Genomic DNA, 57,671 nt, shown 5'->3' with positions numbered 1-57,671 from the left:
TGGACGTATCCGTGCTGGGCGGTCCCGCAACGACCAGATCGCCGCCCTGCTGCGCATGTACCTGCGTGACGAGGCACGCTCCCTGGCGGGGGAGGTGCTGGATCTCGTCGAGGTGCTGCGTCGTCGTGCCGAGGAGGCCGGCGATGCCGTCATTGCCGGGCGCACCCACATGCAGCACGCCCAGCCGGTGCTGCTGGCCCATCACCTGGCTGCGCACGCCTGGCCGCTGATCCGTGACGTGGAGCGGTTGCGTGACCTTGACGCCCGACTCGACTCGAGCCCGTACGGTTCGGGGGCCCTGGGAGGTTCGTCACTCGGGCTCGACCCCGTCCAGGTTGCCGGTGAGCTGGGATTCAGCGGCTCGGTGCCCAATTCCATCGACGGCACCGCCGCCCGTGACATGGTGGCCGAGTTCGCCTTCGTCTGTGCCCAGATCGGCGTCGACCTCTCCCGGCTCAGCGAGGAGATCGTCATCTGGAACACCCGGGAGTTCTCCTACGTCACCTTGGACGACTCGTTCTCCACCGGCTCGTCGATCATGCCGCAGAAGAAGAACCCCGACATCGCCGAGCTCGCTCGTGCTAAGGCTGGTCGCCTCATTGGCGATCTGGCGGGGCTCATGGCCTCCCTCAAGGGTCTGCCGCTGGCCTACGCCCGGGATCTGCAGGAGGACAAGGAGCCGGTCTTCGACCAGATCGACCAGCTGCACCTGCTGCTGCCCGCCGTGACCGGCATGATGGACACCGCCGTCTTCCATCTGGACCGCATGGCCCAGATGGCCCCGGAGGGATTCTCCCTGGCCACCGACATCGCCGAGTGGCTGGTGCGCCAAGGGGTGCCGTTCCGCGCCGCCCACCAGATCTCCGGGGCGTGCGTCAAGGTGTGTGAGGAGCAGGGCAAGGAGCTGGCCGATCTCACCGACGACGAGCTCGCTGCGGTGGACGAGCGCCTCACCCCCCAGGTGCGTTCGGTGCTTACGGTGGACGGCGCCGTCGCGGCCCGTACCGGACGTGGTGGCACCGCCCCGGTGCGAGTGCGTGAACAGCTCGCCGAGCTGGGGGAGACGGTGACCACGTTGCGTCGATTCTCGCAGCGTCAGGCTGCCCAGTGACGCCAAGCCACCCGGCCCCTCACCCCTCGCAGCGCCAGACCGCCCTGTGATCCCAGACTGTCCAGTGGTCTCAGACTGCTCTGCCCCTCACCCCTCGCAGCACCAGACTGCCAAATGACCACAGGCTGCCCGCCTCCTCACCCCATGACCCCGGTTCACCCAGTGACTTGGGATCATGAGGTGACTTGGCTCATTCAGTGACATGGCAGGTTCGGCGCCCAGCTCGTTCAGGTGCTCGTTCAGGAGGTGGCGCGCAAACTCACCCTGCTTGGGGGCACGCGAGCATGACTGTGCAGCTCGTTTCGGGGCACGCCCTACTTGAGGCACGTGAGCACGATTGCCTCAGCTCGTTCCGGGACCCAGCACCCTCGCACTGCTTGGGGGGTGAGCACGACTGGCCCCCAGCTCGTTCCGGGGCACCCAGCCACTGTGGATCCGGGACCGTGTTCCAGCAGCTGCGCGTTCGGTGTTGTTGCGCACCCACCCGCCCCGCACTTCGAGTGGCTGTGTCGTGGGGTTTGTCACATGCGGCAGAATGGAGGCATGACTGGCACCGACGACATCCTTGATCTCCGGGTGACGAATGAGCAGCGTGACCGCGTCATCGACTACTTGGGTGTGGCGTTGGCCGACGGCCGTCTGGACCACGGGGAGTGGGAGCAACGGGTCGAGCAGGCGATGCGTGCCAAGACCCGTCGGGAGCTCAATGCCACCCTGCGTGGCCTGGCCACCGTCCCCCTGGTGTCGAGTGCGGTGAGCACTCGTCCTCTGCCCACTCACGGCTCGAGCGTGGGTGCTGGCATCGTGGGGCTCAGCGCTCTGTTCACCGGCCCGTTCGGTCCGCTCGTCGGTGTCGCGATCAGCGAGAGGGGATCGTGGTCGCGCCGACAGATTGCCAAGCAGGCCAATTTCCAGATTGACATGTTCGGCCTTGTCGTCATCACGATGATCGTGATCGGTGTGGGCAACATGGACTTGAACGGTGCCGTTGGCGACGCCATGTGGGCCTGGGGAATCGTGTGGGTGTTGGGGACGCTCATCCGTGCCATCAAGGCCTTCGAGGGAACTGACTGGGACGATCCGGTGATGAAGATGCTGCCCAGGATCGTGGACGAGGGGCAGCGCCCCGACTGAGGGCCGGTCCTGGGCTGCAACCGACCGGTGCCTCCGGTGGCCCATGCGAATCCTGGGTTTCCGTGGCCACAGTTCTTCTTGGCCCCAGAGCTACTGGCGTAGTGCCCTCGATCAGCAATCGTTCCCACTGAGCTCCCCATCAATCTGGCTCGTGCCATGTGAGGACGTGGCCCCATGATGCGATCGAGTCACGGGGTTGCTTCCTGTCGTGAAAAGACTAAAATGATCTGGTACAACTCCACAGAGGGGATGACTGGTTTCGACTTGGAACGGTGGTTCCAGGAGAAGCGGGCCGAGAAGCCAGGGTCAACTCGTTAACGATCCCTGGAAACCAATAAGTGCCGATAACAATCGCACTGACTTCGCTCTCGCCGCCTGATCGGTGATCGAAGGGTCAGCCCGGGTGTGGTCCTCCGCCCGGATCCTGGCCTCGTTGAGAGGACTTGCTGCTCAGCTGTGTCGTAGCGGCTGAGTGGGACTTTTTCTGCGACTGGGCCTGTCTGCACCGTGTCGGTGCGAGTGCAGGGGCCGAGCAACACGACAGCATCGACTGCGCCCGGAGAATGTCTGGTTCGCCTTTCAAGGACGCGGGTTCAATTCCCGCCATCTCCACCACGTGCCTGCTGGCGCTCACATTGTGATGCGTCAGCAGGCATTTTGTCATGCGTATGTGTCATTTTGGGCCCCGCGCGTGAGTATTCACGGTTCCGACACAAAACCCCTGGTCTGAGCGATTTGGTGCGAGTGAGGGTTGAGGACTGTGTTGGCGTGGGTCATGCCGTGTGAGTGTTCGAGTAGTCAGTGAATCCCACGGTGTTTCCCCACGGGTCCTGGATTTCGACGCATTTTCCGGTGGCAACAGCGAACACCGGCAGTCCCCAGGCGTCGGCGACGAGCTGGGCATCCGCGACTTCGAACCAGACGGTCCCATGGCTGGGACGATCGCTGCGACGCAGGAGGATGCCAGGGCCAGCATGGTCTTCGGTGTGTAGGACTGCGATGTCTGGGGTGGTGAAGAGCACTGCGAGCCCTGCGTACTCTTGGTACCAAGCAGCGGCTTGCTCGACATTCGGTACGTCGATGAGCACGTTGTCGATCCGGATGGGTCGAATCACGGTTGTGTGGCCTCCTTGAGATGACGTCGAGTTGTTTCGTCGAGCTGTCGTTTGGGAATGCCTTGGACGGCGCCTTCCAGTGCGAGCAGCGAGTGCAGGCAGGTGAAGCGGGGATGGATCCGCCACCAGGCCTCGATGGCACCGATTTGCCGCAGGGCGTCTGAATCTGCGATTCCAGCCGAGCGTAGGGCGTGCGCCAGCTCGGGACCGATGTTGGGAAGGGACTCGAGCTCATTCATCGTGGCTCCAGGGTGTGAGGGCGAACGCCTTTATGGCCACCTCGAAGCCACGCCGCATGATCGCCAAGTCACCGGTGGGCAGCTCGACCTGGCGCAGCCGGACTGGGCCCACCAACGGCGTCTTGGCAAGTAGTTCCTGCCCGCTCCGCGAGAGGCTGAGCGTCCGGACGCGTCGATCGGCGGCATCGCGGGTTCGAACCACCAACCCCCGGTCCACCAGACGTTGCACCAGCTGGCCAAGCGATGCGGGATGCCAGTCGAGTTCTCGTCTCAGCTCACGAATCGTGACCGGCTGTCGCTCCGCGATGATGCGCAAGAGCGCGAGTTGGCCGCCCGTCACGTCGTAGTCTCGGTGCAGCTCAGCGTTGAACGCGGCGAAGGCCTGCTCGAGCTCCCACCATGCACGCACAGTGGAGATTGCCTCGGAATCGTTATGTGTCACATAACAAATCTAGAACATCCGGCCCAGCATTTGGGGTTGGACGGTCAACTGACGTTCCGGTCAGTCCATCCGGATCCGCCGAGGACATTGATCTGGGTGCTGTCTTTGGATACGACGGTCGCGTCACCTTCTGGTGTGATGACGATGCACTAGTCCCGACCTCCGTTACTCACCATGAAGGCATGACTGACCAGCAGCGTGTGACCACCAATCGTGAGCCGATGCGTGCTCGGGGAATACCGTCCAGTGCAGATGTGGGTTCCCGAGTGATCCTCCACCGAACACCGCTGTGGGGTGGGCGCCGATCACACCCACCCCACGGGAAAACCGCTTCCGGAAAGTGGCAGCCTCAGCCCTGCACGACCTTCAGCGCGTCAATGGCGGATTTCAGCGTGGACTCGGCCGTCTTGGCGTCACTGGCGCTGGTACGGATGAGCTGGTCATCGGTGAGCCAGACGTATGCCTGATAGTTGTGCTGCTGGTCGCTCTTGCCCATCGAGCTGGTGGTGTCGATGAGGGAGGCCTGCTTGGAGATGTTCTCGTACCCCTTGAGCGGGCTGGTCTTGACGTTGACGTTCATGGTCTGTCCCTGACCGGACATCGTCATCTTGCCGCATTTGGCGATCTGTTCGTCCTGGGACTGGTAGGTCTTCTTCTGGCGGTCGGTGAGTTTCGTGTTGAAGGTCACGGCAACCGGCTTGGACTCGTCGCCACCAGCTGCCACGAGGACGTTGTTCATCTCGTCCTTGGTGACGCCGGCGCTGACTTGCTTGAACACCGTGTCACACGAGGCGGGGGAGACCTTGAGCTGGCTCACGGCCTGGTTGAGCCGGTCAATCTGGGAGCCGACCTGGGAGCTGTCAATGACGGAGAATTTCTGGCCACCCACCTTCTTGTCGGAGAAGGTCTTGGTGAAGTCGTCCTTGCTGACCTGCTTGAGTGTCGTCGTGGACGTCGAGGCAGCAGAGTCGCTGCCGGCGGCATTCGAGGAGGAGTCCGACTTGTTGCCGCATGCGCCCAGACCAATCGTCATGATGCCCGCCATGCCAATCACACAGGCCTTCTTCAACGTTGTGGTCATTGTCTGTTCACCTTTGCATCGTCTGCTACGTACTTCTCGGAATATACGTCCTTGCCAAAATGAGTGCTGGTTCACACGCTCGATCGGCCGAGACGGTGATCGGCAATGAGGAAGATGGCGATACCGGCTGCGGCGATGATGGCGAGGATCCACAGGATGCTCGAATAGGTTGCGGCCACCCCGGTGTCACCGAGCAGATGGATCCTGCTGTCGGCAAGTTTCGAGGAGTAGGCGATACCCAGCGGGATGGCGAGGTTGATCGTCAGATTGTAGAAACCGATGGCGATGCCGGTCTTCTGCGCCGGAATGTCGGCGATGGCGGTGTTGACTAGGGGTGCGTACATCATGGCGAACCCGGCGCTGAACAACATCATGGCGATGACGAGCACCCAGGTGTTCTGGGAGATGAGGCATGCGGTGAGCACGAGGGCCACCAGGATGAGGCCCAGCGCGGTGAGGATGGCGCGTCGGGAGGTGAGTCGCCTGCCGATCTGGCCAGACAGGGCCCCGACGATGGCACCCACTGCATATCCCGGAACGATGAGGAATGACGCGGTGGCGAGGGTCTGGTGGTGCACGTACTGCACGGCTCCGGGGATGACGACGGCCGACAGCCCCAACTGGGTGGAATAGACGACGAGCACCACGAGGAGGGTGGTGACGTAACGACCGTTGTGGAAGAACTCCGGTTGCACGATCGTCTCGCCGTGGGCGTGGATGTGCCAGATGAACAGGGCAATTCCCACCAGGGCGACGACGGCGGGCAACCAGGCGAAATTTCCCACGAAGATGATGAGGCTGGAGGAGAACACCGCGATGAGGAAGAGTCCGAGGACGTCGACGTGGGCCTGGGTGGTCTCCTCGGCCGGAACGGTCTTGACGATGACCGGGATGGTGAGCACCAGGATGAGTGCCACGAGGAACATGGCCGTCCACGAGATGTAGGTGGCGACGACACCGCTGGTGAGCACGCCCAGCAGCATGGCCAGCTGGAAGGCCGAGGTCGAGAAACCCAGATAGGTTTTCTGGTCCTTCTCGGGCAGGTGCTTGGTGACGTAGATGACGTACAGGGTTTCCGCGCAGGCCAGGCCGGAGGTCTGGATGAGCCGGCCGGTGAGCACCATCGGCCAGACGCCGTGGAAGAGGAACCCGATGAGCGAGCCGACGCCCACCAGAGCCATGCCGATGATGAGCAGGGTGCGGATACTCACGCTGTCGGCCAGGGCGGCGTAGACCATGGCACCAATGCCGATGACGATTCCGGCCAGGCTTGCCTGCAGGGATGCCGTGTTCTCCGACAGGTGCAGGTCGTGGGCGATGGGGGAGGTCATGAACTTGAAACCGTTGTCGATCATGAGGCACAGCACGAAGGCGGTGAGCATGATCGGTACGGCGGCCTTGGGATTGACGTCCCGGTGGCCGGTGGTGGGGGAACTGTTCGACGTTTCGTCACGGCGCGACTGCATGGGGACAATGTACATAATCCGGATGGAGACCAAGGATTCGTATGACGTCGGGGGATCGTCAGGGGCGATGGCCTACGGCTCGAACGTGCTGCCCAAGTGCTTGAAACTGATTCGGAAGAACTTGGACTGATGAATTTGACGGATTGCCTGTCTGCACGGGATGTGGGTTCAGCGTCCAGGTACGTGTACCTTTCGAGCAAAGTCGGGCTCATCCCCGCGTCTACGGGGAGCACCGACCATGTGGGGTTTGGTTTCATTGCGTTCATTCCCATTCGATGAGCCCTGTCCCGACACGATGAGTTGGTCCAGTGCCAAGATGGAACCATGATTCTGGCGAACCCGCCGGCTGCCGGCGACCTGCTCATCAGCGGATCGGGACTCACCACCGGGATTTTCGCCCACAGCGTCGTCTACCTGCTCGACTGCGACGAGGACGGCGCACTCGGCGTCGTCATCAACCAGCCCTCCCAGCTGGACATGGCCCAGATCCTGCCACAGTGGGTGCATCTCATGACCCCGCCGCAGTGCATCTTCCAAGGCGGTCCGGTCTCTCCCAACGGTGCGATCTGTGTGGCGCGAGTGCAGCAACCCCACGAGGAGCCGCCCGGATGGCGGCCGGTCCGGGGTGCCACCGGTCTGCTGCACCTTGACACCCCGGTGGAACTCGTGCACGGAGCCTATTCAGACCTACGGGTGTTTGCCGGCTACGCCGGATGGGGGCCGGGGCAGCTGGAGTCGGAGATCATTCGCGGTGACTGGGTGCATGCCCTCGCCCGGGAGTCCGACGTCTTCGGCTCGGACCCCGCCACCCTGTGGCGACGGGTGCTGCGACGCCAGAACGGCACCGAGGCCCTGCTCTCCACCATGCCCGACGACGAGAGCCTCAACTGAGCCGGGGGAGCGAGGCCCTGCCCTTCCCCGAGCGTGTGAGCTTTGAGGGCCGGGCAGCCCGAGCCGTCCAGGGGTGAATTTGCTGCCCAGGGCCTCATCACACGGTTCGGCCCCGCTAAAATGACGTCGCGATGATTCACCGTTGGACGGGTGACGGGGTTCCCGCGGTGGCCCGTGTTGCGCATGATCCCACACGGTGGGGCAGGAGGTTGACGAGGTGGCTGCACGCGACACGCAGGACGACGCCGCTCGAGTGCTCGTCGTCGACGATGACGCCGCACTTGCCGAGATGGTGCAGATCGTCCTGCAACGGGAGGGCTACGTCACCTACTGGTGCGACAACGGTGCCGACGCCCTCGACTCCTGCACCGGTTTCAACCCCGACCTCATCCTGCTCGACCTCATGCTGCCCGGCCGCAACGGCATCGAGGTGTGTCGAGACATCCGACGCACCAGCGGGGTGCCGATTATCATGCTCACCGCCCGCTCCGAGACCGCAGACGTCGTCTCCGGGCTGGAGTCCGGGGCCGACGACTACGTCTCCAAACCCTTCAAGACCAAGGAACTCGTGGCTCGTGTCCGGGCCAGGCTGCGTCAACCCAACGACCTGGCCACCCCGGACGTCATCGCCTTGGGTGGGCTCGTCATCGACACCGCCGCCCATCGCGTCACCCGGGACGGCGCAGAGATCATGCTCACCCCCTTGGAGTTCGACATCCTCGTCGCCCTGGCCCGCAGACCCAATGTCGTCCTCAGCAGGGACACCCTGCTCGAGGAGGTGTGGGGTTACCAGCGCAGCTCCGCCGACACCCGCCTGGTCAACGTCCACGTCCAGCGGCTGCGCTCCAAGATCGAGCTGGACCCGGAACACCCTCGCCTCATCATCACGGTGCGAGGTGCCGGGTATCGAGCCGGTGGGGAAGAACGTTGACCGATGGCCCGGCAGCCTGACGAGCGGCGACGCATTCCCCGACGCCTCACCCCCGCACGCCGCCTGTGGTGGTCGTCCCTGCCGCTGCGGATGATTGCGATCACCCTGTCGCTCGCCCTCATCGTCCTGGTGGCAGGTGGCATGTTCCTCATGCAACGAGTCGGTGACGGGATCCTCACCGCCAAGCGACAGTCGTCGGTGGCCGAGGCGACGGCAGTCGTCAACCGGATGCAGACCGAGCTGGAGGGCACCGATCTGCGCACCTCGAGCCTGTACGAACGGCTCACCCAGCTCGCCGACGAGGCGGCCAGCCCCACCGGGCACTACCACATCATCATCCAGGGCTCGGTCTCCGGACTCATCTCGGCAGGCGTCTCGGCGGACTCCGTGCCGCAGAACCTCATTGACACCATCGCCTCCTCCGACGGGGTCTTCGTCACACCCACCACCCTGAGATTCACCGACACCTCCCGTGGGCAGATCCCCGGAGTCGTCGTGGGTACGACGCTGTGGGTGCCGGGTCAGGACATGCGGATTCCCATCTACTTCCTGTTCCCACTCGAGCAGGAGGTGCACACCCTGACGACCATCAAGGGGGTGGTGGCCCTCACCGGAGTTCTCATCGTCATGGGTCTGGGATTCACGACCCTCCTGGCCACCCGGGCGGTGGCCAGTCCCATTCGCCGGGCTTCCGGGACGGCACGTCGGCTCGCCGACGGGCACCTTGATGAGCGCATGCCGGTGCACGGTACCGACGACCTGGCGAAACTCGCCACTTCGATCAACGAGATGGCTGCCCAGCTGCAGGGCAGGATCGTCGACCTGGAACAACTCTCCACCCTGCAGCAGCAGTTCGTCTCCGACGTCTCCCACGAGCTGCGCACCCCTCTGACGACGGTGCGGATGGCTGCCGACGTCATTGCAGACCAGATGGACGAGGCAGACCCCGCCGCGCAACGATCCGCCCACCTGCTCATGACCCAGCTCGACCGGTTCGAGGACATGCTCAGCGACCTGCTCGAGATCTCACGCATCGACGCCGGCGCGGCGACCCTGGCCCTTGAGGAGGTCGACATCGTCGATCTGGTGCAGGCAGAGGTGCAGGCCGCCCAACCCCTGGCCACGAGGATGCACACCCAGCTACGAGTGCACGTCTTCTCCGGAGCCACCGCGGAAATTGACGCCATTCGAGTGAGACGTATTCTGCGAAATCTGCTGTCAAATGCCATTGAATATTCAGAATGTCGTCCCATTGACGTCACCGTGGGGTATGACCTGCATGCCGTGGCCGTGACGGTGCGGGATCATGGTGTCGGCCTCGAGGCGTGGCAGGTGGACAAACTGTTCGGCCGCTTCTGGCGGGCCGATCCCTCGCGGGTGCGCACCGTCGGTGGTACCGGTCTGGGTCTGGCCATCTCACATGACGACGCCGAGCTGCACGGCGGACGTCTGGAGGCGTGGGGCAGACCAGGTGACGGTGCCCAGTTCCGACTCACGCTGCCACGACGCCGGGGAACCGAGCTCACCTCCTCGCCACTACCACTGGTGCCCTCCGACAGGCAGGAACCATGAGATTCACACGCCCCCGAGACCAGCACGAGACCCCCAGAACCTCTGCCGACCGAACTCGTCCCGACAGAGTCCGTACCGACCTCACGTGTGACACCGGCGGCTGCCACGGTACCGGCGCCTGTCTCCACACCGGAACCTGCCACCACACCGGCGGCTGTCACCAGACAAGTGCCGATGATCCGTCGCTGCCCATCGCCCACCGGGATCTCTCCTGCCGATCGGTGCTCTCCCGTCGATCAGTACTGGGGGCCGGGGTGGGGGCTGGAGCCCTCGCCCTGACGGGATGCGCCGGTGTGCCCACCGAAGGCCCCGTCGAGCGGGTCAATTCCCCCGGCCCGGCGGCAGGCCAGGACCCCATCGACGTCAATCCGCGTCCCCCCGAGCCCGGAGCCAGCCGAGAACTCATCGTGGCCGGATTCCTGCAGGCCATGTCGAGCTCCACCGACGCCTACCGCAGCGCCCGGGCATACCTCACCGACGAGGCCGCCCAGCACTGGGACCCGCACGCTGGCGCGCTCATCTACGACTCCGAGTTCCACAAACCCACCGTCGACGACGACCGGGCCGTGCTGCACGCACCCCTCATCGCCACCCTCGACGCGAGCGGGCACCATGACCTGCGCGGGCACGGATTCCTGGATCACGACTTCGCCCTGGTCAAGGTGGCGGGGCAGTGGCGTGTCTCGGCTCCGCCCACCGGGCTGTTGCTGTCGTTGTTCGCCTTCGAGCGTGGCTACCACACGATCTCCATCTACTTCCTGGGGAGGGTTTCCGGTCTCGTCGCCCCCGACGTCATCCACCTTCCCCAGGCGGAGGCCAACCCGACCAATGCTGTGAAGGCCCTGCTGGCTGGGCCGCCGAAGGGCGGAGCTGCCGCTGACGGATCGGAATCCATCTGGTATTCTGGCATACCGAGTTCTGTGGAATTGTCGTCGGAATCCATCAGCATTGACGCCAATGGTGTGGCGACGGTGCCGTTGAATGCCCGAGCCGCACGGCTTTCCCCCGATGAACTGCGCGTCATGGCGGCACAGTTCACGTGGACCCTGTCACAGTTCTCCCAGGTCTCCCGGGTGCGATTCACCGCACGCGGCGTCCCCCTCACGCTGGCCGACGCCGCCGAGGACGGCACCGTCTCCCTCGACCTGTTCGCCTCGATGGCAGCCTACGAGAACCATGACAAGCTGGCCGTCACCGTCGTCAGAGGTGGCACACTGCAGTCGCTGGTCAGCGACGAGACCTTCCGCCCGCTCAGCGGCAGTCTCGGCACCCTGCGCCCCAGCGCTATTTCACCCAGCGTTATTTCACCCAGCGCCATCTCATCCAGCACCGCTCCCTCTGGCGCCATCCCATCGGCCACCCCCGACCACCAGTGGGCACTGGTCGATCAGCGCAGAACCGGCCTGTGGTGGTGGTGCACTGGTGCTCGCACGGCACGAAAACTGGCCAGCGGTACCGCGATGGTGCGTCCCCAGATCACTCGGGACCACACGATCTGGACCGCCGAGGACACCGGCTCCGTCACCCCCGTCGTCCACGCGGTGACCCCGGCAGGCAGGCCGAGACCGGTGAATGCTACGGCCCTGCGTCGTACGAGGATTCGCGCGTTCAGCATCTCCCCGGACATGACGCGCATCGCCTTCATCCTCGGGGAGGGAGAGGGTTCCCGGTTGGCGATGTCCACCCTGGGCAAGGATTCCTCGGGAATGCTGGTCATTGGCCAGCCCGAGGTGCGTGTCGTCGCCGAGATGGACCCGGGCATGACGATCGCCATTGACGTGGGGTGGATCAGCCAGACCAAGCTCATGGTCATCGCACGATCCGCCGTCGGTGCATCGGGGACGCCGTTCGAGTTGTGCTGCGACGGTGCCGAGGTGACGCCGGTGGGTCAGCTCACCGGTGCGAACATGGTGCAGTTGGCCACCGTGGCATCCGCCGACACTGTGTCGGCCGTCGTCATGACCGAGAGCGGGCACGTGCTGCGCTACGAGTACCGGTATCGCTGGACCCAGCTCGGTGAGGACGCCTCGATCACTGCCGTCGCCCTGAGCGGATAGTCGCCCTGAGTGGACAGGGGTGTGGCTGACCGACAGGACTGGACAGGGGTGCAGCCTGCGTGGCCGGGTGTGGCCGGGCGTGGAACAGGACGGTACGGATGGGGCGACCACCCTCGGGTGGGGTGCCCGCAGTGTGGGTTGTCCACAGCTCCTTCGAGCACCTCGGGAGCGTCGTCCACAGATCGACGAGCTGCCTGGTTCCTGGCAGTGCCACTGGCGACGATGGAGGGCATGAGGATTCTTGAGAGCCTGGCGGATCTGCTGCTGGGAGCCTGCTGCCCCGGATGCCATACACCCGGGGTGGGGCTGTGCGAGCAGTGCGTGGCAGCCGTGCGTCCAGCACCCCGCATCATCTGTGACGGGCCACCGCCGGTGGTGGCGTGTCTGCCGTATCGCGACCCCATCCCCAATGTGGTGACGGCCTACAAGGATCGTGGTGCCGGCTGGCTCGACGAGACTCTCGGCGGTTGGCTTGCCACCGGACTCGGCCCAGTCCTCACTGCCGATGAGCAGGTGCCGCGGGTCGTCCCCATGCCCTCCGATCCGGCTGCGGTGCGACGCCGCGGTGCCGATCATGCTCGCGACCTGGCCCAGGCAGCAGTTCGCAGGTGTGGGGAAGCTGCCGGTACGCGGGCTGCGGCGCGTCGAGTCCCGGGTCGAGGAGATGCGAGGCAACTGGGAGCAACCCGGCACAGACCGGACGGCCGGAGGCTGGCGAGCCTGGTACCTCGCGGCAATGACGTGGTGGTCCCACTGCTCAAGCGCACTCGGCACGTGCGCGACCAGCTGGAGGTGTCACACGAACGCCGCGCCGCCAACCAGGACTCGTCGATGCAGGCAGTTCCCGGGCACGGCCCGGTCGTCGTCATCGACGACGTGCGCACCACCGGGGCGAGCCTGGCCGAGGCCTGCCGTGCCCTCACCGAGGGTGGGTACCAGGTACGGGCAGCGGTGGTGCTGGCCGACGCGCAGACACCGCATCGGTGGGCCTGAGCCGGACGGGTCTGTGACGAATCCCTGTCGTGGAGGGGGCTCTTGAGCTAACGTTGCATCCATGCACGGTTGACACCGGCGATTTCGCTCCTCGAGGTCGAGGGGCGTGCAGCCAGCCGCAGCCGTGTTCGTCACTCGCCGGGTAATTCCGGCACGACTCCACCAAGGAGGATGCCATGGATGTCATCGTTTCGGGTCGCCACTGCCACGTCAGTGATGATGTGCGCTCCCAGGTCGAGGACAGACTGCTCGCCGTGGACAAGATCAGGGATCGCGTCACCCGTGCCGAGGTCGTCTTCACCGCCCAGAACGTCAAGGGATCTCCCGACCAGGCCATGACCTGCGAAATCACGCTGCGTTCCCGTGGACCAGTGGTTCGCGCCGAGGGGCACGCCGAGGACAAGATGGTGGCCTTCGACAAGGCCGCCGACCGGTTGCGCACCCAATTGGTCAAGGCCGCCGACCGCCGTCGCAGTCGTCGCGGGTTGCGCGTCTCCCAGATGCTCGACATTCCCGAGGAACCTGCTGGTGAGGAGCGGGACATCATCCCCACCCGCACGATTGCCGGCGACGTCGAGGTGACCGGGGACGGCCCCCTGTACGTCAAGGAGAAGGTGTTCCGCACCGAACCGCTCACCCTGGCCCAGGCACTTGACGAGATGGAACTCGTCGGCCACGACTTCTTCCTCTACGTCGATGCGGAATCCGGCCGTCCGAGTGCGGTCTACCGCCGCCGCAAGGGGTACAACTACGGCGTCATCCACCTGGATGTCGACAAGGAGAAGTGACGTCGGGGCGAGAAGTGAATGATCCATCGGGGGTCAGCCGGGGAAACCTGGCCGGCCCCCGATGATTGACCTTGAGGCGTTGATCGACCCCGACGTGCTGACTGCCCCCAAGACGCTGGTCGGCCCTGACACGCTGACCGCCCCTGATGCGTCGAGTCAATCCCATCGAGATGGCAGAAAGACTGCTGCCAGCGGCGATTTCCATGCGAAGAACCGTCGATGATGGAAGAATGCCACGATGTTGCCGGCGTCAGTCGAGAGGATTGACGAGCGTGACACATTGGGTTCAGGTGAGAAGTGCCCCTAGGATGGCTGAGGTGCACGTCGTGCACCTTGAACATGTTTTCGAGTTAGGACACCCGTCGTGAAACTGTTGGACCGCGCACTGCACGCCGGAGAAGGCAAGATCATCCGTCGCCTCAACCGGATCGTTGGCCAGGTCAACAGCATCGAGGACGACTACGTCGCCATGAGTGATGACGAGCTGCGTGGCCAGACCACTGACTTCAAGCAGCGCCTCGACAACGGCGAGGACCTCGACCACCTGCTTCCCGAGGCGTACGCAACGGTGCGCGAGGCCTCCAAGCGGGTGCTCAACAAACGTCACTTCGACGTCCAGATCATGGGTGGTGCCGCCCTGCACCAGTGCAACATCGCCGAGATGAAGACCGGTGAGGGCAAGACCCTCGTCGGTCTGCTGCCGGCCTACCTCAACGGTCTGTCGGGCAAGGGCGTCCACGTCGTCACCGTCAACGACTACCTCGCCGAGGTGCAGTCGGAGCAGATGGGACGCGTCCACCACTTCCTCGGACTCGACGTGTCGGCCATCCTCTCCCAGATGAGCCCCGCCGAACGCAAGGAGGCCTACAAGGCCGACGTCATCTACGGTACGAACAACGAGTTCGGTTTCGACTACCTGCGCGACAACATGGCCTCCAGCCTGGACGACTGCGTGCAGCGTGGCCACCACTACGCCATCGTCGACGAGGTCGACTCGATCCTCATCGACGAGGCCCGTACCCCGCTCATCATCTCCGGCCCCGCCGAGGAGAACAAGCAGTGGTACCCCGAGTTCGCCCGCATCGCCACCTCGCTGCGTCGCGACGAGGACTACGAGGTCGACGAGAAGAAGCGCACCGTCGCCGTCCTCGGCCACGGAATCAGCGTGGTGGAGGACCGGTTGGGCATCGAGAACCTCTATGAGTCGGTCAACACCCCACTCATCGGCTACCTCAACAACGCCATCAAGGCCAAGGAACTCTTCCACCGCGACAAGGACTACGTCATCATGGACGGCGAGGTCCTCATCGTCGACGAGCACACGGGCCGCACCTTGGCAGGACGCCGGTACAACGAAGGTCTGCACCAGGCCTTGGAGGCCAAGGAACACGTCGAGATCAAGGACGAGTACCAGACCTTGGCGACGATCACCCTGCAGAACTACTTCCGCATGTACGACAAACTCGCCGGCATGACGGGTACCGCCAAGACCGAGGAGTCCGAGTTCCAGAAGATCTACGGTCTGGGCGTCATCCCGATCCCGACGAACCGGCCCATGATCCGCAAGGACCAGAAGGACCTCGTCTACCGCACCGAGCAGGCCAAGTTCGACGCCATCATCGCCGACGTCGTGGAACGTCACGAGTCCGGGCAGCCGGTGCTCATCGGTACCGCCTCGGTCGCCAAGTCCGAACTGCTCTCCGAGTCCCTCAAACGCGCTGGCGTACCGCACAAGGTGCTCAACGCCAAGCATCACGAGGCCGAGGCCGCCATCGTCGCCCAGGCTGGACGACTCGGGGCGGTCACCGTGTCGACGAACATGGCCGGTCGTGGTACCGACATCATCCTCGGTGGCAACCCCGAGTTCCTCACCGAGCTGGACCTGCGTGAGAGGGGCCTGGACCCCGTCGAGGACGAGGAGGCCTACCAGCAGGCGTGGGAGAGCACGCTGGCGAAGTACGAGGAACAGTCCAAGGCCGAGCACGAGAAGGTCACCGAACTGGGTGGGCTCTACGTCGTGGGCTCGGAGCGTCACGAGTCGCGGCGCATCGACAACCAGCTTCGTGGCCGATCCGGCCGTCAGGGCGACCCGGGGGAGTCGCGATTCTACCTGTCGGTGCAGGACGAGCTCATGCGCCTGTTCAAGCCCGAGATGCTGGACCGTGCCATGGTGACCCTCAACGTCCCCGACGACGTTCCCCTGGAGTCCAAGTGGTTCACTCGCCAGATCGAGAGCGCCCAGAAGCAGGTCGAGGCGCAGAACTTCGAGATGCGAAAGAACGTCCTCAAGTATGACGACGTCATGAACCGTCAGCGTCACGTCATCTACGCCGACCGCCGCAAGGTGCTCGAGGGGGCCGACGTCGAGTCCGAGCTGCGTGCCACGACCAATCGCGTCGTCGAGGCCTGCGTACGCCAGTACACCGAGGGCTACGCCGAGGACTGGGACCTTGATACCCTGTGGCACGAGATGGGGCAGGTGTACCCCGTGGAACTGCCGAAATCCGAGTTCCATGACTGCGACGACGCCGACGAGCTCGTCGAGGCCTTCACCGACGACGCCCAGGGTGCCTACGACGGTCGGGAACAGGCTCTGGGCGAGGACACCATGCGTGAGCTGGAGCGTCAGGTGCTGCTCACCGTCCTGGACCGCAAGTGGCGGGAACACCTCTACGAGATGGACTACCTGCGCGAGGGAATCGGTCTGCGTGCCATGGCGCAGCGCGACCCGCTGGTGGAGTACCAGCGTGAGGGTGGCGAGATGTTCACCTCGATGATGGACGCCTTCAAGGAAGAGGTCGTGGGCTACCTGTTCAATCTGGAGATCCAGAGCCCGGCCCAGCAGGTCGGTCTGGTGACCGACGAGTCCGGTGAGCCCGTCACCGGTGCCTCGATGAGTGCCGGGGTGCCCTTGGGCAAGGGCTTGGAGCACCACGAGGAGACCGAGCTGAGTTACAGCTCTCCCGATGAGTCCGGCGAGGTCAGCAAGAGCGAGGCCAAGCCCAAGGACAAGCCATTCGCCAATGTGGGACGCAACCAGAAGTGCCCGTGCGGTTCCGGCAAGAAGTTCAAGAACTGCCACGGCGCGCCTGGCCGGGTGAACTGAGTCGGACCTACCGACGCACGGCGTCCGGCTCGGGACGCCGCTCTGCCTGACCTCCACCGGCGCCCGGTGATCGCTCCCGCCGGTGGCCCGTGACTGAAGTTCAGGGCGCTGGACCCCGGGGCAGGATCACCGTGGGGCACTGGAGTTCACGGTCCCGGAGACCCCCGGTGGGGCCACCGTACGGCGTGGGTTACCGGGGTCTCGGCCGTGGATCGTCACCGCGACGGCGCCGAGATGAGCTGCTCGACACCACGGTTGCGCAGCAGCTCGGTCCACGTGACCCGCCACGTCCGGGAGCCGCGGAGCGTGAGGGCCAGGGCAATTCGGTGCTGCTGGATCTCGAGCATGACGACGGCGTTGATCGTCTCGTCCCGACGTTGGATGAGGGGTCGACCGATCTGCACCACGGTGTTCCATCCCGCACCGCGCGGCCACTGTCTGATGTCCTCAACCGCCTGGACAGTTGCAATCCGGCGCAGGTGCGACATGGGACGTCGGCCACTGACGCACTCCACGATCACCCGGGTGGCAGTGAGCACCAGACGAGCTGCTGCCACGGGAGCTGAGGTCGATGGTCGGCGAGCACTGTGCAGTGCGACGACGTTGCTCGCAGGACCGCGGCCGTCATCGCCGGTGCGCGTGTCACGCGACTCGTCCGCGACGAGGTCGTCAACGCCGTCCGTCATGTCGGGCAGCATCGGATGGGGCGCGAGGTCGACCGGGTGAGATGTCGTGGGAACGTCACCGGATGGCAGCCAACTGGGCAGTTGACGCAGCTCCATGCCGGATTCGCGTGCCAGAAGGGATGAATCATGGATCGTCACGCTGCAAGCTCACACCGTGAGACCCATGAGAGGCCAGAGCCGAGTGGAAATCTGTGGACAACGTCCCGGATCCGGAAAATGGACCTGTGGAGACATGCGTGTCCACTCGTGGAACACTGGTGCAGTGCCTCGCACATGTTGGTCAAGCCGGTTACCGTTGAGAAGTGTCACATCATCATGGAGGCGTCATGTCTGATCCAGCAGAAATAGTGTTCGTCCCGGCCAGCGCAGCCGGGGCCCGAGCCATGGTGCAGCACGTCTCCGAGCAGGTTCAAGCCTTCACCGTCACCGACGAGCTGCGCGCCATCCTCGACGTTGACGGTGACGAGGAACAGACCGAACGAGCAGCCATGATCATCGCATCGGTCCAAGGCCTTGCCCGGTACGGCCGACGCCTGGTGCTCGTTGCCCATGTGCCGCCGTCGGTCATGGGCGACAACGAGGAGCATGCCAATGGGGGAGTGACCCTCACCCAGCTGGATCCCAAACAGATCACGGCGTGGTTCAGCGACGAAACCCTTGACGTGACCGCCGAGGCCGCCGAGGCGGTACGCGGCATGATCATCGACGACGCCTGGAACGACGTGCTCGTGCAGTCCCTGCTCGTCGAGCACGAGATGTTGTGGCATGACATCACCGAGGAATTGCCAGATCCCACCACCGACCCGTGGGGCTGAGCACGGGCACACTGGCTGGTACGACCGGCGTCCATCGAGATCACGACTGGACTGCCGTGGCATGCAGAGCCCTGACGCCTTGCCGTGCACCCCGCCGGAGGCACCACTCACCGCCAAGGCCATGCAGTGCCGTGACGCCGCCGGGCAGGGCTGCCGGACGGCGTCAGCAGCGTCACGTCGCAATCAGTGTCACGTTGCGTCCGTCACCGCCGGGCCCGCTGCCCAGCTCTGTGCAGCCACCGTTCAGTCACCGCTCAGCCACGGGAGGAATTCACCACGGTGCCCCGCCATGCGGCGAAGGACTCTCAGTGCGAGGCCAGCCAGGCGTCGCCTGCCTCCTGCTGGGTCCTGAAGGCTGCAGTGGCGTAGGGGGCAGCCTTCTTCTCGAGCTTCTTGCCAGCCAGCGGGATGGAGATCGAGAACGATCCATTGCAGGTCACGATCGTTCCCGGCCCGCCCGCTGCAACGTGCATCCTGCCCTCGGCCTTGGCCGGCACCCCGGCGCGCTTCATCGTCATGGTCGCCGTGCGGCTGCCGTCGGAGGCCGGAGCGTCCCACACCAGGTCGTGGTGCATCTGCAAGGTCTCACCGATGAACTTCTGTGCCTGGCTGGGGGTGGGGGTTGCCACATCGAGGGACACGTCATCCCCGGTGCGCTGCGCATGGGAGACGGTGGCATTGTTGCGGTGGTACACATCGGTCCACCAGTCCGGGTCGCTCATCATCTCGATCACGCGATCCGGGGTTGCTGAGTACTCAGCAGTCATGTTGATATCCATGACATACATTCTTGTCACAGCGTCCAAATCGATCCAGATCTGCAGTCCAGCCCCGGCGGGGTCGGAAAGATCCACCCGGATTCGCAGGTCCGGCCTGGTGCAGGGCGTGGCCTGCGAGGTGCGGCACGGCGGGGCGAGGAGCCGTGGACACAACGCTGGAAACCTCGCCCGACCACGATCCCGAGACTAGAATCGAGACAGCTGTCATGGCCTTGCCCTTGGGGAGGACAATGGACGTGCCAGCATGCGGCACGTTGCCAGTGACGTCCCCACCACACCGGGGCCTGCCGAGTTGGTGATGGTGACTCGCAACCCGAGGACGGCGCTAGGAAGCTGATATGTTCATCGATCTGCACACCCATTCCTCCATCTCGGATGGCACGGACTCGCCGACCCGGCTCGTCATGCGCGCGGCCGGGGTCGGGCTGGACGTCATCTCCCTGACGGACCATGACACCTTCGACGGCCTTGAGGAGGCCCATGCCGCCGGTGGACGATTCGGCGTCAAGGTGCTGCCGGGCATCGAGATCACCTGTCGAGAGAAGGACGTTGACGTCCACCTGCTGGGCTACGGCTGCCATCCCGACGATGCGCAGTTGGGTGCCGAACTGGAACGCACCAGGGCGTCACGGTTGGGCAGACTGCACCGCATCTGCCAGAAGCTCACCGACCTGGACATGCCGCTCACCGTTGAGGAGGTCATGCGATATGCGGGCACCGCCCACAGCCTGGGACGCCCGCACGTGGCCGATGCCATGATCGCCAAGGGATACGTCAAGGATCGCGACGAGGCCTTTGCCACGTGGCTCTCACACGACTGCCCGGCCTATGTGCGTCGCTACTCGATCGACCTGGCCGACGCCATCACCCTGGTGCGGCAGGCCAAGGGGGTGGCGGTGCTGGCCCATCCGTGGGCACGTGGCGCCGATCGAGTGCTCAGCCCCGAGCGGATCGCCGGGCTAGCCGCTGATGGCCTGGAGGGCATTGAGGTGGATCACAACGAACACGGTGCCCAGGTCCGTCGTATGCTCTTCGACCTCGGCGGTCGACTGGGGTTGATCCGTACCGGATCCAGTGACTACCACGGCACGGGGAAGAAGGGTCACGAGCTGGGGTGCAACACCACTCGGGAGACCGCCTACCGCGAGATCTGCACCCGTGTGCAGCTGCGCGGCGGCCACCTCATGTGGTGACTCGCCGGGCGGTGCCGGGGCCGCCGATGGACCGGGGCAACTCCACGGGGACTGTTGCGGCCGTCAACCCTGGGGCCGCACGGGCGACGTGCCCGGGGTGACGCACCTCGCGCTGCTATGATCATGCCCATGACCGACGCCGTGGCGGCCCCTGTGCCTGGCCCGGCGCACGATGTGAGTGACACCGCCCCACCGGCGTCGAATCCTCGTCGGACGAGGGGCGAGGAAAGGACACCATGACTGATCGTGAGACGGTGGGGACCCATGAGGCCACCGTGGCCCGTTCCCAGCAGCGTAGCGACAAGGTCGAGGCCGATCTTGCCGTGCATCCGGATCGCTGGCGAGTCCTCACCGGGGATCGTCCCACCGGCAAGCTGCACATCGGTCACTACTTCGGCTCCTTGGTGAACCGCGTCCGGCTGCAGAACATGGGCCTGGACTCCTACCTCGTCATTGCCGACTACCAGGTGATCTATGACCGGGACGGCGTGGGTGCAATCCAGGAGAACGTCCTGTCCGGCCTGGCCGACTACCTGGCAGTCGGCATCGACCCGCAGCGCACGACGATCTTCACCCACTCCGCACTGCCCAGCCTCAACCAGCTGCTGCTTCCCTTCCTGTCACTGGTCACCGATTCCGAGCTGCGCCGCAACCCCACCGTCAAGGACGAGTTGGCCAATTCCGACCGCCCGATGTCCGGGCTCATGCTCACCTTCCCGGTTCATCAGGCCGCCGACATCCTGTTCTGCAAGGCAAATGTGGTGCCGGTGGGGGTCGACCAGCTGCCTCACATCGAGGTGACTCGCCTCATCGCCCGCAGGTTCGACGAGCGCTACGGACGCGTCGACGCGGAGCAACCGGTGTTCCCCGAGCCGGAGGCGCTGCTGTCGGCCACCCCGCACGTCCTGGGCCTCGACGGCACCAAGATGAGCAAGTCACGTGGCAACACCATCGAGCTCGGGATGAGTGCCGACGAGACGGCCAAACTCATCAAGAAAGCCAAGACCGATGCCGATCGGCACATCACCTTCGACCCACAGAATCGTCCCGAGGTGTCCAACCTGCTGCTGCTCACCGCGCTGTGCGAGGACGCCGATCCGGCGGACATCGCCGAACAGATCGGTGACGGCGGATCGGGCACCCTCAAGAAACGACTCACCGAGTCCCTCAACGAGTACTTCGCGCCGATCCGTGCCCGGCGAGCCGAGCTCGTCAGCGACAAGACGTATCTGCGCCGCGTGCTGCATGAGGGCAATGAGCGGGCCAGCGCCGTCGCCGACCAGACCTTGGGCGAGGTGCGCGAGGCCATGAGGATGGTCTACTGAGCCGGCTCACCAGGGAGCTGGCTCGCTGAGGTCAGCTTGCCACGGCGGGGGCCAGGCTCGGACACGCTCTGACGCGTCAGTCAGGCCGCGTCGATGCCGGCGGTGCGTTGATTGCCGGAATGGCCCGAAACCGTCGCAGAGCACCGGGTCGCAGGCGACTGGATCGCAGAACACTGGAGTCGGCGCAGGGCCTAGCCGCAGCAACCATTGGCGACGGGCGGTCACACCACTATCGGTGCCGGGCAGCGGCCCATCGATCATGTGAGGGCCTATCGGCCATGTGACAAGGGGCACCACTGCCTCGGTGAGCGCCAGACCGCCCTGCGCAGGCAACCAGCGACAAGCTGACCCCTGCGCAGGACGAGTGCCTGGGCGCAGGAGGAGTACTTGGTCGATCAGTGGCCCCTGGGACGACGAGCCCGCCGGGTGCGCCGAGTGTCCGCCGAGGTGCCGCGGTCCTGGTTCGAGTTCGACGCGCTGGCTGCCGAGGATCGTGCCCGGGTGGATCGTCTCGTCGGTCGAGAGCCGGTACGTGCAGATTTCCGGTCGGTGCCACTCGCATGACCTGACGTGCTGGAGGCGGGGTGGGGAGCCGAGGTGTGCTGCTCGGAATCGACACGTCGAGTGCGCCTCTGGGGCTCATGGCGGGGGCGACGGTGGTCGGTCCCGCGGGCTCGACGACGCCTGGTCCTCCCGGCTCCAGCGGCACGGGAACCGGCGGCGGGCGTGGTCCTGGTGGACGTGGTGGGGTGTTGCTTGGTGGCGGAGGACGCCCGGGCCGGATCGGTGACGGCCCTTGACTCAGCAGTCTCACCGGCTCGGGAACGGGTTGTGGGAGCCTGGACGTCGCTGCCGGTTCTGCGGGGCCGCGAACTCGCCGAGGCTGCTGGAGCCGTCCCGGCGGCCTCGGCGTCCCGTTGCACCACCACGCCGTTGCGGCGGCGTGTGCGCTGACGCTTGGGTCGGTTCTTCGTACCCCGTGTCTTCGGCCCCTCGCGACGGCGTCCTCGGGTATGGCTCTCGTCGCGGGAATGCCTCGGTTCGGCACCGGGCAGGCGGCCAGTGGCGTCCTCGGGAATGGCGAGGTCACTGAAGAGGTGCGTGGAGGTGGAGTACGTCTCCACCGGCTCATCGATACCCAGCCCCAGAGCCTTGTTGATGAGCTTCCAGCGGGTGAGGTCGGGCCAGTCCACTAGGGTGACCGCAATGCCCTTGGCGCCGGCGCGTCCGGTACGTCCGATCCGGTGCACGTAGGTCTTCTCGTCGTCCGGGCACTCGTGGTTGACGACGTGCGAGACGCCGGTGACGTCGATTCCGCGGGCCGCCACGTCGGTGGCCACCAAGACCTTCGCCCGCCCCTCGCGGAACCCCTTGAGAGCCCTTTCCCGAGCCACCTGGTTGAGGTCACCGTGAATGGCACGGGCCGGGAACCCCCGGTCGGCGAGATCGTCGGCCAGACGCTGGCAGGCCCGCTTGGTGCGACAGAAGATGATCGTCTTCTCGACCTCGGAGGACTGCAACAGTCGCGAGATGATCTCGATCTTGTCGAGTGGATGCGCCTGGTAGACGTACTGGGTGGTCTGTGGCACCGTCGCCTGGGAGTCGGCCCCCTCCGCCCGGATGTGCACCGGATGGTTGAGCTGGGCGCGGGCCAGGGACATGATCGCTGCCGGCATGGTGGCCGAGAACAGCATCGTCTGGCGGCTGGTGGGGCAGTGGCCGAGCAGTTTCTCCACGTCGGGAAGGAAACCGAGATCCAGCATCTCGTCGGCCTCGTCCAGCACGACGATCGAGCAGCTGGTGAGGTTGAGATCCCTGCGACCGACGAGGTCCAGCAGGCGGCCCGGGGTGCCGACGACGACGTCGACCCCGCGTTTCAGCGCGTCGATCTGGGAGTCGTAACCGACGCCACCGTAGACGGTGAGCACCCGGGCGCCACGCACGCGAGCCGCCGTGTCGATGTCGCGGGAGACCTGGAGGGCGAGCTCGCGCGTGGGGCACATCACCAGGGCCTGGGGCAGACGGCTGCCCGACTGCGTCCAGCCCTCGTCACCGGGCAGGACGATGCGTTGCAGGGCAGACACGCCGAAGGCCAGTGTCTTGCCCGTGCCGGTGCGAGCCTGACCGATGAGATCGGTGCCGCTGATGGCGATGGGGATGCTCATCGCCTGAATGGGGAAGGGCGAGGTGATACCGGCGTCTGCCAGCCCCTCACAGATGTCGGCTCGAACCCCCAGGTCGGCGAATGTCTGGTTTTCTGAAGTGTTGTTCGTGGTCAGTGTCGTGGCCTCTTCGTGCGTGGACCCGCCAAGGTCCTGTGTCGTGCGCGGGCCGGTTGGCCCGGGATGTGTGCAGGCCCGTCAAGGCCCGATGTCGTGCATGGACAGCACCCGGTGAGGGTTTGGTGTCCGGGAGAGGACGGGACTCGCAGGGTGTTATCCGCGTGCGAATTCATGTCCTCGGGTGGTATTGACGGCTTGTCAATCGAACACACCGAGAGCGATTCTACCGTTCCGAGCCGCAGAGCCCTAGCCTGAAGGGGTGGCAAGCTTCGACACCGCCCCTTACGCGGCAGCAACGACGTTCTGGTCCATCGTCTGTTCCAGTGCGCTGACCCAGTTGGGTTCCGTGGTCTCGGCAATGGAACTGTGCCCAGCCCTCGCCGACCGTTTCCTCATCGCCGATCGTGCCAAACAACTGTGTGAGGTGCTGGACGAGGCTCGTCCACAGGTCGATGAGATCGGTGGTCTGCGTCGTGTGGAGCCGATGATCTCCTCGGTCGTCAGCTACGTCCCAACGACGACGTGGGTCCAGGCCTTGCTGCGAGACCACATCCTCTTCGGGCTGCAGCGCGACTTCATGACCCAGGTGGCCGATCGCATCGATCCCCTCATGCAACCCCCGGAGTCCACTTGGGCACAGTTCTTCGCCCATGCCGAGGGGCGCAGGGCCCGGTTGGACGCCACACTGCGCAGGATCCTTGACGCCGACACCCAGGGAACGGATCGCCACGCTGATTCCCAGGACGTCACCAGCCCCGTACAGATGGACCAGACGGATCGGCACGAGGGCTCCTCGCCGGACTCCGGTGAGGATCGTGACGACGAGGAAACCCTCGGCAGCGGGATACGTGCCGAGGCCTCGGTCTTCGCCCGACGCTATGTGGGTGAGGTGCTGTCGGTGGCGCAACGTCTGGCAGCCGTCGAACAAGATCTCACCGTTGCGCTCACCGGCCGGGACCAGGACGACGATGACATCAACGCCGTCAACGAGATCATGGCCGATGTGCTGCACAGGAATGACGACCGGCTTGCCGATCTTGGACTGGAGCCGTGATCGCCACCGGCGAGCACATCGACCGTGGACTCACCGAACAGGTGCTGGCGCACCAGCCCTGACCACCGTGGTCACAGTGTGCCGAACCCGACCTTGTGGGGATTGGCCTCGCCCAGATCGACATAGCCGATGGACCGCGACGGAATCAGGACCCGGCGACCCTTGGAACCGGCAAGGGCGAACACCCCGTGCTCCTCGGCCAGTGCAGCACGCAGCTGTGCCTCGATCTCCTCGGGGGTCTGCTCGACGTCCACGACGATCTCGTGGGGCATGTCAGTGATACCAATCTTGATCTCCATGCCTACAACCTAGTCGCACTCACGGGCGACCGGGAAAATCGCGCTCATGGCGCAGCAGCTCAGCCACGGTGGGGCGAGGCCATCCTGGCCGGGACAGGGTTCGCACGGGGGCAGGGTTCTCCAGACGGCGGGAGCATCACCGGAGTGTGCTTCAGGATTCGTCGGTGAGATGGACGCAGGCCACTGTCGCATTGTCGTGACCGCCACAGGAGAGGGCATGACGGACGAGCCCCTCGGCAATCGTCTGGGCGTCCTGATGTGGCCCGGTGCCATGCTGGTCGATGTGGCTCACCAGGGCTGCCAGATCGGCAGGGTCTGCGGCATAGTTCCACACCCCGTCACTGCACAGCAGCAACCATCCCGACCTGGTGGGTTCGTAGGCGACGACACGTGGGGTGATGTCGGTGGCCCGTGCCCCGATCCACTTGGTGATGGCGTGTGCCCCGGCACCATGCTCGGCACGATCCCGCGGTACACCCATCTCTATCTGCATCTGGGCCACGGAATCGTCGGTGGTGAGTCGAACTGCCTTGCCGTCGCCGGGAAACCAGAACGCCCGAGTGTCTCCGATGTTGGCCACCACCACGCGCGAGGGGCCGTGTATCGCCGCGGCCACGGTGCAGGCTCCCACGGGCTCACCGTCACTGGTGACGATGCGTTCGTGGGCCAGGTCGAAGGCACCGGTGAACAGGGCAATCGTCGCATCGTCGCCGGTGGGAAGGCCGTCGCCCAGGGCGTCGGTGAGGTGCTGACAGATCGTCGTCGCAGCGATGTGCGAGGCGCGTTCGGCACCCGGGGTGGAGGAGACCCCGTCCGCCACGACAACCACCCAGTAGGGGCCGGAGGGGGCGAAGTCGATGCCTGCATAGTCCTGGTTCGTGGCGTGCCGCAGGCCAATGTCGGTCGCCAGACCGATTCTCGCGTCATCGGGCACCGCCGCCCCGCGGTACAGACGCTCACGGGTGTCATGCCGAGGATCGTCGTCCTGTGGCATGGGCATGTTCTCCTCCTTGCACGGCAACGGTCGGGGGAACCAGTGGTTGGCCCTGCGTGCGCCTGGATGACGAATTGTGGGTGACGGACACAGTGTAGAACGTGAGTTGGGCTGAGTCAGTTTCACCGGCGACTCTGGCGAACGTACCAGAGTGCTGCAAAAAATGTCTCACCCCTTCTGGTTTCATGAATGTCATGGACATTGAACTCACTGCGCAACAGCAGAACGCTGTTGACGACGACTCCGCACTGGTGCTGATCCTGGGCGGTCCGGGTACCGGGCGTACCACCCTGTGCCTGCACAAGGCGGTGTCCTTCGTCGAGGCCGGGCACCGGCTTGACGAGGTGCTCATCCTCGCGCGCAGTCGGGCCACCGCACAGGCACTTCGGACCAGACTTCTCCTGCAACTCGATGGTGCCCACCTACGTCCGCAGGTGATGACGGTGCATGGATTCGCTCGGAGCCTCGTCATGCCCAATGCCATGATGCCGCAGGCCAGGGAGTCGTCCGAGGGCGATTCAGCAGCTGCCCATCTGCTCACCGCACCGGAACAGGAGTCACTGCTACGAGACGTCATTGACGCGGCAGATCGTTCCGAATGGCCCGCGCAGTTCCAGGCCGCCTGCCACGACGCGAAGTTCATCTCCGATGTGCGGTTCATGGCCGCCACCATCAGTCAGGCTGGTGTACGAGGTGCCGAGCTGGCAGCCCAAGGGCGACGATTCCGGCGCGACGACTGGCGAGTCACCGGCGAGATCCTCTCCGAGTACGAGCACCGGCTCGCCGAGTCCGGGGATTTCGACTACACCGGGCTCATCCATCGGGCAATCGACGTGCTGAGCAGTCCGACGCGACGTGCCGAGGTGCGCGAGCGGATCAAACTCGTCATTTGCGATGACGTCACCGAGGTCGATCACTGCCAGACAGTGCTGTTGGGGCAGCTGAGCGGGGCGGGCATCCCCCTGTTCCTCACCGCTGACCCGGACCAGACGATCGGCACCTTCCGTGGTGCGCAGTCTGGACGCATCGACGGGTTCCTCGACGAACTCACCGGTCATGGGCGGCAACCTGCCATTCACCACCTCACCACCGACATGCGGTGCTGTGGAGATGTGCACGAGCTGGTCGAGAGGGTACGAAGCCAACTACCCGCCCAACCCACCGTGGACCTGCGGCAGATGCCGTCGGAACGCTGGTCGGGGGGCTCCGGGACATGTGAGTACCTCGAGGAATCCAGCAAGGCACGGCTGGCACGCTCCATTGCACGGCGCTTGCGCCGAGCCCACCTATATGAAGGAATCGCCTGGGAACAGATGGCCGTCCTGGCCCGCAACGGTTCGGACGTGGATGTCCTGGCCACCTTGCTGGCTGCTGAAGACGTACCGGCTTATCGGAGTTCCCAGGACGTCGTCCTGTCCGAGGTGCCAGCCGTCCGTGAACTGATCGTCGGGTTGCAGGCCGCCATCGATCTGGCCGAGGGATGCGATGATGACTACGAGCGACGCATGGTGGATCGTCTGCTCGACAGCCCCTTGTCGGCGACGACCCATGAACAGGTGCATCGGTTCCGTGCCTGGCTGGCTGTTCATGGTGGCTCGGTGAACTGGGCGGAGCTGACGTCCCTGCTTCGATCCAAGAAGGCAGCAGATGTCGATGTGCCTGGTGCGCCGGGAAACCTGCCAGAGGCTCCACACGAGCCCCGGCACGTCGACGATGGCTCTGACACCATTGCCTCGGGAGAGGACGCATCCACTTCTCAGACCTCGGAAACCACTGATTCCCGCGATTCCGAGGTGCCCATCCTCCCAGCAGAGTTGCGTCGTGAACTTTCCGGGGTGAGCGCCCTCATCCGTCGTATCGACATGGCTGCCGTGAATCTCAGGAAGAACGGACCGGTCGACGTCTCCCTGTGGCGAGTGTGGGGTGGTGAGAGCGCCCCCAATTCCACGCTGCAGACATGGCCAGACGTCCTCAAGCAACGAGCCCTGGACGCCGACGCGACGGCCAACCGGGAGCTCGACGGGTTGTGCGCCTTGTTCGACATGGCTGGACGACATGGTGAGCACATCGGCACCCACGGAGCTCGTCAGTTCATTGCCGAGGCCCTGTCCGAGCAGACCCCCGCGGACCGGAGCCGGGAAACGGATCGCGATCGCAACGGGGTGTGCATCATGACCGCCCATCGTGCCAAGGAGACGCAGTTCGACCTCGTCGCCCTCTATGGGCTGGAAGAACAGTCGTGGCCCGCGATGAACCTCACGGGGTCCATGACGGGCGCGGATGTGTGGTCACCGGACGGGCCGCTGCCGCCCCGAGACTGGTCCGAAACCCTCCAGTCGGAACGACGGTTGTTCCTCACGGCATGTTCCCGAGCGCGGCACGTCGTGGTGCTCACCGCCGTGCGCAATGACGAGGAGGGAATCCTCCCATCCAGGTTCCTCACCCCGGTGCGTGACCTGTGTCAAGAAAATGATGACCGGGAGCAGGCTCGGAGCAGTGCGGCACTCGGACATGAGAACCTCACCAGCCTGGTCGCAGACTTGCGGCGCAGTGCCGCCGATGACCAGCTACCCGTCACCCTGCGCAGACACGCAGCTCGTCAACTGGCATGGTTGGCCGCCCAGAAGAAGGATGATCACCCCCTTGCCGTCCACGCAGATCCTCATACATGGTGGGGGTCGGGCATCGACCCCGCACGACAGGGTGGTGAGACGGCCGACAAACCAGACGTGTATCTCTCACCGTCACATGTGGGGGAACTGCTCGACTGTCCCAGACGATGGTTCCTCAGTCGCCGACTGGGCGCCTCGGGCCCGATGTCTGCCAAGGCCCAGGCCGGTTCCTTGGTGCACCGGATCGCTGAGGAGAATGCCGAGCACTGGTGTCTCGAACGTGCCATGGATCAGTTGGACGCTGAATGGACAACACTGTCCTTCGACTACGCATGGGAGTCCCACGTTCTCCTCGAGAACTGTCGCGAGGGACTGCGCCGACTCGATGCCTGGCTCGTGAAGAGCAGCCAGCGTGAACTGGTGGGCACGGAGGTGCCCATCAAGCATGTCTTCGACCTGCCCAGCGCCATGGTGCACGTCGCGGGAAGTATTGATCGTCTGGAACGAGACGAAGCCGGAAACCACATCGTCATCGACTACAAGACCGGTTCTCGGCCGCACGAATCGATGAATCCCCATGTCATCCAGGTGGCCATCTACCAGACCGCACTGGCAGAAGGGTATGGGGGCCGCAAACCAGCCGACGTGGGGCCTGCTGAGCTCGTTTACCTCATGGATGAGCCCCACAAACGTGGCGGAGAGGCCAGGGTGAGATCCATCTCACCGGTGGGAGACGAGCCATGGGCACGTGGTGCTGTCCTCACGGCAGCGGCAGGGTTTCACGACTGGGTCCGGTACTACCTCGACAGGGCGGCTCGGGTCGTCCTCGGCGTGGAACGCGCGGCAGTGACGAATCACGGCTGTCAGTTCTGCCCAGTTCGTTCCGGGTGCCCGGCTCTCGTCCCACCGGATCCGGCCGTCGACGTGTCGAGAGAATCTGAGGTCCGCACAACGTCTGGTTCGCAGGAGAAGGAGTCATGATGAGCACGAATGGCTCGATGCCACGGCCCACCGCCGAGATGCTGGAGCAGATGACGGAACTGTTCGGCTTTCGCCCCTCCACCGAGCAGGCCATGGCAATAGCTGCCCCGCTGGAGCCGTCAGTCATCATTGCCGGAGCTGGCACCGGGAAGACGACGGTCATGGCCGCGCGAGTGACCTGGCTCGTCGCCAAGGGATTGGTGCGAGCGGACCAGGTTCTGGGATTGACCTTCACTCGCAAGGCCACTGCAGAGCTGCGTACTCGGGTGGGACGCAACCTCACCAAGGCTGGTCTCCTGCAGCCGGACGACCAGGAACCGACCGTCCTCACCTACGACAGCTTTGCCGCCAATCTGGTCTCTGAGTTCGGGGCATGGATCGGCGTCGATCCAGCGACACGACTCATCTCGGACGCCCGCTGCGTCCAGGTGGCCCTGGACGTGCTGCACGATCCCGAGAAAGTTCCGCCTCGCGCCGGACAGGTGACAGCCCGATCGATAGCGCAGGGCGTCCTCTCGCTGTCCGAGCAGGCCTCATCGCACGCAGTGTCGATGGACGATCTTCGTGCCGCCAATGACGCGTGGCGCCAACAACTTGACCAGGCTGCTCCCAGGAAGAACGGCGAGCCCTACGTCGACGTGGTCAGGGCCCAGAACGCGGCGGAGCAACGCGATCAGCTGATGTGGTACGCACAGGAATATCGGAACCGTCTTGCCGAACGGGGTTTCTTCCGGTTCTCCGACCGTCTCAACCAGGCCATCCAGCTGGTTCGAGACTTTCCACGGATCGGCCAACAGATACGGTCTCGGTATGCGGTGGTGCTGCTCGATGAGTACCAGGACACCTCGAGCTCCCAGGCACGTCTGCTGGCGAGTCTGTTCAGCGGTTCGACGCCGGAGAACGGCAGGGGCCATGCCGTCACGGCAGTGGGTGATCCATTGCAGGCCATCTATGGCTGGCGTGGAGCTGCCGCCAACAACATCTTGGACTTCCCACGACACTTTCCCCACCGTGACGGGCCGGACGCGTACGACAATGGTCAATACTCGTTGACCCAGAATCGGCGTTCGAACCAGACCATCCTTGACTGTGCCAATGCCATTTCCGAGGGCATCAGATCAGATCCGAAGATCGGAAATGTTGTCAAGCAACTGCGAGTCCCCGAAGATGAACATGCCGGGGGAGAGGAATCACCTCTGCCGGTGGACATGCCAGTGCAGGTGCACACCTTTGACACCTGGGAGCAGGAATGTGAGGGCGTCGCAGACCAGATTGTCGAGGCTCATGAACGTGGCACGGTTGGTCGGTGGAAGGACATCGGCGTCCTCATGCGCACGAATGCCAAGATTTCCGATCTGTACCTTGCCTTGAGTGCGCGTGGTGTGCCGGTGTGCCTGGCGAACCTGTCAGCCCTGTTGCGAGTACCCGACATCGCCTTGATCTACAGCCATCTGCGGCTCCTGGTGGATCGGCGTGACAATGAGGCTCTGGCAACCCTGTTGACCGCACCGAGATGGGGACTGACCACGAAGGAGCTCGAACGGTTGCACGAGCGCGCCAAGGCGATTGCGCTGCATCGAGAGCGGTCGAGTGACGGCAGCGATCCCCACGCCCATCCCGACGTCTTCCTCGTCGACGCCGTGGACGATCCCGGGTTCATTGCGGACGAACCGCACCTTGCTCGCACCATCGCCGGGGTGAAACGTGAGATGACATTCATCGAGTCCAGCGCAGCGGACTGCCCCGACGACCTGGTGCTGCGTATTGCTGCTGTCACCGGCCTCAATGTCGACATTGCTGCCGATGAGCCGGATCGTCGCGATGCTCGACGCCGGCACGTCGATGCCTTGTGGCGCGAGGTTCGTGACGTCTGTACCGATGACTCGACGATGGGCCTTGTCGAGGTCGTGGAGTGGATGCGCATCGAGGACGATGAGGGCAAGGGCCTTGACCGAGAACTTGTCGATCTTCCCGATGCCGTGGTCATCGCAACGGTCCATGCGGCGAAGGGGCTGGAGTGGCCGATGGTTTTCCTGCCGTTCATGGTCGACACCGTTTTCCCCAGCAAAAGATCCGGCGACAATTTCGCCACCCAGGCGGCGGCAATTCCCCCTCAGGTGCGTGGCGACTCCGATGCAATACCCTTGCCGGTCTCAGGTCATCATGACGCGTTGAGGAAATATGACGCAGAGCGCAGGAAGAGTGCCCGCTCCGCAGAGGATCGCCTGGCATATGTTGCCGTGACACGGGCCAAGTCCCGGCTCATCGTCTCGTGGCACAAATGGGAGTCGGGCATCGTGCGGATGCGTCATCCCAGCGCCTACCTCACCACCATTCATGACACGATCGTGGCGATTCAGGAACAGGTCCTGGAGCAGTGCCCCCAGGATTCCCCGGATCGACAGCAGATCGTGAGCCGCTACGAGCAGATCGTCGCATCGCTGGATGAGGAGGACGTGGCTGCGCCGACCGGCAGCGATCTACCCGTTGGACGACAGTGGCCGCAGATCGCGTATCACGATGATGTGGCAGTTCGTCGTCTGGTGACGGAATGGATTGCCGAGGGCCCAGAGGTCGTGCTTCCGAGCCTTGACGATCCGGACGACGCTGACGTGGCCGATCAGTGGAAACATGATGCCGAAGTGCTCATCAACGAGGAACGACTGCGTCGAGAACACGTCGACGACCTTCCCACCTCTTTGACCACCTCACAGCTCATGCAGATCGACCAGGACCACGAAGCATTCCTGGACCGGCTGCGCCGACCGATGCCGCAGCCGGTCAGCCGGGGGGCAACCGTGGGTTCGGTGTTCCATGAGTGGGTGTGCCACCGGTTGCGGCCCGATCTGTACCCCGTTTGGGAGCTCGCCCCAGGCGTCCCGGAACGAACGATCCAACACCTGCAGGATCAGTTCGAGACCAGTGCATGGGCACGGCTGAAACCAGTTGACGTGGAGGAACCCTTCGCCCTCAATCTCGCTGGGCACGTGGTGCGAGGCCGGATGGATGCGATCTTTGCCGATCCGCAGGTCGACGGCGGATTCATCGTCGTTGACTGGAAGACCTCACGGCCCGGCAAGGCCGATCCGATCCAGCTGTCGGTGTACCGGCAGGCATGGGCACAGGCCCTGGCGATTTCCCCGAATCGAGTTCGTGCGCTGTTCCACCACGTCGGTGACGGAGTCGATGCTGAACCCGCACAACTGTGGGACACAGAAGAGCTGAGCAGGGTTCTAGACTCACGGTCATGACGACGTTCTGCACCCCGAGTCTTGACCGACGCTCCGAGAGTCGTGACGATCCAGCCGTCGTGGCCCAGTTGTGGGATGGACCGAGTGCCCGACTGCTCCTCGTCGACGGCGATGACCAGGTACTCTTTGCCGGGGACCACTCCGACAAGCCGGGACGTCTTGTCGGAGTGCCCACCGTGGGGCCACGTGACGATCAGCGCCAGCACCTCCTTGGTGTTCGCAATGGTGTGGCCTGGTTTACCCAGCGGGTCGAGGACCTCGGTGCGGTGATGGGCCAGATGGATGATGCTGGTGGGGCGAGTCCATTCGGCAGATCCGATCAGGGCTCACACTCGACGTCGGCATCATCGGCTCAGGGGTCGTGGGATGTCGCCCGGCCGGTTGCCGCACGTCAGGCAGCGCTGGATCGCTCCGACCAGGAACTGCTCTGGTCGGCGTTGGCACTGCTCGCCTGGCATGAGAGTGATCCCACGTGCATACGGTGCCACGGGCGTACCGTCGTCACGGTTGGTGGTCCCAGCCGGCGTTGTGTCGACTGTGGTGCGCTGGTGTTCCCGCGCACCGATCCGGCGGTGATCGTCGCGGTGCTCGATGACGACGATCGTCTCCTGCTCGCCAGGCAGGCCACGTGGGACCCCGGACGGATGTCTGTCGTGGCCGGATTCATCGAGGCGGGGGAGACGGCTGAACATGCCGTGGCACGAGAGGTTCGGGAAGAGACCGGCCTGGACGTACGCGCCGTGCGCTACCTCACCTCACAACCGTGGCCATTCCCACGATCGCTCATGCTCGCCTACGTGGCCAGAGCCACAGGTGAGGTTCGGGTGGACGGCGTCGAGCTGGCCGAAGGCGGTTGGTACACCACCGACGAGGTACGCCGACTCACGGCATCCGGGGCCATGGGCATGCCCTCGCCGATCTCGGTGGCGCGTCGTCTGGTCGAGGCGTGGCTGCACGATGCGTTGCCTGCCCCGGAGAGTGACGTGGGTCTTCCCGTGGTCGTGGGCCAGTCGTGACCGTGGGGATCGAGCAATGGGCATGGGGGAGTGACGTCGCCGCCACTGATGGGGACCGGAACGTTGAGGGGTTCTGGTGTTGACTGGGACATTGGACACTGATGTTGCTGGGGGCACTGATTGGGTACAGGTGCTCACTGGGACGTTGCCGGGATCTGGTGCTGGTTGGGCCACTGGAGGTACTGGTGCTGACGGGGCACGGTTGCCGGAATTCAACGGGGGCCTTGGCACGCAGCTGCATGCAGGGGTCTCACACTGCTCCAGGTTTCCCCGTGTCAGTGATTGGTGCACGCAGCTGCATGCAGAGGCCTCACCCCGACGAGGTCATGGTGGCCCGGAGGCCAGCCTCGGGGTACGGTCTCGGGGTACGGTTGCGGGGGCGAGTGCACGAGGCACCCCCCGTTCTCAGGCGTCGGAGCTGCTGATTCCTCCCTGCCTCATCCGCTGCCACTGACGTTTCAGCCCGGAGTTTCGTTGCGTGGGCTGTCCAATGGCTCGTCGAATGGATTCGCGGGTCCCCATGACCGTCAGATGCCGTCGTGCTCGGGTGATCGCGGTGTAGAAGAGTTCCCGGGTGAGCAGTGCCGAGTCCGGTGGCGGCAACACCACGGTGACGTCGTCGAACTGACTTCCCTGGGACTTGTGAACGGTCATGGCCTGCAGCGGAAACATGGTCGACAGCAGGGAGCAGGGGAGTCTACGACTCGAATTGCCCTTTCCCGGCAGGGCAACCGTGGGAACGGGCGACGTCTGGACGATGACACCACAGTCACCATTGTTGACCTCGAACTGACGCATGTTGTGCGTCACCATCGTCGTCTCGCCCACGACCCATTGGCCCTGCCCGAGTCCCGGCAAGGTCAATGACAGGGTCTCGACCATCTGGGCCGACCACGACGCCACCCCATAGGGGCCAAGACGGTGTGCGCACAGCAGACGGTGCCCATCGGCACATGCCAGCGCATCGTCATCCGCACCGGTCGTTGCCTGCTGGCGGACAGCCTGTGCTGTGGAGATGATGGTTTCCTGCAACTCGGGAAGGCTCGACAGGGGGGTCTCGGCAGGGTCGGCATCGATGAACGAGATCTGGTCAGGGCTGGTGGTCAGGATCTCCAGTGCCTCATCGACGGCGTCGTCCAGGCTCTTCCCGTGCTCCTCGTACTGCACCGCCTCGGCCAGTGCTGCAATGGCACCGCCAGATCTGTGGTTGTGAGTGAGTTTGGACACCGGAAGCACCTCGCTGGCGAGCCCGCTGTCCTCGCCCCCGTCATCCGCCTTGCCCAGCTCACCATGGGAAGCGACGATATCGGCCAGGACGGATCCAGCCTCGACTGACACCAGCTGATCCGGGTCACCAACGAGGATCAGCCGGGTCCGCGCCCCGATGGCGTCGAGCAGACGAGCCATGAGGGATACCGACAGCATTGATGCCTCGTCAACGACGATGACGTCATAGGGCAACTGGTTGAGCTTGTCGTACCGGAATCCACTGCCCGGCCCCTGCCACCCCAGCAGTGAGTGGACCGTGGTGGCCTGTGAGGCAGTTGGCAGGGGCCTGAGACCCAGGGCATGGGATGTGCTGGTCACGGCGTCACGCAGTCGACTTGCCGCCTTGCCACTGGGCGCGGACAGGGCGATCCGGCCCAGATGTGGATCGGCGCTGGCCAGCACGGCGAGGATGATGCACACCATGGTCGTCTTGCCGGTTCCGGGGCCGCCGGACAGAACGCTGACATTGTGCGTTGCAGCCGCTCGAACCGCGTCAACCTGGAACTCGTCGAGCTGGAAGTGTGGGCGCTGTATCGTCTCCTGGACCTCGTCGAGCACCTGCCGGCACTGCTCGTCGGTGATGGAGGTTTTCTCGTGGGCGAGGTGCGCGAGTCGTGTGGCCACGGTCTGTTCGTCGAGCCAGTACCGTTCCAGGTACAACCGGTCTGAGTCCAGTCGGGCAGGACGTGCGTTGCTGGCAGATCTTCGATCAGCTATCGCAGGACTCCTCTGCAGGGTCAGCATCCAGTGGTCCGGATCGGGCCAGGTCATCTGCTCCACCTGCTCGATCGCAGCAGCAGTCTGCTCGTCCATCAGTCCGCGCAGGGCCGGATCGTCCAGCTGGGTGAGGATGGTCTCGCGTATCGTCCGGGGATTGAGAAAGACCGATCCGTGTCGCAGTTCGCGACTGGTCAATGCCAGGGCCAGACGTACCGATTCCTCGGACTCGTGACAGAGCCGGCACACCATCGTCGCAAGATGGATGTCGGCGGCCGACAGCACGCCCGCAGTGCACAACGTTGCCAAGGTCGGGCTGGCGGAGATGGGAACCACATCAGTGCTCATGGCGTCCTCCCAGGATGTCGCTGACGGCCACCACCAGGGCCGGATTCACTGACCACGTGAACACCCCATAGGGCATCGAGGCATCAGCTGGCGTGGCCACCCCTGCCATGGCGCGTACGAAGAGATACCCCACAGGCCCCAGGCAGGTGGCGGGATCGTACCCGGGCATCGTGTGTGACAGGTAGCGGTGCAGGGCTGCGCTGTAGAGCAGCGCCTGCAGGGGATAGTGCGAGCTGATCATCATGGATGTCATGGTGGTGACGTCGTACGCACGTGGCTCAAGGGGTTGGCCTGCTGGTCGCGGCGCACGGTTGGTCTTGTAGTCGATGACGAGGAACCGTCCGTCGGGACGGCGTAGTACGGCGTCGATGGAACCGGTGAGATACCCGGACAGGACCGTGGAAGCTGCTGGTGAGGTTGCCAGAACCCTCCCATAGCTGGCGAGTGGGTCGTTCTCGGGCACCAGCGAACGGTCGCTGAGGGCTTGGGCAAGTGCACCAACCGTGTTGGACATCGGCGATGACGGAGCCAGTCTCATCTCGAAGTCCAGCTCGGCGAGCCGGTCGGACGGCTTGAAGTCGGCGAGGCACTGGCCAGGTGCCAGTTCTCCCAGGTCGGTGTGCATGACGTCGACGAGGCCGGCTGCAAGGCTGGTTGCCCCGACACCGTCAATGGGCTCAGCACGCAGTTTTCGCGCGGTCCAGTTCGTGATCTCGGCAGACAGATCAGGAACCGAGGTGTCGACATGCTCGAGGATCTCGTGAACCACCAGTCCGAACGAGGTTCCGCCAGGCATGGCGCACAGCCCGTCACCGGTTGATGGGGAGACGTCCGGGGAAGTGCCCAGGGCATCCTCGTCCGGCTCGTCCTGGCCTGCCGAGGCGTCGACGAGGTCGGCCATCGATGATGTGGCACCGTGGATGCCGGCAGTCAGCCCCGAGTACGAGGTACGTTTCCACTGATGGTCGACGCTACGGGTGAATGTGGCCGGTGTCCCGCCGACGGGGGGGACGGGTAACTCTCGAGAAGGCGCTTCCGTCACCTCGACGGGTACCGCTTCGATCGAGGCCCCACCCACTCTCGGGCTCAGCCAGGGTGGTGAGACTGCTGCGTCGTTGACGGGCTCGGGGAACACGGGAGCCTCCGACCCGGCAGACTCCAGCGCGAGGAGCCGCTGCAGACCGGAGTCACCGATTCGGCCAGGTACTGGAGCCCACCACAGTCGTACGGCCGACTGGCTCCGGGTCAGCGCCACGTAGAGCTTGCGCAGCTCCTCGGCGAGAGCGTCATGGCGAATCTGTGCCCATGCCTCCAGTCGAGCAGGATCATTGACATCGGACAGGTTGAGAACGCGCCGTTCCCCGTCGAACCACACCAGGGGAGAGCCATCATCGCGCATGAACGTACGAGATGCCCGTTGCTTCCTACGAGTGCCTTCACCATTCTTCGAGATCCAGCTCAAGGTGGCGTCCGGCAGCAGGACGACGGGGAACTCCAGCCCCTTTGCCTGGTGAACCGTCATGATGGTGACGGCATTACGGTCGGTCTCCAGCCGGCGCGGTGTCTCCTGGGGCGCATATCTGGCCTGATCCTCGACCCATGCACATGTCTGGGCAGGCGTGGGCATGGTGGGCTGATCGCATGCCCACACATGCGTCTCCTGGGCGAGCTGTCGTAGGTCCGTGACGTAACGTTCCGCCTGCGGGCCGGTCAACATCGAATCCAATGAGCCCGGACGGTGCAGAAGTGATTCGATGACGCCCCATGGGCCCAGATTCGGCCAGGCAAGTGCCCAGTTGGCAATGTCCATGGCCAAGGCCGAGCGAAGCTGGGAGTCCTGTCGGGCCAGGTCATACGGTGCAGCACCGATGAGCCTCGACATGGCGATCCTGGAGATGACGGTGGGATCGGGGTCGTCCAGCGCCGAGAGCAGATCGAGGAAATCCGTGGCAGCAGGGGAGGACCACACCGAGGTGGAGCCAGTGAACACGGCTGGCTGGCCGATCTTTCGCAGCTCGTTCTGGATCTTGGTGCCCCGTCGTCTGGCGGTGACGAGCACGGCAATGTCACCGGCCTGCAACGGTCGGGACGGTTGGCCCTTCTCGGGCTGCCACTGGGATCTGCCGTCCAGCATGGCAGTGATTTGTGCTCCGACGTCCTTGGCGATGAGGTCCTCGGCCCTGCCGGAGGAAAGACGGGATCCATCGGATGCGGTGATGCAGCGAATCTGGACGGGGTGCGACCAGTCGTAGCTATGGGGATCGGTGCTCTGGAGCCGGCGATGTGTGTGTCGGGCGCTGACCGTGGTGAACTCGATGCCCTCCGCACCCAGATGGGTGTGACGAAACAGCTGATCCACCCCATCAACGATCCCCTGATCCGATCGCCAGTTCGTCGTCAGCTCGTAGGTGTGGTCCACCTGACGGGTGGCAGCCAGGTATGCATGGATGTCCGCCCCACGGAAGGCGTAGATCGACTGCTTCGGATCACCGATGAGCCACAGGTCACTACGTCCATGGAACGCCGAAGCCAGAATCTCCCACTGCAGGGGGTCGGTGTCCTGGAACTCGTCAACCATGACCAGATGGAACCGGTCGGCGAGCGTCGCGCAAGCCACTCGACCACGCTGCGTGGAGCCCAACGAGCGGGCCAAGTCCTCGATGAGGTCGTCGAAGGTGTGCAGCCCACCGGCCCGCATCCTGCGTGAGGACTCCGTGCGTACCGCCTCGGCAATGTCGAGACGTTCCTCGACACGCCGTGAGTCCGAGTCACGTTGCAGCTCGACCGTGCCGTACTGGGCAGCGACGGTTCGGGCAAGGCTCCTGATCGTGGCACTGCTCGGGGGCCTGGGGACGTGGCTGTAGCGGGAGAGGTACAGATCGGCCGAGACCTCATCGACCAAGGGAGTGGGATCGGCCAGCAGCGAGGAGCGCAGGTCGTGATCCGCCAGAACCCCGAGTTCGGTGAGCATCTGGGCGCAGAACTCATGCGTCGTCGCGATCGTTGCCGTGCTGAACCGCTGGATGGCACTTCGAGCACGGGAGAGGAACTCGTCCCTTCGCTCCCGTTGGGCGAGTAGGTGATGGTCCAGATCATCACGAGCGGGCAGACCAGACTCCAGCATCTCGGCGGTGCGGGCCAGTCGGGCATAGGTCCTGTGCCGCATCTGCCGTGCTGCCGATCTGTTGAAGGTCACCAGCAGGACCTGCGAGATGTCGACATCGCCCTCAAGAATTGCCCTGGTGACGATGGCTGTGATGGACCACGTCTTGCCCGTACCGGCACTTGCCCGCAGCAGTGTTGTTCCGTGCGGTACTTCTCCGCTGATGTCGAAGGCCTTGACCTCGTGGGGACTGGTCATCGGGATCTCCTACCGCGGGTTCGTGCCGTTGTGATCGGTGTCATGAGCCACCTTGCCAGATCGAGGGGGGAGGCCTCGCAGTGTTGCCGACACAGCCGCTCCAGGTCGCTGTAGTCAGCGCTGGCGAAGGGACTCCAGTTGGAGTCATGGTCCTCCTTCCACCCCGCCTGTGCCGCAGTGACCCAGCGATTCGGGCGGTAGGGAAGGATCACCTCAGTCAGCGCCGCAGCCGTCCTGGCAGGCATGGGGAACAACTGCTGTGAGGACCACCACGCCACACGCACCAGACCAGCCAGGATGGTGCGTGCCTGCTGCGCATCAGGCGCCACCAGGATTTCGGGGTTTGCTGAACGGGTCACCACAGCGGCGCGCCAGCCGGTGACATCCGGTTGCGCCACTGCCACCGCAAGAAGCCTGAGCCACGTTTCCAGCAGGGTGCGTGGGCTGAGGTTGGCAGGACTCATACGCACGAGGGTGACGCCATGGGTTTCGATCCGATCAGTGAGCAGCAGGGGGCGGTACGGATCGGTGAGATGGCTGTCCACCCACGGCAGGTGGGGGACGTCGCCGTCGGTGAGCTCGAGGTTGACGTCGATCACCTGGCGCGGTGCACCGGCGATCAGAGTGGCTTCCCGGTCGACAATGCTCAGGGCCTCCTCGCCTGCCCGATTCAATGACTCGAGTCCCAGTACGCCAGGAGGCGTCGTTCCACGCAGCCGCTCGGCAGCGGTGGCGGTCCCGATGTCTGATCCGTGCGTCAGGTCTGCAAGGAGTCGAGCTCGAATCTGGTACCTGTCCAGACCATTGAGATCAAGAGGCAGCTCCTCGACGACGTCATCGGTGCGTTTGGCCGCGGGAGCACCAATTCGGGCTCTCAACACCGTGCGCGCTGGGTTGGACAGGGCGGTGGAGACATCGGCGCAGGAGTAGATCTGGGCCGGTGGATCGGTGGGCCTGGGCAGCAGGGGGGATCGTTCGACATCTGGTTGCGCATTCAACTGGACTCCGGCCATCACCACATCGAAACTTCGCCACGACTGCCCGGACTGATCGGTGAACTCATGGGGTGAGAAAGGTTGGAGCCCATGGGAGATCAGCACGACGCCATCGGGCGATTCGACGCCATCAGATGATTCATGACGACGTGGCAGGCCATTGCCCCGGAGGGTCGAGACGAACGGCCCGAGGTCCACCTCGGAATTGGTCACGGGATCCATCTTCTGGGCCACGACGACGATCTTGCGCCGCGCAGTGGCCACGGCATCGAAGAGGTACTGGTGTCGCAGCGCCATCGGGTCCGACAGCGGATCGGCTGGGTCACGCAGCCCACGCAACGGATCGGCGCCGATCTCGTCCTCATCGGGATCGACGAGGACGACGACGTCATGGCTGATGCCGTCCAACTCCGCCGGGTCACTGATGTGGCAGTCGCCGTTGAACCAGGATGGGCGACGAGGACGGGTGCTGGACTGCTCATCGAGCAGGTCAGCGATGATCATGGCGTCGACCTTGCACTGGGGGGCGACACGTGCCAGAACGTTGATCTGGCCAGTCGCAGCCTGCCTGGCCCACGGCATCTCCGCGGGTGGTGAGGTGAGATTGTCGATGAGAGTGGTCAGCCGGTCCACCCACTGTTGCATCGTGGCTGACGTGGCGGTGAGCACCATGGCATGTCGAACTCGGGAGACGAGTTCTGCCAGGGCCCCCACCAGCGGCACCGTGGGGGAACCGATGTCCCCGACCGCGGTGACCGTGTCGATGTGGGACGGCGGGTCGTCCGACATGGCCACGCCCAGCAACAGCCGCTCGATTCCGGCGAACCAGGTCGACTGACGAATCTCACCGAGACCCACGCGGGATCGGCTCTGGGCGTCCAGTCCCCAACGGATTCCCGAATCCATGACAAGACGACGAATCGTCACCTGATCGTCCGCCGTGAATCCGAATCGTGCTGCAATCGCTGGCATGGTGCACAGGTCGAGGAGCTCGCCGGCGGTCTGGCGGGTTCGTGACAGTCTCAGTACCGTGCACACGGCTTGAATCACCGGATTGGGTGGAAGGTGGCTGCGTGCCCCACTGATTCGGCACTGTGCCAAGGGGTTCGTGCGACTGGTGCCATCGGATTCGGCGGCGTACGCGAACGCGCTGAGCAGATGCGCCTGTGGAGCATGGGTGGATGTCGTGATGGCGACATCGCGTGGCTCGATGTCGGGAAACTCCTGCAGCGCAGCACACACTGCTTCGGCACAGACCTCTGCTTGACGGTCCTCACCGTGACACAGATGCACCTCGACCTCGGCGGCGCCGGTATTGGTCTCGGGATCCGCGTGATCACAGTGGTCGTGGGCCTGCCCTCCACACTGCTGCACGCACTCATGCCACCGCAGATTCGTGTGCTCTCGAACCGAGTTGAACGGTTCCCACCGGGAGTGTTCCGCACATGCGGGAAGAAGGTGCAGCACCGTCACGGGAATGCGACGACCGAGCGCCTGCGCCAACGAATAATCCTGCCATTCCGGCGCTGCCGGTGAGATCCACACGCAGGACGGCCAACGCAACGGGGCAGCACCAAGAGCAGAACACAGCTGTGTCAGCTGTGTCATGGGGTCCGGGTGTCCATCGTCATGCAGCAGACGCCACACATGCGGCCACCACGCCTTGTCCCAGGGCAGGGCAGAGCCTTCGGCGTCGACGTCCTCACCGGCCCTCCACTGCTCCAACACTGCGGGTGAGTGGTGTATGAGCGATTGCAGAACTGCTGAGAACTGCTGGGCGGTCGTCCAGTCGGCATGGGCAATTCCTCTCACACGACATGCCTGTACATGCTCAGACACCGCCGCCATGTTGGGGTCGTCGGGTCTCAACAGATCGAAGATTCGCAGGGTCAGTGCCGAGCCACTCCACGGATCGACCTGCGGATCCATGTCAAGGAGGGACTGTGACAGCTCACGGCGCAGTGCACTGGCCGTTTTCCCCTGCAGCCCAGCAGCCACACCGACCTCGTCGGCCACCGCCTGCCCCACGGCCCGGGCATGAGCCGTGGAAGGACTGACGAGCAGCGGTATGGCAAAGGGATCCTCACGTGCTGAGGTGAGCAGTGCGACGGCGTCGGCGGTGAGGCCATCCCATCGCCGGTACGTTCTCAGCTGCAGTTTCGTGTCCATCGGAACTCTCCAGACCTTCCCCTCATGGGACGTTGCCCATTCGGCTGTCTGAACTCTAGATGCAGGGGTGAGACATTTTCCATGGCTGTGGAAAACGACAGCTCGTGGAGCGGTTCTGTGGGCAACCTGCGTCGTGGGGGCAGAACTGTCTCACCCTGCACCTATGGTGTACCTGTGATTGATGCACCAGAGGAGATCCTTGCCGGCCTCGACCCCGAACAGCGTCGCGTGGCGACCTCGTTCGGTGGGCCGGTGTGCGTCATCGCAGGTGCCGGTACCGGCAAGACGCGGGCCATCACCCACCGCATCGCCTACGGTGCCTGCACCGGAAAGCTGGATCCGCGCCGTACCCTTGCCGTCACCTTCACCACGCGAGCTGCCGGCACCATGCGGACCCGTCTTGAGGGGCTCGGTGTTCACGGTGTGCAGGCCCGAACGATCCATTCTGCCGCACTGCGACAGATCAAGTACTTCTGGCCTCGAGCCTATGGCTGCGAGTTGCCACCGGTGAGCACGAGGAGATTCCCCATGCTGGCCCAGGCCGCCCAACGATGTGGGCTCAGCACGGACACCGCCTTGTTGCGTGACCTGTCGGCAGAGGTGTCATGGGCCAAGGTGTCGAACGTCACGATCACTGACTATCCTCCTCTGGCCAGGGCTCGCCAACGAGCCGTTGCCGGGGTTTCCTCGGACACGGTCGGACGGGTTCTCGCCGGGTACGAAGCCGTCAAGCATGAGGCTGCCGTCATAGACCTGGACGACATCCTGCTGTGCGCAGCTGGACTGCTTGCCGATCATCCAGACATCCTGGACCAGGTCCATGACCAGTACCGACACTTCGTCGTCGACGAGTACCAGGACGTCTCGCCCATCCAGCACACCCTTCTCGAACTGTGGTTCGGGGATCGGGATGACGTGTGCGTGGTGGGAGACCCGCATCAGGCCATCCACGCCTTCGCCGGGGCCAAGGCTCGATACCTCATCAACTTTCCGCGGGAACACCCCGACACCATTGAGGTACGGCTGGTGCGCAACTATCGATCCACCGCCCCCATCATCGATCTCGCCAACACCCTGCTCACCCATCATCTGGGCAAGGAGGAAGCCAGATTCCACAATCTCGGAGTGAAACTGCGCTCCCAGACGGGTCAGGGGGAGCCTCCCATCTACCGTGCCTTTGATGACGAGGCCAGCGAGTCAGCTGCCATCGCCACGTGGTTGCGAGGTCAGCACGATGATGGGGTGCCGTGGTCGCAGATGGCCATTCTGCACCGGACCAATGCCCAGACTGCACCACTGGAACTTGCCCTCAGTGATCTTGACGTGCCCTACGTCGTCAAGGATGCCGAGCGCTTCTACGAACGTGCCGAGGTGAAACAGGCCCTTGCCGCGCTCACCCGAGCACTGCAGGCGGATCCACAGGCCCCCGGGCAGCGTGCTCGCGAAGTCCTGGAGGATCAGGGGTGGACCCCCCAACCTCCGGAGGGCAGCGGGATGGTGCGACAACGGTGGGAGTCCCTGCAGGCGCTCCAGGAGGTCGCCCAGTCGGTCTCGAGGAACTCCCCGTCGGCAGGGTTGGCGGGGATCGTCACCGAGTTGGGCGAGCGAGCCCGGCGCCAGGACATTCCCGTCACCGACGGTGTGACCCTGTGTACGATGCATGCCTCCAAGGGCCTGGAGTGGGACGTGGTGGCGCTGTTCGGTGTCTCGGACTCCATGGTGCCGTTCATCCTTGCCGACAAGCATGAGGAGATCGCCGAGGAGCGCCGACTGCTGCACGTTGCCGTGACCAGAGCGCGCAGGCACCTGTGGATCTCGTACTCACGCAGCGCCAGTTCACGGAACCGATTCGGCATCTCGCGGTTTCTTCGTGGCCTGCCCGGAACACCGACCCAGACACGCAGACGTCCCAGGCGAACTGGTCAGAAACGCAAGGTCACGACCTGCTCGGTGTGCAACGGACCCATGACGGTCGCTTCGGATCAGAAACTTGGTCACCACCTAGCCTGCGAAGTGGGCGTCGACGCCGAACTCGTCGACCAGCTGCGGCAGTGGCGCAAGGAACGGGCAGAACGAGACAGCATGCCGCCATTCGTGGTCTTCACTGACGTGACGATGCTGGCGATTGCAGAGCATGAGCCGCGTACCCAGGAGGATCTGCTTGCCATTCCGGGGATCGGCAGACGCAAGGTTGAGCTGTACGGCGACGAGATCCTGCGGATCATCACTCCTGACGCGTGAGGTGAGTTCCTGCCGAGGTCACGTGTTGAGCGGTCATGCCGCCATGGCGTGCAGCAGCGGTTCGCCGTGCTCACCCGCGCTGAGTGCCTGACAGCGATGGCACAGGGGGTGAACGGGTACTGTGCCGCTGCGCTCACCACGCCGGCTCCACGACCACCAGGTACCCCAGGTGTCCTGCTCGAGTCGGCGCAGCAGGGCGAGACTGAGCGCGCCAAGGGCAGGCGCATCAGCCGGTGTGGAGCGCAGCATCGTCGCGCACTGCGCCCACGAGAGGTCGCGACGGGCCAGGGCGAGATCGAGGCATCGTTGGCACCGTGGCCGGTGGGGCTCATTGGTCGGTCCCAGGAACGCCATGGACCTGCCCAGCCATGCGACAGCAGTGGGGATGCGGTGGCGACGTGCCAGCTGGACGAGTCCACGACCGCCCAGCAGGTCACGAGGCACGACGACGAGGAGATCGGGAGTCCGCGACCGGTGTCTGAGCCGGTGCAATGTGGTGGTGGGGGACTCGAGGACGTCGTGACGCCGGCAGGTGGCGGTGACCTCATCCATGCTGTTGAGGGCCGCTGCCAGTTCGGGTACCCCGGGCCCGTCACCCAGCACATGGATGCGCCACGGAGTGGCCCTCGTCACCAGGCCAAGTTCAGTCAGGCTGTGGAGGATCCGCGGTGGTAGTTGAAGATCACGTACCTCCTCGAAGGCGGCACCTGAGAGGAGATAGGACGTGCCGTCGTCGGCCATCAGGCGCACTCCGCCAGGTACCGGCACAGCTGCGCAGGACAGGGATGGGGAAGATCGCGGGACTGATCTGGCGTTCACGTGCTCGGAACTGGCAAGGGATTCATGCATGCCATGAGGATCCCTCGCGCCCGGCGAGGCGATCCAGTGCTCAGGCAGCACGGACCACACCACGGCCACGATGGACCACACCTGGCAACGTCTGGGCAACACCGCGGTGGTTTCGAGCAACACCTCATGCTCGACACCATGCCCCGATCAGGGCTGTCGGCATCCTGGCAGTGGATCTCAGTTGGGCACAGTCCAACCCCTCTCGGAGCGCCTCGAAACGGCGTCATCCCGGTTCACCGCCCAGACGATCCAGGGGTGACCTGGGGCTGTGTTGTTCGGTCCTCAGTCGCGCGACAGGATCACCACGCTGTAGGGCGGCAGCACCAGGGTTGCCGAGGCCGGGTGGCCGTCGTAGTCGTCCTCGACGGCGTCGAACGACTCAGGGACGTCCACCCCGTCGAAGGCCTCGGAGTACACCTTCGCGTCGGAGTTGAGCCTGGTCCCCCAGCGACCGGCGGCTGGCATCCCGATGGTGTATTCGCCCCAGGTCTTGGAATCCAGGTTGACCGCCACCACGACGTCGTCGCCGGCCCCGCCGTCAGCCCAGCGGTGGAAGGCGTAGACGTGGGTGTCCGGGTTGAGGTGCAGGGTGTCGACATGCTGGCCGGTGAGCCCCTTGGTGCGGCCCTCCTTGTTGAGACGCAGTCCGACGAGGTCGCTGTACATGCGGAAAATTCCCGTGAACTCGTCCTGTTGGTCCCAGTGCAGCGGGACGGTGTCGCGGAACCACTCGCCCTCCAGGAACTCCTGGCCCTGGAAGATCATCGGCAAGCCAGGTGAAGTGAGCACCAGGGCTGCCCCCAGGGTGGAGCGCTTCTGGGCGTAGTAACCGGTCGGGTCACCGTCGTCGACCTCCTGGGGCACCCGGGCCGAGCCATTGGCGACCTCGTCGTGGGACTCGGTGTAGATGACGCGGGAGAAGGCGTCACCGTAGGAGAACTCGACGGCATCGCGTACGGCGTCCATGTTGCGGGCCTCGTCGGAGGCGGCGATGACGGCGGCGCGGATCGGGTGGACGAAATGGTTGTCCCACTGGGCATGGAAGGCGGCGCCGTCGTCAGCGGTCGAGACGACCTTGGGCTCACCGTGCAGGTCCTCGGCGATGGTGATGGCGCGTGGGAAACGCTCGCGGATCTCGGTGTTGATCCAGTGGGTGAGGCTCCAGCCGTCGGGGATGTTCATCTCGTCGGCATCGACGCTGCGCATGTACGGGGTCATGTCGTAGCGCAGACCATCGGCGTGGAACTCCTCCAGCCACATCATGGCGTTGTCACGAATGAACTCACGCACCTCGCCGCGACCGTAGTCAGGACGAGTGTCGCCCCACGGCGTCGAGGACTTCCAGTCGTTGTAGAAGTAGATTCCGCCCTTGCCGTTCTCGCTCCAGCCGTCGAACTGCCACAGGTCGAGGTCCGAGGGGCCGAAGTGGTTGTAGACGACGTCGATGATGACGGCAAGCCCGTGCCGGTGGCACACCTTGACCAGGTCACGCAGTTTCTCCGGGCCACCGTAGGCGCTCTCGACAGCGAAGATGTGGGCGGGGTTGTAGCCCCAGGAGTAGTCGCCGGCAAACTCCATGAGTGGCATGAGTTCGATGGCGTTGACGCCCAGGTGGACGAGATGGTCGAGTTTCTCCTCGATGGTGTCCAGGGTGGCAGGTTTGTCGTCGTCGGGATCCTTGTCGAAGAAGGTGCCGACGTGCATCTCGTAGATGACCATCTCATTGAGGGTGGGGGCGGTGAAGTCGTCATCCTCCCAGTCATAGGCATCTGGATCGGTGATGATCGCGTTGCCGATCGAACTCGTCACATGACGGGCGTAGGGATCGATGCGGGAGATCACCTGCTCGCCGTTGACGAGGACGAATCGGTACTCCTCGCCAACCTTCGCCCCGGCCACCTGGCCGTACCAGTAGCCGTTGTCCTCACTGAGCAGCTGGTGAGGGGCGGACTGCACCTTCTGCGCGTCATCCTTGCTGCCATCGGGCTGGGCAGCCCAGTCGTCGAAGGTACCGGTGACGGCAACGGCCTCGGCGTGTGGAGCCCACACCCGGAATGCGGCGCCGCCATTGATGATGGACACGCCCATACCCTTGGCGCGCTCGGCATAGTCGGTGGGAATGGGGTCGTTGGCGTTCACACGCAGATTTCCGGTGGCGGTCCTCGCGTCGTCGGTCATCGTTCTCCCTCTCATCACGAGTCAATCACTGTGAACAGTACCTGACGGCAAGGGGCGAGGGACCATCTTGGCGAATGAGGTGGTGACGTCGCGTCTCAGCAGTGCTCGCAGGCTCTCAGGGGAGGACGCGGGGGTCATCTCGATTGTCCGAGATCATAACGAAAAAGCTCTCCGGGCCTGTTGGCGTGTCTTCCCCACACTCCACCGGCCCGAAGAGCTGATCTACATACTAGACGTCCTTGATGCTGAGTGGCAAGGAGTACTGGCAACCGGGCTCGATTGGTGGGTGGAAAAGCGGGTATTGCTCCGAACTCGATCAGGTACCGCACAGAGTCATAGGTGGGTGTTGGGGTCACAGGTGTGGGGCATGAGCGCGGGGTGCAGACTCCCGGGGCTGCATGGGTCATCATGAAGGCATGACAGAGTCCTTCCTCCCCGCGACCCCGACCCGTCCGGCAGTGGTCGTCCGACGTAGCAAGAAGCGGCATCGCACCTTGTCAGCGCGCCAGGACGGCGACCATGTCCTCGTCATGGTTCCGTGGGGCATGGACCCTGACGGGGAGCGGCGCAAGGTGGAGAAACTCGTAACCACATTGCTCAACCGACGTCGCCGGTACACTGCCACCACTGACGAGGAGCTCATGGAGCGCGCCGACAGACTGGCCAGGAGCTATCTTGATCCAGTCGTGGGCAGCCGGGTACGTCCCAGCAGCGTGCGATGGGTCACCAACCAGAATCACCGCTGGGGCTCGTGCACCGTCCGGACCGGACAGATCCGGTTGTCTGCGAGGATGGCCGGTTTCCCCAGATGGGTGAGTGACTACGTGCTGCTGCACGAGCTGTGTCATCTCGTCGAGCCGAACCACGGCAGCAGGTTTCATGAGCTGCTCAGCCGGTACCCACAGGCGGACAAGGCGGAGGGATTCCTCACCGGCTGGAGCTGGGCCACCTCCATGGGCGGTACCGACGGGGGAGTGGGGACGGACGCGATGGACCCGGCACCGGCCGACATCGACTGACACCTCACTCGAGACCAGACAGGCTCGAACCACAGGATCTCAGTGTGTGCCGCCCTCGTCACGCAGCAGCTGCTCGAGCTCGGCGTCCAGACCATCCAGACTGCTGGAGGAGTCGGTGACATCACGGTCGGCCTGGACATAGCCGATCGGGTCGGCAAGGTCCTCGGCCGTGGGGATGAGGTCAGGATGGTGCCACACGGCGTCACGGCCCACCGTCCCACGTGCATGACGCAGCGCAGCCCACAGATTGCCTGCCTCGCGCACGTGGCGGGGGCGTAGGCTCAGCCCGAGCAGGGAGTCGAAGAACTGCGCGGCGGGGCCGCCGGTTGCCCGCCGCCGCCTCGTCACCTCGATGAGCTGGGCATGGGAGGGCAGCCAGGTGCGTGCCACCTCACCGGTGACGTCGTCCACCCAACCCTCGATGAGCGCCAGCAGGGTTTCCAACCGCTTGAGGACCCCCTCCTGCTCCGGGGTGGTCGAGGGCTCGAACAACCGACCCTGCAGATCCTGCGACATCTGCTCCAGTTTCTCACCGGTGAGGTTCTGCACGTCGTCCAGGTTGATTGCGGACTCGATGGCGCTGGAGTCGATGCGAATCTCACGGGCATAGTGCTCGATGAGCGCGAGCAGCTGCGGACCGAGCCAGGTCACGGAGTTGAACAATCGCTGCCGCGCAGCCTCACGCAGCACCAGATACAGCTGGACGTCGTGCGGATCCAGGTGCAGGTTGCTCCACTCGTCACCGATGTTGGCCGGCAGGGTGATGACCTGCGCACCGGGCAGCACCTGCAGACCGATCTCGGTGCCGGTGGTCGTCACCGTTGACAGGGCGGCCAGGCTCTCGGCGAGTTGGGAACCGTACAGGGATGCGGCAATGCGCCGCAGGACGGGGGTCATGGTGGAGGCCAGCGCGCTGAGGAGTTCATCGTCAAGTATGCCTGGTGCCGGGCGTAGGACACCGGCCAGGGCGTTCGTCAGGGACATGAGGACCGGCTCAACGAGACGCTGCCAGGCCGGGAAGGTGCTCTCGATCCACTCGGCGCGACTCCACGGGGCCGGGGCGGCGGTGACGCCGGGGAACTCACAGTGCTGATCCAGCCAGTTCTCCGCCAGCCGGGTGGTGTCCAGGAGGTTCTGGCGCTGTTCGGCACCGGGGGTGGGATCTGGCCCCTTGCTGGCCGAGACGTGGCGGGCAACGTCCTTGAGCTGGTTCCAGTCGATCGGTGCGGAGTCGGCACCGGGTGCAGCGGCACCTGACGTGGGGAAACCGGCCATGGGAAAGGTGAACCCGAATCCCTGCGATCCCGGTGCTGCGTTGAACATCTCGCCCAGCTGCTTGAGGAACGCCTCCGATTCCGACTGCGAGGGCATGTGGAGCCCCATCTGCTCCATCATTCGTCGCAGTTGCTCGGCGAATTGCTCAGGATCGGGTTCACCAGGACGCGGGTTCGTGGAATCGTCGCTCATGAACATGCTCCTTCGGCAGTGGCTGAGGCGTCTTCTGGCACATTCTATGTGTCCCCTGCCCGTGACCAAACACGTCGTGGGCTCACGTCATGGGCGGGGGATTGGCGCGTGCGTGCCCTGTTCATCGACGGTTTGTACGATAAGAACCATGTCTGCTGCCTCACCGTCTGCACCCGCCCCCGGTCATACCCCCGGACGGCCACATCGGTGGCGGCACACCGGCCAGGGCGGGCCCGATCGGGGATCTGGACGGCACGGGCAGTCCGGACTGCACCGGTGGACCCTCCTTGCCAGCGCTCTGTGCCTGGTCGTCGTCATGATTCTACTGTGGGCGGTTCCGGTGCCCTTCGTGGCGTGGAGTCCGGGGCAGACCGTCGATCTTGCCGGCCGCAATGGTTCCAAACCAGTGGTGCAGGTCAGTGGTCTGCCGGCACGCCAGACCAGGGGCGAGGTGCGTATGACGACAGTGTCGGTGACCAGCGTCGACTCCGTCCTCAGCTTCTCGGAGGCACTGGTGAACTCGTGGCTGCCGGATCACGACGTCCTTCCCAGGGACGTCGTCTACCAGCCCGGGCTGAGCAATGACGAGGTCAGGACCAGTGAGATGAAGATGATGGACACCTCCCAGTCCGATGCGGTCGTCGCAGCTCTGCGAGCTGCGGGGCAACCGGTCACCGAGGTCCCCATGGCAGCGGGGGTGAGCACCTCTGGACCAGCGACCAATGTCATGGCGCCGGGAGATCTCATCACCCATGTCGATGGCCGAAAGGTGTCCACCCCTGCTGACGTCCAGCACGAGATCCGAGCCCATGACGTGGGGGAGCCCGTCCCGTTCACGGTGGAACGAAACGGCAAGGCGCGCAATGTCGTCGTCACGACGACTGCCCAACCAGACAATCCCAAGATTCCGCTCATCGGTATCTCGGTGACCAACGGGTACCGATATGACACGCGGGTGCGATTCAACCTTCCCGAGGGCATCGTCGGCCCCAGTGCTGGGCTCATGATGTCGTTGGCCACCTATCAGACGATTGCTCCCTCCGACCTCGTGGGAGACCTGCGCCTGGCAGGAACCGGCACCGTGGCGCCAGATGGAACCGTGTCGTCAATCGGGGGCATTCAGGAGAAGATGGCCGGTGCCGAGCGCGACGGGGCACAGGTGTTCCTCGTCCCCGCTGGCAACTGTCAGGACATCGCCGGGCACAAAACATCCATGAAATTGGTTAAGGTGACCAGCCTGAGGGACGCCATTGCCAGCGTCCAGAACATTCGCTCCGGTGCGCAAACAAAAGAGGTTCCCCATTGCTGAGCAACGCTGATCCCCAGCACGACTCCGACGATCTTCCCGGCCACGACGACGCCCTCGTCGCGGCCCTCACCGAGATCGACTCATTCGTCAACCAGGCCGGCTGGGGGGTGCCGGCCAGGCTGTTCGCTCTCGTCAACACCGACAAGCTGCGAGAGTCGGAACCGGCCCTGGCGCAGCACTTGGTTGCCGGGTCGCCGGATTCCCTGTCGAGCATCGAGCAGGACGAGTTCCACGCCGGTGACGACATCGAGGCTGCGTTGGCATCGATCATGTGGCCCGACGCGGTGGACGGGGCGGCGATTACCTTGGAGCGGGTCTTCCTCCCCAACGACGTGGAGGACGAGATCCCGGCGGACCCCGCCCAGGCCGCCACCTTCGTGGCCTCCCATCCTCGCCGCCAGGACGTACGCGTCATCGTCGGTGTGCTGCGCACTGGTGAACATCACGCACTGGCACGGTTGCTGGACCACCCCGACGACCTGCTGTCGGGCACCGATCTTGTCCCGGCCCTGGAGATGGCACTGCTGCACACCTTCGACCCGACTACCGGGGACGTCGCAGTGAGCGACGACATGGCTGCGAAGGATGCACACCGTCCGGCCGGGCCCGCCGGCACGAGAGGAGATCGATGATGAGCTCGCCATTCACCCGAGGAGTTCGTCGATCGCGACGCAATCGCAGGGCCACGACCCATCGCGGCGGTTGGATCGCTGCTGCAGTGGTGACGGGCATCGTGCTGTGCTGGCTGGTGGCCTCGTCCATCACCTCGAACCTGCTGTGGTTCTCCTCACTGCATTTCCAGCGGGTCTACCTCACCAGACTGCTCACCGGAACCGGACTGTTCCTCGCCGTCGGAACTCTCGTGTGGGCCACCACTGCCGGCAACATGGTGCTGGCCATGAAACTGCGTCCTCGCACCGTGGCCGAGACGAACACCGAGTTCGCTCGGAAGTACCGTGCCCACCTCGAGAAACATCACCGCGCGATCATCGGCGTCTGCTCCGGGGCACTGGCACTGATCATTGCTGCGACGTCCGTCGCCCAGACCACGACCGTGCTGGCATGGTGGAATGCGACGTCGTTCGGGGCTCGTGATCCGTACTTCGACAAGGACATCTCGTTCTACGTCTTCGACTACCCGTGGTACAAGTACCTGGTGTCGCTGGGGATGGCACTGGTCATCACCAGCGTCATCGCGGCCTTCGGCGTTCATCTCGTCATGGGGTCGGTGAACTACCTCGTGCCGCGCAGTCTGGTTCCCGGTGGCCTGGCCCAGGCCAGACGCACCGAGCAGCACCTGCTCTCAGCACGTGCGCAGTCGCACATCTCGGTGCTGCTGGCCATGGGTCTGGTGTTCTTCGGGTTGTCGACGATCCTGGGGCGTTACGGGCTCGCCGTCTCCGACAACGGTCTGTTCACCGGCGTCGGATTCACTGCCGACCACTACCGAGCCACTGCCAAGATCGTCGTTGCCATCATCGCCTTCCTCGTCGCAGCGCTGTTCGTCGCCAACGCCTGGTGGCGACGTTGGGGGGTACCGGGGATGGGTATTGCGCTCATGCTCGTCTCCACCCTCATCATCCAGGGGATCTATCCGGCGGTCATGCAGCGGTTCCAAGTCGTTCCGGACGCCCCGGACAAGGAGCGTCCCTACATCGTCAACAACATCGCAGCCACCCGCAAGGCGTTCGGCATCCAGGACACGACCATCACCGACTACGCTGCACGCACCACGACGTCGGCCGGTCAGCTCAAGACCGATGCCGAGACACTGCCGGCCATCCGACTCATGGACCCTGCCGTCGTCGCTCCCACTTTCGAACAGCTGCAGCAGGTACGCGGTTTCTACTCCTTCCCCAAGATCCTTGACGTGGACCGTTACACGATCGACGGCAAGTCCACCGATGTCGTCGTGGGAGCCCGCGAGATCGACCAGAACGGTATCGCCGACAAGAGCTGGAACAACGTCCACACCGTCTACACCCATGGTTACGGCATGGTCGCTGCTGCCGGTGGCCGCCGGGAGAACTCCGGGGAGCCCACCTGGCTGGCCAAGGACATCCCCACCACCGGATCGATCAAGGAGGACCAGTCGCGCGTCTACTACGGCGAGATGGCTGATCCCTGGGTGGTCGTCGGTGCCCGGGATGGCGCAGAACCCGTCGAACTCGACACCCCCGGTGGCGGTTCCGCAGCTGCTGGGACCGAGACCATGACCACCTATGCCGGACGCGGAGGGGTGGCCATCGGCAATCCCGTGTTGCGTACCATGTACGCCACCCAGATGGCCGACATCAACCTGCTGCTCTCGGACCGGGTGCACTCGAACTCCAAGATCCTCTACGACCGCAAGCCCCGTGACCGGGTCGCCAAGGTTGCCCCGTGGCTCACCGTGGACAGCGACTCCCTGCCCGCTGTCGTCGATGGACGCATGGTGTGGATCGTCGACGGGTACACGACCTCCTCGGACTACCCGAACTCCACCAAGGTCGATCTGCGCGATGCTGCCTCCGACTCCACGACCGGCAACCGGGTCGCCCAGCGTGGCACCGAGATCAACTACATCCGCAACAGTGTCAAGGCCGTCGTGGATGCCTATGACGGCACGGTCCAGCTGTACGCCTGGCAACCCGACGACCCCATCCTGCAGACCTGGCAGAAGGTGTACCCCGGAACCGTGAAGCCACGTAGTGCCATGTCGAAGGATCTGTTGGCGCACGTGCGCTATCCCCAGGACCTCTTCAAGGTGCAGCGGGCCATGCTCGGCCAGTACCACACCACCAACCCCAACACGTGGTACCAGCACAACGACGTCTGGGAGGCACCCGACGACCCGGTCCGTTCCGACGCCGGGCTGGAGCCTCCGTACTACCTCACGATTCGCTGGCCCGACGACGACGATCCGCAGTACTCCGCGACCGCCGTCATGGTGCCGAACAAGCGGCAGAATCTGGCCTCCTACGTCTCGGTCGGATCCGACGCCACCAAACCCGGGTACGGCAAGATCCGGGTGCTGCGGATGTCTGGGACGACCCAGATCGCCGGCCCCAACCAGACCGCCAGCGCCATCACCGCCGACGAGAACGTCTCGGCGAAACTGTTGCCGTACCAGAACCGTGGTTCGGCCTCGGCAACCCACGGCAACCTCCTCACCCTTCCGGTGGGCGGCGGACTCATGTACGTCCAACCCATCTATGCCCAACGCCAGACGGGTAGCGGTGGATATCCGGTGTTGCGGTTCGTCGCCGTGCGATTCGGCGAGAACGTCGGCATCGGTGACACCCTGCAGGAGGCCCTGGACCAGGTCTTCGGTGGTGACGCCGGCGCCTCGACGGGGGAGACCGCGGTCGACATGACGGATCCGGACGTGCCTGGCCAGCAGGGATCGAGCGGCAGTCCATCGGCCGCTCCACAGGCGCCGCCCAGTGCTGCATCATCGGCCTCACCGTCACCCGGTGCGAGGAGCGGTGGGGCAACCGGCGTGCCGAGCCCGAATGCCTCCACCGACGCCTCCGAGCTGCTGGACCAGGCTCAGAAGGCCTTCGTGCAAGCCGACAAGGCCCTGGACGAGGGCAATCTGGGGGAGTACCAGAAGCAGGTCGACCAGGCTCGCACGCTCGTCGAGCAGGCCCGCAAGAAGCCTCGCTGAGTTCGATGCCTCGCTGAGCTCAGGACCACGTGCGACCGTCCAGGGGGATGGTTGTACGTGGCATGCGGCGACGCTTCCGAGGACGATTTCGGGCTCCTGACCATCGCCGGGGGGCCGTGGGACTACTGTGGGACTTATCAAGGATGATCTCAGTCCAAGGAGGCTGACATGACGACCACCGCTGACGTCCCACGAGAATCCGCCTGCCCCACCTGCGGGTCGACGACCACCAAGCACGAGCACCTTCCGCGCGTACCCATGAGCGGTCACCCCCTCGTGGTGGCAGTGTTTCCCGGAATTCCAGTACGTATCATCGAGGCTGCCTTGGAGCATGCCCGCGCCCACCGGTGCGAGTTGGTCATGGCCTACGTCGATGAGTCCCGCGTCCCGGTGGCCGATGGCGAGGGTTCCGTCCCCCTCATCCCCGACGAGGAGCGCACCCCCTGCCACGAGCGTGAGGTCGATCTGCGCACCGCCTTGGAGCAGGTGATGAGCGCCCACCTGGACATCACCTGGCAGTTCCGCTACCTGGCTGGGCTGACGGACCGTGAGCTCGCGCACCTGGCACACACCGTCAATGCCGGTGCCTTCATGGTGGGCACCCGGGCACCGGGATTCCGCTGGCAGGCCAAGGAGTGGTTCGACGGTTCGGTTGCCATGCAGCTCTCGCGACGCCAACGTCGTCCGATCATCATCGTGCCGCTGCGTGGGGAGGACTGGACACTCGTCCTGCACGCCAACCGGGTGGGTACCGGGGTGACGAAGGCTGAGGACCTGTCGGAGGAATGTGCGGACGAGGTACGCGTTCCGAGGTGCTGATGTGATGCCGGAGCACGCAGCTTGCTCCGTGACCTCCACCATGCAGGATTCGTGATACCCGAACAGGAGTAGTGGAGCCACTGGTTGGTGGGGAAAGATCTGGAACCACGGACTTGTCCCGTGACCAATCCCACATCAAGTAGATGCCGATCGATGCCACAGCCTGATGACTACTTCGGTGAGCCACTTGCTGTCGGCTTGGCAGACTGCCGAGGTCTTAGTGGTAAAAAGAAGAGGCCCCAGACATACCTGAGGCCCCTCTCAGAGATGCTCTCCGTATGTTGTGAAGACGACACAGCAATCTACGGAGACCCATAAGGGGAATTCTCAGCCGATCTCACCTGCATGTCGGACGACGCGCAGTAGCTGGCTTGAGTAGCTCGTTTCGTTGTCGTACCAGGAAACGACACTGGCGAAGTCTCCTTGGATGCTCTTGCAGAGGCTCAGGTCGACGAGGGATCCTGCAGTACATCCCAAGATGTCGCTCGAGACGACCGGCTCATTCGTTGTCAGCAGCGAATCCTTCAAATCTTCATTCTCAGCACGGATGAATGCCTCTTTCAAGTCATCGATGGTCGCGGACTTTTCCAAGCTTACGGAGAGATCGATCATCGAACCATCTGGGATGGGGACGCGAATTGCCCGACCATCCAGACGTCCTGCCAGTTGGGGGATGACAAGACCAATGGCTGCTGCAGCACCCGTGCTGGTCGGAACCATATTGACGGCTGCAGATCGTGCCCGTCGAAAATCCTTGTGAGGAGCATCAAGAAGGCGCTGATCCTGCGTGTAGGCATGAACAGTGGTCATGCTTCCCTTGGAGATTCCGAATGTGTTGTTGAGCACCGAAGCGACGGGAGCCAGGCAGTTCGTGGTGCACGACGCAGCGGAAATGACACGGTCTTCAGGTTTCAAATCTTTATGATTGACTCCGTAGACGATTGTGGCGTCTGCTTCCTTGGTGGGAGCACTGACCACAACTTTCTTTGCGCCTGCTGCAAGATGTTTGCGTGCTTTCTGCGCATGTGTGTATCTCCCGGTCGAGTCGATGACGACGTCAACATCAGA

General features: G+C 64.4%; 40 protein-coding genes and 1 other RNA gene (2 of these 41 running past the window's edge). 24 read left to right on the top strand and 17 right to left on the bottom strand.

All coding sequences use genetic code 11. From position 1 onward, the window contains the following. From argH to ssrA, 3 genes are all read left to right on the top strand, one after another. A protein-coding gene (gene argH, locus CKV91_RS07340; protein ID WP_411791889.1) for an argininosuccinate lyase crosses the window boundary here: on the top strand, nt 1-1,111 show its 3' portion. Its footprint begins 341 nt before the window's first position; 1,111 of the gene's 1,452 nt are visible here — the last part of the coding sequence; its start codon lies off the left edge, out of view; its stop codon occupies nt 1,109-1,111. A gap of 543 nt (nt 1,112-1,654) precedes the next feature. After that, nucleotides 1,655-2,245, top strand: a complete 591-nt coding sequence (locus CKV91_RS07335) for a DUF1707 SHOCT-like domain-containing protein (RefSeq protein WP_157738760.1) — start codon at nt 1,655-1,657, stop codon at nt 2,243-2,245. Between the two features lie 245 nt (nt 2,246-2,490). Then, nucleotides 2,491-2,860, top strand: a transfer-messenger RNA (tmRNA) gene (gene ssrA, locus CKV91_RS07330). Between the two features lie 158 nt (nt 2,861-3,018). On the opposite strand, the gene CKV91_RS07325 is transcribed toward ssrA, so the two are convergent. The 5 genes from CKV91_RS07325 to CKV91_RS07305 all read right to left on the bottom strand — a co-directional run bounded on the left by CKV91_RS07325 (nt 3,019) and on the right by CKV91_RS07305 (nt 6,588). Beyond that, entirely contained in the window at nt 3,019-3,360 is a 342-nt protein-coding gene (locus CKV91_RS07325) for a VOC family protein (RefSeq protein WP_065860633.1), read from the bottom strand. Then, nucleotides 3,357-3,599 carry a TfoX/Sxy family DNA transformation protein gene (locus CKV91_RS07320; RefSeq protein ID WP_065860634.1) on the bottom strand — a complete coding sequence of 81 codons (243 nt, stop codon included), beginning with the start codon at nt 3,597-3,599 and terminating at the stop codon, nt 3,357-3,359. The genes CKV91_RS07325 and CKV91_RS07320 overlap by 4 nt, the downstream gene beginning before the upstream one ends. Next, nucleotides 3,592-4,041, bottom strand: coding sequence for a MarR family winged helix-turn-helix transcriptional regulator (locus CKV91_RS07315; RefSeq protein WP_065860635.1), 450 nt, complete (start codon nt 4,039-4,041; stop codon nt 3,592-3,594). Before CKV91_RS07315 ends, CKV91_RS07320 begins: the two co-directional genes overlap by 8 nt. 349 nt (nt 4,042-4,390) lie before the next feature. Next, a complete protein-coding gene (locus tag CKV91_RS07310; RefSeq protein WP_065860636.1) occupies nt 4,391-5,122 on the bottom strand; it encodes a hypothetical protein in 732 nt (243 codons plus the stop codon). Between the two features lie 71 nt (nt 5,123-5,193). Beyond that, nucleotides 5,194-6,588, bottom strand: a complete 1,395-nt coding sequence (locus tag CKV91_RS07305; protein WP_095141007.1) for an MFS transporter — start codon at nt 6,586-6,588, stop codon at nt 5,194-5,196. A 324-nt stretch (nt 6,589-6,912) separates the two neighbouring features. Between CKV91_RS07305 and CKV91_RS07300 the strand changes: the two genes are divergently transcribed. From CKV91_RS07300 to secA, 8 genes are all read left to right on the top strand, one after another. Beyond that, nucleotides 6,913-7,479 (top strand): YqgE/AlgH family protein, encoded by a 567-nt coding sequence (locus CKV91_RS07300; protein WP_065860637.1) that lies wholly within the window; start codon nt 6,913-6,915, stop codon nt 7,477-7,479. Nucleotides 7,480-7,696: 217 nt separating this feature from the next. After that, nucleotides 7,697-8,410 carry an MtrAB system response regulator MtrA gene (gene mtrA / locus CKV91_RS07295; protein WP_267911566.1) on the top strand — a complete coding sequence of 238 codons (714 nt, stop codon included), beginning with the start codon at nt 7,697-7,699 and terminating at the stop codon, nt 8,408-8,410. A gap of 105 nt (nt 8,411-8,515) precedes the next feature. Further along, nucleotides 8,516-9,982: an MtrAB system histidine kinase MtrB gene (mtrB, locus tag CKV91_RS07290; RefSeq protein WP_197691387.1), complete on the top strand. Its 1,467-nt coding sequence runs from the start codon at nt 8,516-8,518 to the stop codon at nt 9,980-9,982. Then, nucleotides 9,979-12,039, top strand: coding sequence for an LpqB family beta-propeller domain-containing protein (locus CKV91_RS07285; protein WP_065860638.1), 2,061 nt, complete (start codon nt 9,979-9,981; stop codon nt 12,037-12,039). The genes mtrB and CKV91_RS07285 overlap by 4 nt, the downstream gene beginning before the upstream one ends. Before the next feature lie 231 nt (nt 12,040-12,270). Beyond that, complete coding sequence (locus CKV91_RS07280; RefSeq protein ID WP_065860639.1) at nt 12,271-13,032, top strand: ComF family protein; 762 nt, start codon at nt 12,271-12,273, stop codon at nt 13,030-13,032. 176 nt (nt 13,033-13,208) lie between these two features. After that, on the top strand, nt 13,209-13,820 hold the full coding sequence (gene hpf, locus CKV91_RS07275) for a ribosome hibernation-promoting factor, HPF/YfiA family (RefSeq protein WP_021103477.1): 612 nt from the start codon (nt 13,209-13,211) through the stop codon (nt 13,818-13,820). A 61-nt stretch (nt 13,821-13,881) separates the two neighbouring features. Continuing rightward, on the top strand, nt 13,882-14,043 hold the full coding sequence (locus CKV91_RS09415) for a hypothetical protein (RefSeq protein WP_157738758.1): 162 nt from the start codon (nt 13,882-13,884) through the stop codon (nt 14,041-14,043). Nucleotides 14,044-14,184: 141 nt separating this feature from the next. After that, nucleotides 14,185-16,926, top strand: a complete 2,742-nt coding sequence (gene secA, locus CKV91_RS07270; RefSeq protein ID WP_459208474.1) for a preprotein translocase subunit SecA — start codon at nt 14,185-14,187, stop codon at nt 16,924-16,926. A gap of 215 nt (nt 16,927-17,141) precedes the next feature. On the opposite strand, the gene CKV91_RS07265 is transcribed toward secA, so the two are convergent. Next, nucleotides 17,142-17,750 (bottom strand): Rv3235 family protein, encoded by a 609-nt coding sequence (locus CKV91_RS07265; RefSeq protein ID WP_157738756.1) that lies wholly within the window; start codon nt 17,748-17,750, stop codon nt 17,142-17,144. A gap of 188 nt (nt 17,751-17,938) precedes the next feature. Between CKV91_RS07265 and CKV91_RS07260 the strand changes: the two genes are divergently transcribed. Then, complete coding sequence (locus tag CKV91_RS07260; protein ID WP_065860641.1) at nt 17,939-18,427, top strand: DUF6912 family protein; 489 nt, start codon at nt 17,939-17,941, stop codon at nt 18,425-18,427. Between the two features lie 305 nt (nt 18,428-18,732). Here CKV91_RS07260 and CKV91_RS07255 read toward each other — a convergent pair whose 3' ends face one another. Then, nucleotides 18,733-19,206, bottom strand: coding sequence for a DUF2505 domain-containing protein (locus CKV91_RS07255; RefSeq protein ID WP_065860642.1), 474 nt, complete (start codon nt 19,204-19,206; stop codon nt 18,733-18,735). A gap of 338 nt (nt 19,207-19,544) precedes the next feature. On the opposite strand from CKV91_RS07255, the gene CKV91_RS07250 reads away from it, so the two are divergent. Beyond that, entirely contained in the window at nt 19,545-20,399 is an 855-nt protein-coding gene (locus tag CKV91_RS07250; RefSeq protein WP_065860643.1) for a PHP domain-containing protein, read from the top strand. A 236-nt stretch (nt 20,400-20,635) separates the two neighbouring features. After that, the gene (gene trpS, locus CKV91_RS07245) at nt 20,636-21,724 is read left to right on the top strand and encodes a tryptophan--tRNA ligase (protein WP_065860644.1); all 1,089 of its coding nucleotides are present in this window, start codon (nt 20,636-20,638) and stop codon (nt 21,722-21,724) included. Nucleotides 21,725-22,119: 395 nt separating this feature from the next. On the opposite strand, the gene CKV91_RS07240 is transcribed toward trpS, so the two are convergent. Continuing rightward, on the bottom strand, nt 22,120-23,889 hold the full coding sequence (locus CKV91_RS07240; RefSeq protein ID WP_411791891.1) for a DEAD/DEAH box helicase: 1,770 nt from the start codon (nt 23,887-23,889) through the stop codon (nt 22,120-22,122). Between the two features lie 376 nt (nt 23,890-24,265). On the opposite strand from CKV91_RS07240, the gene CKV91_RS07235 reads away from it, so the two are divergent. Then, nucleotides 24,266-25,060 carry a hypothetical protein gene (locus CKV91_RS07235; protein WP_036957533.1) on the top strand — a complete coding sequence of 265 codons (795 nt, stop codon included), beginning with the start codon at nt 24,266-24,268 and terminating at the stop codon, nt 25,058-25,060. Nucleotides 25,061-25,131: 71 nt separating this feature from the next. On the opposite strand, the gene CKV91_RS07230 is transcribed toward CKV91_RS07235, so the two are convergent. Together CKV91_RS07230 and CKV91_RS07225 are read right to left on the bottom strand one after the other, a co-directional pair. Further along, complete coding sequence (locus CKV91_RS07230; RefSeq protein ID WP_023035230.1) at nt 25,132-25,359, bottom strand: DUF3107 domain-containing protein; 228 nt, start codon at nt 25,357-25,359, stop codon at nt 25,132-25,134. 151 nt (nt 25,360-25,510) lie between these two features. Further along, nucleotides 25,511-26,359, bottom strand: a complete 849-nt coding sequence (locus CKV91_RS07225; protein WP_065860645.1) for a PP2C family protein-serine/threonine phosphatase — start codon at nt 26,357-26,359, stop codon at nt 25,511-25,513. A 188-nt stretch (nt 26,360-26,547) separates the two neighbouring features. Between CKV91_RS07225 and CKV91_RS07220 the strand changes: the two genes are divergently transcribed. Genes CKV91_RS07220 through nudC form a run of 3 tightly spaced genes read left to right on the top strand, consistent with a single transcriptional unit; the run spans nt 26,548 to nt 34,213 of the window. Next, on the top strand, nt 26,548-29,946 hold the full coding sequence (locus CKV91_RS07220) for an ATP-dependent DNA helicase (protein WP_065860646.1): 3,399 nt from the start codon (nt 26,548-26,550) through the stop codon (nt 29,944-29,946). Further along, nucleotides 29,943-33,197 (top strand): ATP-dependent DNA helicase, encoded by a 3,255-nt coding sequence (locus tag CKV91_RS07215; protein WP_095141003.1) that lies wholly within the window; start codon nt 29,943-29,945, stop codon nt 33,195-33,197. Before CKV91_RS07220 ends, CKV91_RS07215 begins: the two co-directional genes overlap by 4 nt. Then, nucleotides 33,194-34,213, top strand: coding sequence for an NAD(+) diphosphatase (nudC, locus tag CKV91_RS07210; protein ID WP_095141002.1), 1,020 nt, complete (start codon nt 33,194-33,196; stop codon nt 34,211-34,213). The genes CKV91_RS07215 and nudC overlap by 4 nt, the downstream gene beginning before the upstream one ends. Nucleotides 34,214-34,618: 405 nt before the next feature. Here the strand turns inward: nudC and recD are convergent, their stop codons facing one another. The 3 genes from recD to CKV91_RS07195 are packed head-to-tail and all read right to left on the bottom strand — an operon-like array spanning nt 34,619 to nt 43,072. Beyond that, a complete protein-coding gene (gene recD, locus CKV91_RS07205; RefSeq protein WP_065860648.1) occupies nt 34,619-36,547 on the bottom strand; it encodes an exodeoxyribonuclease V subunit alpha in 1,929 nt (642 codons plus the stop codon). Continuing rightward, nucleotides 36,537-39,908 carry a UvrD-helicase domain-containing protein gene (locus tag CKV91_RS07200; RefSeq protein WP_021105792.1) on the bottom strand — a complete coding sequence of 1,124 codons (3,372 nt, stop codon included), beginning with the start codon at nt 39,906-39,908 and terminating at the stop codon, nt 36,537-36,539. Before CKV91_RS07200 ends, recD begins: the two co-directional genes overlap by 11 nt. Beyond that, complete coding sequence (locus tag CKV91_RS07195) at nt 39,905-43,072, bottom strand: exodeoxyribonuclease V subunit gamma (RefSeq protein WP_065860649.1); 3,168 nt, start codon at nt 43,070-43,072, stop codon at nt 39,905-39,907. The genes CKV91_RS07200 and CKV91_RS07195 overlap by 4 nt, the downstream gene beginning before the upstream one ends. 81 nt (nt 43,073-43,153) lie before the next feature. Between CKV91_RS07195 and CKV91_RS07190 the strand changes: the two genes are divergently transcribed. After that, complete coding sequence (locus tag CKV91_RS07190) at nt 43,154-45,313, top strand: ATP-dependent DNA helicase UvrD2 (RefSeq protein WP_095141001.1); 2,160 nt, start codon at nt 43,154-43,156, stop codon at nt 45,311-45,313. Between the two features lie 33 nt (nt 45,314-45,346). Here CKV91_RS07190 and CKV91_RS07185 read toward each other — a convergent pair whose 3' ends face one another. Continuing rightward, a complete protein-coding gene (locus tag CKV91_RS07185) occupies nt 45,347-46,054 on the bottom strand; it encodes a hypothetical protein (RefSeq protein WP_155944901.1) in 708 nt (235 codons plus the stop codon). 390 nt (nt 46,055-46,444) lie between these two features. Next, nucleotides 46,445-48,340, bottom strand: coding sequence for an alpha-amylase family glycosyl hydrolase (locus CKV91_RS07180; RefSeq protein WP_021105797.1), 1,896 nt, complete (start codon nt 48,338-48,340; stop codon nt 46,445-46,447). A gap of 416 nt (nt 48,341-48,756) precedes the next feature. Between CKV91_RS07180 and CKV91_RS07175 the strand changes: the two genes are divergently transcribed. Continuing rightward, a complete protein-coding gene (locus tag CKV91_RS07175; RefSeq protein WP_021105798.1) occupies nt 48,757-49,359 on the top strand; it encodes a M48 metallopeptidase family protein in 603 nt (200 codons plus the stop codon). A 39-nt stretch (nt 49,360-49,398) separates the two neighbouring features. Here the strand turns inward: CKV91_RS07175 and CKV91_RS07170 are convergent, their stop codons facing one another. Then, a complete protein-coding gene (locus CKV91_RS07170) occupies nt 49,399-50,826 on the bottom strand; it encodes a zinc-dependent metalloprotease (RefSeq protein WP_036957549.1) in 1,428 nt (475 codons plus the stop codon). A 316-nt stretch (nt 50,827-51,142) separates the two neighbouring features. Here CKV91_RS07170 and CKV91_RS07165 point away from each other — a divergent pair, with 316 nt between their 5' ends. The 4 genes from CKV91_RS07165 to CKV91_RS07150 all read left to right on the top strand — a co-directional run bounded on the left by CKV91_RS07165 (nt 51,143) and on the right by CKV91_RS07150 (nt 56,603). Beyond that, nucleotides 51,143-52,135, top strand: coding sequence for a YlbL family protein (locus tag CKV91_RS07165; RefSeq protein ID WP_231933713.1), 993 nt, complete (start codon nt 51,143-51,145; stop codon nt 52,133-52,135). After that, nucleotides 52,132-52,767: a PPA1309 family protein gene (locus tag CKV91_RS07160; protein ID WP_411430995.1), complete on the top strand. Its 636-nt coding sequence runs from the start codon at nt 52,132-52,134 to the stop codon at nt 52,765-52,767. Before CKV91_RS07165 ends, CKV91_RS07160 begins: the two co-directional genes overlap by 4 nt. After that, nucleotides 52,764-55,784, top strand: coding sequence for a UPF0182 family membrane protein (locus tag CKV91_RS07155; RefSeq protein ID WP_231933711.1), 3,021 nt, complete (start codon nt 52,764-52,766; stop codon nt 55,782-55,784). Before CKV91_RS07160 ends, CKV91_RS07155 begins: the two co-directional genes overlap by 4 nt. 168 nt (nt 55,785-55,952) lie before the next feature. Beyond that, nucleotides 55,953-56,603: a universal stress protein gene (locus CKV91_RS07150; protein ID WP_021103450.1), complete on the top strand. Its 651-nt coding sequence runs from the start codon at nt 55,953-55,955 to the stop codon at nt 56,601-56,603. Between the two features lie 327 nt (nt 56,604-56,930). Here the strand turns inward: CKV91_RS07150 and gap are convergent, their stop codons facing one another. Then, nucleotides 56,931-57,671 carry the 3' portion of a type I glyceraldehyde-3-phosphate dehydrogenase gene (gene gap, locus CKV91_RS07145; RefSeq protein WP_021103449.1) on the bottom strand. 255 nt of this gene lie beyond the right edge of the window, so the window shows 741 of its 996 coding nt (coding positions 256-996); the start codon falls outside the window, past its right edge — the gene reads right to left on this strand; it ends in the stop codon at nt 56,931-56,933.

Source organism: Cutibacterium granulosum (genome assembly GCF_900186975.1).
GTDB classification, from domain to species: Bacteria; Actinomycetota; Actinomycetes; order Propionibacteriales; family Propionibacteriaceae; genus Cutibacterium; species Cutibacterium granulosum.
The sequence above is the reverse complement of the archived record's forward strand: the minus strand, read 5'-3'. Positions and strand labels throughout refer to the sequence as shown.

What these genes read in the sequence shown, in the direction of transcription:
- hpf (WP_021103477.1), top strand. Translation starts at nt 13,209, where the DNA reads ATGGATGTCATCGTTTCGGGTCGCCACTGCCACGTCAGTGATGATGTG.
- CKV91_RS07305 (WP_095141007.1), bottom strand. Translation starts at nt 6,588, where the DNA reads ATGCAGTCGCGCCGTGACGAAACGTCGAACAGTTCCCCCACCACCGGC.
- CKV91_RS07190 (WP_095141001.1), top strand. Translation starts at nt 43,154, where the DNA reads ATGGCTGTGGAAAACGACAGCTCGTGGAGCGGTTCTGTGGGCAACCTG.
- CKV91_RS07195 (WP_065860649.1), bottom strand. Translation starts at nt 43,072, where the DNA reads ATGGACACGAAACTGCAGCTGAGAACGTACCGGCGATGGGATGGCCTC.
- recD (WP_065860648.1), bottom strand. Translation starts at nt 36,547, where the DNA reads ATGAGCACTGATGTGGTTCCCATCTCCGCCAGCCCGACCTTGGCAACG.
- CKV91_RS07310 (WP_065860636.1), bottom strand. Translation starts at nt 5,122, where the DNA reads ATGACCACAACGTTGAAGAAGGCCTGTGTGATTGGCATGGCGGGCATC.
- CKV91_RS07230 (WP_023035230.1), bottom strand. Translation starts at nt 25,359, where the DNA reads ATGGAGATCAAGATTGGTATCACTGACATGCCCCACGAGATCGTCGTG.
- CKV91_RS07180 (WP_021105797.1), bottom strand. Translation starts at nt 48,340, where the DNA reads ATGACCGACGACGCGAGGACCGCCACCGGAAATCTGCGTGTGAACGCC.
- CKV91_RS07335 (WP_157738760.1), top strand. Translation starts at nt 1,655, where the DNA reads ATGACTGGCACCGACGACATCCTTGATCTCCGGGTGACGAATGAGCAG.
- CKV91_RS07185 (WP_155944901.1), bottom strand. Translation starts at nt 46,054, where the DNA reads ATGGCCGACGACGGCACGTCCTATCTCCTCTCAGGTGCCGCCTTCGAG.
- CKV91_RS07155 (WP_231933711.1), top strand. Translation starts at nt 52,764, where the DNA reads ATGATGAGCTCGCCATTCACCCGAGGAGTTCGTCGATCGCGACGCAAT.
- CKV91_RS07200 (WP_021105792.1), bottom strand. Translation starts at nt 39,908, where the DNA reads ATGACCAGTCCCCACGAGGTCAAGGCCTTCGACATCAGCGGAGAAGTA.
- CKV91_RS07150 (WP_021103450.1), top strand. Translation starts at nt 55,953, where the DNA reads ATGACGACCACCGCTGACGTCCCACGAGAATCCGCCTGCCCCACCTGC.
- CKV91_RS07255 (WP_065860642.1), bottom strand. Translation starts at nt 19,206, where the DNA reads ATGGATATCAACATGACTGCTGAGTACTCAGCAACCCCGGATCGCGTG.
- CKV91_RS07280 (WP_065860639.1), top strand. Translation starts at nt 12,271, where the DNA reads ATGAGGATTCTTGAGAGCCTGGCGGATCTGCTGCTGGGAGCCTGCTGC.
- CKV91_RS07170 (WP_036957549.1), bottom strand. Translation starts at nt 50,826, where the DNA reads ATGAGCGACGATTCCACGAACCCGCGTCCTGGTGAACCCGATCCTGAG.
- CKV91_RS07225 (WP_065860645.1), bottom strand. Translation starts at nt 26,359, where the DNA reads ATGCCCATGCCACAGGACGACGATCCTCGGCATGACACCCGTGAGCGT.
- CKV91_RS07250 (WP_065860643.1), top strand. Translation starts at nt 19,545, where the DNA reads ATGTTCATCGATCTGCACACCCATTCCTCCATCTCGGATGGCACGGAC.
- CKV91_RS07285 (WP_065860638.1), top strand. Translation starts at nt 9,979, where the DNA reads ATGAGATTCACACGCCCCCGAGACCAGCACGAGACCCCCAGAACCTCT.
- CKV91_RS07260 (WP_065860641.1), top strand. Translation starts at nt 17,939, where the DNA reads ATGTCTGATCCAGCAGAAATAGTGTTCGTCCCGGCCAGCGCAGCCGGG.
- CKV91_RS07320 (WP_065860634.1), bottom strand. Translation starts at nt 3,599, where the DNA reads ATGAATGAGCTCGAGTCCCTTCCCAACATCGGTCCCGAGCTGGCGCAC.
- CKV91_RS07215 (WP_095141003.1), top strand. Translation starts at nt 29,943, where the DNA reads ATGATGAGCACGAATGGCTCGATGCCACGGCCCACCGCCGAGATGCTG.
- CKV91_RS07240 (WP_411791891.1), bottom strand. Translation starts at nt 23,889, where the DNA reads ATGAGCATCCCCATCGCCATCAGCGGCACCGATCTCATCGGTCAGGCT.
- CKV91_RS07175 (WP_021105798.1), top strand. Translation starts at nt 48,757, where the DNA reads ATGACAGAGTCCTTCCTCCCCGCGACCCCGACCCGTCCGGCAGTGGTC.
- CKV91_RS07165 (WP_231933713.1), top strand. Translation starts at nt 51,143, where the DNA reads ATGATTCTACTGTGGGCGGTTCCGGTGCCCTTCGTGGCGTGGAGTCCG.
- CKV91_RS07220 (WP_065860646.1), top strand. Translation starts at nt 26,548, where the DNA reads ATGGACATTGAACTCACTGCGCAACAGCAGAACGCTGTTGACGACGAC.
- trpS (WP_065860644.1), top strand. Translation starts at nt 20,636, where the DNA reads ATGACTGATCGTGAGACGGTGGGGACCCATGAGGCCACCGTGGCCCGT.
- nudC (WP_095141002.1), top strand. Translation starts at nt 33,194, where the DNA reads ATGACGACGTTCTGCACCCCGAGTCTTGACCGACGCTCCGAGAGTCGT.
- CKV91_RS09415 (WP_157738758.1), top strand. Translation starts at nt 13,882, where the DNA reads ATGATTGACCTTGAGGCGTTGATCGACCCCGACGTGCTGACTGCCCCC.
- CKV91_RS07300 (WP_065860637.1), top strand. Translation starts at nt 6,913, where the DNA reads ATGATTCTGGCGAACCCGCCGGCTGCCGGCGACCTGCTCATCAGCGGA.